The organism is Streptococcus infantis, from assembly GCF_047460405.1.
In the GTDB taxonomy this organism is placed as follows: Bacteria; Bacillota; Bacilli; order Lactobacillales; family Streptococcaceae; genus Streptococcus; species Streptococcus infantis_Q.
On sequence record NZ_JASHGH010000010.1, the window covers coordinates 1 to 57,671 of the forward strand.

At 40.7% G+C, this 57,671-nt stretch carries 39 protein-coding genes, 1 tRNA gene and 1 pseudogene (1 of these 41 running past the window's edge); 11 read left to right on the forward strand and 30 right to left on the reverse strand.

What is annotated here, in order from left to right:
• Positions 1–504: 504 nt before the first annotated feature.
• The 3 genes from QM928_RS05640 to QM928_RS05650 all read left to right on the forward strand — a co-directional run bounded on the left by QM928_RS05640 (position 505) and on the right by QM928_RS05650 (position 2,435).
• Positions 505–1,101, forward strand: a complete 597-nt coding sequence (locus tag QM928_RS05640) for a DUF3796 domain-containing protein (protein ID WP_414294721.1) — start codon at positions 505–507, stop codon at positions 1,099–1,101.
• A gap of 2 nt (positions 1,102–1,103) precedes the next feature.
• Positions 1,104–1,328, forward strand: a complete 225-nt coding sequence (locus QM928_RS05645) for a helix-turn-helix transcriptional regulator (RefSeq protein WP_373113829.1) — start codon at positions 1,104–1,106, stop codon at positions 1,326–1,328.
• A gap of 303 nt (positions 1,329–1,631) precedes the next feature.
• Entirely contained in the window at positions 1,632–2,435 is an 804-nt protein-coding gene (locus QM928_RS05650; protein ID WP_414294722.1) for a peptidylprolyl isomerase, read from the forward strand.
• A 53-nt stretch (positions 2,436–2,488) separates the two neighbouring features.
• Here QM928_RS05650 and abc-f read toward each other — a convergent pair whose 3' ends face one another.
• The 10 genes from abc-f to QM928_RS05700 all read right to left on the reverse strand — a co-directional run bounded on the left by abc-f (position 2,489) and on the right by QM928_RS05700 (position 12,599).
• Positions 2,489–4,030: a ribosomal protection-like ABC-F family protein gene (abc-f, locus tag QM928_RS05655; protein ID WP_414294723.1), complete on the reverse strand. Its 1,542-nt coding sequence runs from the start codon at positions 4,028–4,030 to the stop codon at positions 2,489–2,491.
• 1 nt (position 4,031) lies between these two features.
• Positions 4,032–4,505 (reverse strand): VanZ family protein, encoded by a 474-nt coding sequence (locus QM928_RS05660; RefSeq protein WP_414294724.1) that lies wholly within the window; start codon positions 4,503–4,505, stop codon positions 4,032–4,034.
• A 1-nt stretch (position 4,506) separates the two neighbouring features.
• Entirely contained in the window at positions 4,507–5,592 is a 1,086-nt protein-coding gene (gene rlmN, locus QM928_RS05665) for a 23S rRNA (adenine(2503)-C(2))-methyltransferase RlmN (RefSeq protein ID WP_414294725.1), read from the reverse strand.
• Between the two features lie 16 nt (positions 5,593–5,608).
• On the reverse strand, positions 5,609–6,142 hold the full coding sequence (locus tag QM928_RS05670; protein WP_315638864.1) for a YutD family protein: 534 nt from the start codon (positions 6,140–6,142) through the stop codon (positions 5,609–5,611).
• Positions 6,143–6,304: 162 nt separating this feature from the next.
• Entirely contained in the window at positions 6,305–7,174 is an 870-nt protein-coding gene (gene gla, locus QM928_RS05675) for an aquaglyceroporin Gla (protein ID WP_281335100.1), read from the reverse strand.
• A 158-nt stretch (positions 7,175–7,332) separates the two neighbouring features.
• A complete protein-coding gene (locus QM928_RS05680; protein ID WP_414294726.1) occupies positions 7,333–8,499 on the reverse strand; it encodes an ATP-grasp domain-containing protein in 1,167 nt (388 codons plus the stop codon).
• Positions 8,500–8,511: 12 nt separating this feature from the next.
• Complete coding sequence (locus QM928_RS05685) at positions 8,512–9,252, reverse strand: esterase family protein (protein WP_414294727.1); 741 nt, start codon at positions 9,250–9,252, stop codon at positions 8,512–8,514.
• Positions 9,253–9,273: 21 nt separating this feature from the next.
• On the reverse strand, positions 9,274–10,098 hold the full coding sequence (locus QM928_RS05690; RefSeq protein WP_414294728.1) for an alpha/beta hydrolase: 825 nt from the start codon (positions 10,096–10,098) through the stop codon (positions 9,274–9,276).
• Between the two features lie 135 nt (positions 10,099–10,233).
• Positions 10,234–11,448 carry a tRNA uracil 4-sulfurtransferase ThiI gene (gene thiI / locus QM928_RS05695; protein ID WP_153224784.1) on the reverse strand — a complete coding sequence of 405 codons (1,215 nt, stop codon included), beginning with the start codon at positions 11,446–11,448 and terminating at the stop codon, positions 10,234–10,236.
• A gap of 8 nt (positions 11,449–11,456) precedes the next feature.
• The gene (locus QM928_RS05700) at positions 11,457–12,599 is read right to left on the reverse strand and encodes a cysteine desulfurase family protein (RefSeq protein ID WP_153224783.1); all 1,143 of its coding nucleotides are present in this window, start codon (positions 12,597–12,599) and stop codon (positions 11,457–11,459) included.
• Between the two features lie 136 nt (positions 12,600–12,735).
• Here QM928_RS05700 and QM928_RS05705 point away from each other — a divergent pair, with 136 nt between their 5' ends.
• A complete protein-coding gene (locus QM928_RS05705) occupies positions 12,736–13,155 on the forward strand; it encodes a DUF6556 family protein (protein ID WP_153224782.1) in 420 nt (139 codons plus the stop codon).
• Positions 13,156–13,436: 281 nt separating this feature from the next.
• Here QM928_RS05705 and QM928_RS05710 read toward each other — a convergent pair whose 3' ends face one another.
• The 8 genes from QM928_RS05710 to QM928_RS05745 all read right to left on the reverse strand — a co-directional run bounded on the left by QM928_RS05710 (position 13,437) and on the right by QM928_RS05745 (position 37,019).
• The gene (locus QM928_RS05710) at positions 13,437–14,138 is read right to left on the reverse strand and encodes a CPBP family intramembrane glutamic endopeptidase (RefSeq protein WP_228113861.1); all 702 of its coding nucleotides are present in this window, start codon (positions 14,136–14,138) and stop codon (positions 13,437–13,439) included.
• A gap of 51 nt (positions 14,139–14,189) precedes the next feature.
• Entirely contained in the window at positions 14,190–14,354 is a 165-nt protein-coding gene (locus QM928_RS05715) for a hypothetical protein (protein ID WP_153224781.1), read from the reverse strand.
• 610 nt (positions 14,355–14,964) lie between these two features.
• Complete coding sequence (locus tag QM928_RS05720; RefSeq protein WP_414294729.1) at positions 14,965–23,586, reverse strand: SIALI-17 repeat-containing surface protein; 8,622 nt, start codon at positions 23,584–23,586, stop codon at positions 14,965–14,967.
• Positions 23,587–23,742: 156 nt separating this feature from the next.
• On the reverse strand, positions 23,743–30,699 hold the full coding sequence (locus QM928_RS05725; protein ID WP_414294730.1) for a SpGH101 family endo-alpha-N-acetylgalactosaminidase: 6,957 nt from the start codon (positions 30,697–30,699) through the stop codon (positions 23,743–23,745).
• A 330-nt stretch (positions 30,700–31,029) separates the two neighbouring features.
• Positions 31,030–33,333, reverse strand: coding sequence for a DNA translocase FtsK (locus tag QM928_RS05730; protein WP_414294731.1), 2,304 nt, complete (start codon positions 33,331–33,333; stop codon positions 31,030–31,032).
• An 88-nt stretch (positions 33,334–33,421) separates the two neighbouring features.
• Positions 33,422–35,374, reverse strand: coding sequence for a fructose-specific PTS transporter subunit EIIC (locus QM928_RS05735; RefSeq protein ID WP_414294732.1), 1,953 nt, complete (start codon positions 35,372–35,374; stop codon positions 33,422–33,424).
• Complete coding sequence (gene pfkB, locus QM928_RS05740; protein ID WP_414294733.1) at positions 35,371–36,282, reverse strand: 1-phosphofructokinase; 912 nt, start codon at positions 36,280–36,282, stop codon at positions 35,371–35,373. Before pfkB ends, QM928_RS05735 begins: the two co-directional genes overlap by 4 nt.
• On the reverse strand, positions 36,279–37,019 hold the full coding sequence (locus QM928_RS05745) for a DeoR/GlpR family DNA-binding transcription regulator (RefSeq protein WP_414273846.1): 741 nt from the start codon (positions 37,017–37,019) through the stop codon (positions 36,279–36,281). The genes pfkB and QM928_RS05745 overlap by 4 nt, the downstream gene beginning before the upstream one ends.
• A gap of 162 nt (positions 37,020–37,181) precedes the next feature.
• Between QM928_RS05745 and QM928_RS05750 the strand changes: the two genes are divergently transcribed.
• Positions 37,182–37,269 (forward strand) — tRNA-Ser (locus QM928_RS05750).
• A 130-nt stretch (positions 37,270–37,399) separates the two neighbouring features.
• Here QM928_RS05750 and QM928_RS05755 read toward each other — a convergent pair.
• The 7 genes from QM928_RS05755 to QM928_RS05785 form a co-directional block, all read right to left on the reverse strand.
• A complete protein-coding gene (locus QM928_RS05755; RefSeq protein WP_004260041.1) occupies positions 37,400–38,734 on the reverse strand; it encodes an Nramp family divalent metal transporter in 1,335 nt (444 codons plus the stop codon).
• A 448-nt stretch (positions 38,735–39,182) separates the two neighbouring features.
• Positions 39,183–42,359, reverse strand: coding sequence for a carbamoyl-phosphate synthase large subunit (gene carB, locus QM928_RS05760; protein ID WP_414294734.1), 3,177 nt, complete (start codon positions 42,357–42,359; stop codon positions 39,183–39,185).
• A 448-nt stretch (positions 42,360–42,807) separates the two neighbouring features.
• Positions 42,808–43,887, reverse strand: a complete 1,080-nt coding sequence (locus QM928_RS05765; RefSeq protein WP_000166838.1) for a carbamoyl phosphate synthase small subunit — start codon at positions 43,885–43,887, stop codon at positions 42,808–42,810.
• A gap of 49 nt (positions 43,888–43,936) precedes the next feature.
• Positions 43,937–44,860 (reverse strand): aspartate carbamoyltransferase catalytic subunit, encoded by a 924-nt coding sequence (locus QM928_RS05770; RefSeq protein ID WP_045763807.1) that lies wholly within the window; start codon positions 44,858–44,860, stop codon positions 43,937–43,939.
• A 19-nt stretch (positions 44,861–44,879) separates the two neighbouring features.
• Positions 44,880–45,401: a bifunctional pyr operon transcriptional regulator/uracil phosphoribosyltransferase PyrR gene (gene pyrR, locus QM928_RS05775; RefSeq protein WP_049549150.1), complete on the reverse strand. Its 522-nt coding sequence runs from the start codon at positions 45,399–45,401 to the stop codon at positions 44,880–44,882.
• A gap of 208 nt (positions 45,402–45,609) precedes the next feature.
• On the reverse strand, positions 45,610–46,239 hold the full coding sequence (gene nth, locus QM928_RS05780) for an endonuclease III (RefSeq protein ID WP_049549149.1): 630 nt from the start codon (positions 46,237–46,239) through the stop codon (positions 45,610–45,612).
• Positions 46,240–46,782: a YceD family protein gene (locus QM928_RS05785; protein WP_414276164.1), complete on the reverse strand. Its 543-nt coding sequence runs from the start codon at positions 46,780–46,782 to the stop codon at positions 46,240–46,242.
• Between the two features lie 168 nt (positions 46,783–46,950).
• Between QM928_RS05785 and QM928_RS05790 the strand changes: the two genes are divergently transcribed.
• Entirely contained in the window at positions 46,951–47,280 is a 330-nt protein-coding gene (locus tag QM928_RS05790; RefSeq protein ID WP_414294735.1) for a helicase BlpT, read from the forward strand.
• Positions 47,281–47,554: 274 nt separating this feature from the next.
• The gene (locus tag QM928_RS05795) at positions 47,555–49,081 is read left to right on the forward strand and encodes an ATP-binding cassette domain-containing protein (protein ID WP_414294754.1); all 1,527 of its coding nucleotides are present in this window, start codon (positions 47,555–47,557) and stop codon (positions 49,079–49,081) included.
• A gap of 198 nt (positions 49,082–49,279) precedes the next feature.
• On the opposite strand, the gene htpX is transcribed toward QM928_RS05795, so the two are convergent.
• The gene (htpX, locus tag QM928_RS05800) at positions 49,280–50,179 is read right to left on the reverse strand and encodes a zinc metalloprotease HtpX (RefSeq protein ID WP_414294736.1); all 900 of its coding nucleotides are present in this window, start codon (positions 50,177–50,179) and stop codon (positions 49,280–49,282) included.
• A 1-nt stretch (position 50,180) separates the two neighbouring features.
• Positions 50,181–50,741 carry a LemA family protein gene (locus QM928_RS05805; RefSeq protein WP_000219831.1) on the reverse strand — a complete coding sequence of 187 codons (561 nt, stop codon included), beginning with the start codon at positions 50,739–50,741 and terminating at the stop codon, positions 50,181–50,183.
• 94 nt (positions 50,742–50,835) lie between these two features.
• Here QM928_RS05805 and rsmG point away from each other — a divergent pair, with 94 nt between their 5' ends.
• The 4 genes and pseudogenes from rsmG (at position 50,836) to QM928_RS05825 (ending at position 54,750) form a co-directional block, all read left to right on the forward strand.
• Positions 50,836–51,549, forward strand: a complete 714-nt coding sequence (gene rsmG, locus QM928_RS05810) for a 16S rRNA (guanine(527)-N(7))-methyltransferase RsmG (protein WP_414294737.1) — start codon at positions 50,836–50,838, stop codon at positions 51,547–51,549.
• Positions 51,550–51,957: 408 nt separating this feature from the next.
• Positions 51,958–53,241 carry a uracil-xanthine permease family protein gene (locus QM928_RS05815; protein WP_414294738.1) on the forward strand — a complete coding sequence of 428 codons (1,284 nt, stop codon included), beginning with the start codon at positions 51,958–51,960 and terminating at the stop codon, positions 53,239–53,241.
• A 153-nt stretch (positions 53,242–53,394) separates the two neighbouring features.
• Positions 53,395–54,040 (forward strand): annotated as a pseudogene (locus tag QM928_RS05820) (recombinase family protein).
• 311 nt (positions 54,041–54,351) lie between these two features.
• Positions 54,352–54,750 carry a hypothetical protein gene (locus tag QM928_RS05825; RefSeq protein ID WP_371559224.1) on the forward strand — a complete coding sequence of 133 codons (399 nt, stop codon included), beginning with the start codon at positions 54,352–54,354 and terminating at the stop codon, positions 54,748–54,750.
• A 558-nt stretch (positions 54,751–55,308) separates the two neighbouring features.
• On the opposite strand, the gene QM928_RS05830 is transcribed toward QM928_RS05825, so the two are convergent.
• The 3 genes in view from QM928_RS05830 to QM928_RS05840 are tightly spaced (at most 9 nt apart) and all read right to left on the reverse strand, a layout consistent with a single transcriptional unit that may run on beyond the window.
• On the reverse strand, positions 55,309–56,220 hold the full coding sequence (locus tag QM928_RS05830; RefSeq protein WP_414294739.1) for a DMT family transporter: 912 nt from the start codon (positions 56,218–56,220) through the stop codon (positions 55,309–55,311).
• Positions 56,221–56,229: 9 nt separating this feature from the next.
• Positions 56,230–57,162 (reverse strand): serine hydrolase domain-containing protein, encoded by a 933-nt coding sequence (locus QM928_RS05835; RefSeq protein ID WP_414294740.1) that lies wholly within the window; start codon positions 57,160–57,162, stop codon positions 56,230–56,232.
• On the reverse strand, positions 57,159–57,671 hold the 3' portion of the coding sequence (locus QM928_RS05840) for a CppA N-terminal domain-containing protein (protein ID WP_414276154.1). It continues 213 nt past the right edge of the window; only the last 513 of its 726 coding nucleotides appear in the window; the start codon falls outside the window, past its right edge; it ends in the stop codon at positions 57,159–57,161. Before QM928_RS05840 ends, QM928_RS05835 begins: the two co-directional genes overlap by 4 nt.

Consider the following 57,671-nt stretch of genomic DNA (forward strand, 5'->3'; position numbering starts at 1 on the left):
AAGCTCCTTGAAGCTATGACCTTGCTTCCTAAGTTCATAGATCTGGACTTTATCCTCATAAGTTAATTTCATAACAAAACACCCCAAAAGTTAGATTTTTTCTGTCTAACTTTTGGGGTGCAGTTCAAAATCAGAGTTTTTCTTATGTATTGATTCGTATTGAATGCTTACTTCACTTCTGTAAAAATTAACTTCTACACCTACAAAGCTTATTCTGACAGACTTTATAACAGTCTAAGAAAAAGCAGAGATTCATACAGTATCTAGATTTTCCAAAAATTCTTTATCATCAAATATTATTAACGAAACTATCCAAACCAAATCAGATGCATTGCTTCAAAGAATTCTTTAGTTGTTTGACTAGCGAGGTCTTTAATTAAAAAATTTTTTCAAATAATTACCACATTGACACATAAAATTCTTGCTTTCTAAATTTAAGTGTGATATATTTATAACATAACATTTAAATGTTATATATTTATAACACAAAAAAAGGAGTCTATCATGAAAAAAAGTCAAAAAATGCGTGGCCTCATTGCAATGATTGCCGTAGCTCTCATTATTGATTTTATTGTTTTATTTGGTTCTAATCTTAGTTGGGGACCCAAGTTAGTTATTACTGGTATTTCAGTGTCAGGTCAAATTATAGCTATTTGGAGCTGGCTACATATGAAACTATGGTCTCATAAAAGTCAGAAAGGTAAGGGAAAGATTATTTTTGACTTGTCTGCTAAGCTTTACACGATACTTTTGTTTGCAGCAAGTATTTTTTATACATTAGGAATTTGGGTTGCGACCCCAAGCTTAAGTTCTGGTATTAAAGAATGGATTTTGGGAATTGGCCTCGTTATTGAAGTGATTTTATTTGCTTTTTTCTGTTTGAAAAATGTCAAGGAAACTCCGGACGAACGCTTTTATGCTAATTTAGCCAAGGCAGCTAGCTTGATGTTTGTTTTTATACTAGGCGCACTGATGATCCTAGCAGTTATCATTGGGTATATGGGGTCTCTCACTCTTTACATGGGACAGATATTTTTTAGCATAGCTGCCTTGATTTACATCTTTGCGGTTGTCTATCTTATCTTGGAACGGAGAGGATAAGCATGGCCAAAGAAAGCAATATTATTACTAATCTCAAATCTGTTCGTGAGTCCACAGGCATGACCCAGCAGGAGTTAGCCGACCTCATCGGCATGCGACGCGAGACAATTCTGCACTTGGAAAATAACCGTTACAATCCTTCACTGGAAATGGCTCTTAAAATTGCTCAAGTTTTTGATTTGAAAGTAGAAGACCTCTTTGAACTCAGACAGAAAGAGGAAGCATAATTCTTTTCGAGACCTAGTTTTAAGTTCATTGATAAATTAGGAATTGAAGTCGAAAGAAAAAATCCTTTGAAAATGTGCTCTTTTAAAATATAGTAATTCTTTCGAATTAACGTTTACTAATTGTGATGCTTTACGAGCTTTCTTAAGATCTGGTTCCTAAATACTTTGAGTACACTTATGGCATTGATGCCTCAAAACAAGCGACTTTCTGGTTGGCTTCCTCTTAAACTGTCTTGTCACTAATATTTGAAATCCACTTTCAATTAGGGTACAATGGTAGAAATGATTTTTGAAAGGATTCCCATGAAAAAAATAGCAACACTTCTATTAATCTCAACTTTTGCCCTTGCTGGATGTAGCAGTATCCAACGTAGTCTGCGGGGGGATGACTATGTAGATTCTAGCTTGGCTGCCGAAGAAAGTTCCAAAGCAGCTGCCCAATCTGCCAAGGATCTTAAAAACGCCTTGACAAATGAAAATGCCAATTTCCCACAACTATCTAAAGAAGTTGCTGAAGACGAGGCTGAAGTCATTCTCCATACAAGTCAAGGAGATATCCGCATCAAACTCTTTCCAAAGCTAGCCCCTCTTGCGGTTGAAAATTTCCTAACTCACGCTAAGGAAGCCTACTACAATGGCGTTACCTTTCACCGAGTGATTGATGGCTTTATGGTTCAGACTGGTGATCCAAAAGGAGATGGTACAGGTGGCGAATCCATCTGGCACGATAAGGACAAGACTAAAGACCAGGGAACTGGTTTCAAGAGCGAAATCTCTCCATATCTCTATAACATCCGTGGTTCTCTCTCCATGGCAAATACTGGACAACCAAATTCAAATGGTAGCCAGTTCTTCATCAACCAAAATACGACAGACTTTTCTGCCAAACTGCCTACAAGTAGTTATCCAAATAAAATTATCGAAGCCTACAAAGAAGGTGGGAACCCTAGTCTAGACGGAAAACACCCTGTCTTTGGTCAAGTCATCGACGGTATGGATGTTGTTGACAAGATTGCCAAAGCTGAAAAAGACGAAAAAGACAAACCAACTACTGCTATCACTATCGACAGTATCGAAATTGTTAAGGACTACGATTTTAAATCTTAAAAACCAAAAAATACAGTATCCTCGTTAGGTACTGTATTTCTTTTACTCTCATTTTAAGTTAAGTTGTTAAAATCCCAGATTTGATCCATCCAGCCTTCATAAAAGTCTGGTTCGTGGCAGACCATAAGGATTGACCCTTTATATTCTTTCAAAGCACGTTTGAGTTCGTCCTTGGCATCAACATCCAAGTGGTTGGTAGGCTCGTCTAGAACAAGGACATTGTTCTCACGGTTCATCAAGAGACAGAAACGAACCTTGGCTTGTTCTCCACCTGACAAGACCTGAATCTGACTTTCAATATGCTTGGTGGTCAAACCACAACGAGCAAGGGCTGCACGAACTTCTGCTTGATTGAGGGCCGGAAAGGCATTCCAAACTGCTTCTAAAGGTGTCTGGCGATTGCCACCTTCCACCTCTTGTTCAAAGTAGCCAAGTTCCAGGTAATCTCCACGTTCAACTTCCCCAGCAATTGGTGGGATAATTCCTAAAAGACTCTTCAAGAGGGTTGTTTTCCCGATACCATTGGCACCGATAATGGCAACCTTCTGATTACGTTCGAAGGTAAGATTTAATGGTTTTGTAAGTGGGCGGTCGTAACCAATCTGCAAGTCTTTGGCTTGGAAGATAAAGCGACCTGGTGTACGAGCTGGTTTGAAATCAAAGGATGGCTTTGGTTTTTCACTTTGAAGCTCGATAATGTCCATCTTATCCAATTTCTTCTGGCGAGACATGGCCATGTTACGAGTTGCGACACGCGCCTTATTACGGGCTACGAAATCCTTGAGGTCAGCAATTTCCTTCTGTTGACGTTCATAGGCTGCCTCTAGCTGCGATTTCTTCATGGCATAGACTTCTTGGAACTGGTAGTAATCGCCAGAGTAGCGTGTCAACTGTTGATTCTCTACATGATAGACGATATTGATCACATCGTTGAGGAATGGAATATCGTGCGAAATAAGGACAAAAGCATTCTCATAGTTCTGGAGATAGCGCTTAAGCCAGTCAATATGCTCAGCATCCAGGTAGTTGGTTGGCTCGTCAAGCAACAAGATATCTGGCTTTTCAAGAAGAAGTTTGGCCAAAAGTACCTTGGTTCTTTGTCCACCAGATAAGGCTGTTACGTCTGTATCCATACCATAATCCATGACACCAAGAGCACGCGCGACTTCGTCAATCTTAGCATCCAAGGTATAGAAGTCACGACTTTCCAAACGGTCCTGAAGTTCGCCGACTTCTTCCATTAGGGCATCAATATCAGCGCCCTCTTCTGCCATTTCCATGTAGAGTTCATTGATACGTGCTTCTGCCTTAAATAACTCATCAAAGGCTGTACGAAGAACATCACGCACGGTTTGGCCTTCTTTTAACACAGCGTGCTGGTCAAGGTAGCCTGCAGTCACATATTTAGACCATTCCACCTTACCTTCATCAGGTAACATTTTACCAGTTACGATGCTCATGAAGGTTGATTTCCCTTCACCGTTGGCACCGACTAGTCCGATATGTTCCCCCTTGAGGAGACGGAAGGACACGTCTTCAAAAATCGTACGGTCACCAAAACCGTGACTTAAATTTTTAACTTCTAAGATACTCATTTTAATTCCTTATCTTGTGTTTATGTAGTAGTTTATAGAGGATCCAAGCCAGGTAGCCACCCAAAGTGTTGGTCCACAAATCATCAATCTCAAAGACCCGATTGAAATCAAAGAAAAAGTCTAAAACTAGCTGTGTGCACTCGATGCTTAAGCTCAATAAAAAGCTTAACAAAATCACTTTCTTCGTTTTTCTTAATTTAGGATTGAGATAGAGAAGCTGGAAAATCAATGGAAAAAGCAAGAGGATATTTAAGGCATTCTGCAAAAAAATCCAAAATAGCTGAAAAAGGCTGGTTACTTCTCCAAGTTTCCAAAAAGAGTTGAATGGAGTCAAAAGAAAAACCAGGCGTCCAAGATGTTGAATACCTGGAGTTTCCACTCCTGTAGGAAGTTGAGGTTGGGGACTAAAACAAAAACAAACGATACAAATACTGTAACAGACTAGACCCAAACCTAGTCGTTTTCTTCTCTCCATCTTATGGATTAACTGAGGAGATAGCCTTTTGACGATCACGCTTCATGGTATTTGAACGCAATTGTCCGCATGCAGCATCGATATCTGTACCGTGTTCTTGACGAACAACACAGTTGACGCCTTTTTTCTTGAGCGTATCATAGAAGGCCATTACACGCTCTTTAGGGCTTCGGCTATACTGGTCATGCTCACTAACTGGGTTGTAAGGAATCAAATTGACATATGACAATTTCTTGATATTCTTGAGCAATTCTGCCAACTCAAGTGCTTGTTCGACTCCGTCATTGACTTCATTTAGCATGATATACTCAAAAGTCACACGACGGTTGGTTGTTTCGATGTAATACTCGATAGCTGCAAAGAGTTTTTCAATTGGGAAGGCACGGTTAATCTTCATGATGCTTGAACGAAGTTCATTGTTTGGCGCATGAAGTGAGACAGCAAGGTTAACCTGTACACCTTCATTAGCAAATTCACGGATTTTGTGAGCCAAGCCAGAAGTTGATACGGTGATATGACGAGCGCCGATAGCCATTCCCTTATCATCATTGATAGTACGGATGAAGTTCAAGACATTATTGTAGTTATCAAATGGTTCTCCAATCCCCATTACAACGATATGACTAACACGTTCATCTTGTCCACGTTCGTCAAAATATTTTTGGACTAACATAATCTGCGCAACGATTTCACCGTTATTGAGGTCACGTTGCTTCTTGATCAAGCCTGATGCACAGAAGGTACAACCGATATTGCATCCTACCTGAGTCGTTACACAGACTGACAAACCGTAGTGTTGACGCATCAGCACTGTCTCAATCAACATCCCATCTGGCAACTCAAAGAGATACTTTACAGTACCATCAGCTGATTCTTGCACGATGCGTTGTTTCAAAGGATTGACTACAAATTGATCATTGAGTTTGGCAATCAAATCCTTAGACAAGTTGGTCATTTCTTCGAATGACTGGACACGTTTACGGTAAAGCCACTCCCAGATTTGGTCGGCACGGAATTTCTTTTCTCCCTGCTCCAAGACCCATTCTTGCATGCCTTGACGTGTTAAACTATAAATAGACGGTTTCATCTTTTCTCCTTATTCTCTAATCTTTCTTACGGATGACGAAATGACGTTGCCCCTTGTCTTCTTTCTGAGATTTCTGTTCTTTTGAACGGCGTCTATTTCTCTTGTCCGTATGATTTTTTTTCTTACTTTGGGAAGTCTTTTTCCCTTTGCGAGAATCCTTTTCTTCCTCTTTTTTGCGCATCTTTTGGTCAAACGGTGCTCGTTTAGGAACTTCATTTTCTAAAACAAAATAGGCACAACCATAGCTACAATACTCAAGTAGGTAATCTTGTAAACGACTGATTTTCTCAAGAGACTCTTCTGCTCGCTCATTCTTGTAGAAACCACGTAAGCGCAACTGCTCATTACTCCAGTCTCCAACAATATAATCGAACTTACTTAAAACTTCAGAAAAGCGTTGAGTAAATGCCGTTGCATCAAAAGCATCCTTACTATTTTCAACCAAAGTAAAGGTAAACCCTTCAGCTTCGACTTTATCTCCAGATAGATGAAATTCAGGACCAGGGAATTTATTGTAATTATATAATTCGGGTGCAATCTCTTTACGCATAATATTCCTTTTTAACGTTTACTTAGTACTCTATTTTACCATATTTTCGCCACATTTTCACTTTTAGCATTAAAATGAAAAAAGTCTGACGATTTAAGAATCTCTATTTAAAAACTCGACTTTCCTAGACAAAAAAAACTGGGATTCCCCAGTTTTGAGTGATTATAGGTAAAGTAATTTGAAGAGCGCTACTGCTGCAATAGCTGCTGCAATCGGTGCAACTACTGGTACCCAAGCATACCACCATTTTGAATCACCCTTGTGTTGACCAAGGATTGATTTTGGAAGGAAGGCATGAAGGAGACGTGGTCCAAAGTCACGAGCTGGGTTCAAACCAGGTCCTGTAGGCCCACCAAGAGAAGTTACCAAGGCCATTACTAGGAAACCAAGTGCCAAGTGAGCAACAGAAAGTCCTGAAGCTGTATGAGGCGCTACTTGAGCTTTAATTGCCAAATCAGAGAAGTCAACATTTTGACCAGCTTGAGTTGCCATTTGTTTCATGTATTGGAGAACTTCAGCTCCAAAGAAGTTCTTTGTCAAACCAAGTGCTGCAAAGAAGAGAACGAATGAACCAACGAACTCGTTGATAAAACCGTTAACTGTTGCTGCGAAGCGTGATTCTTTTGTACCGTGGTCCAAACTTGAAATTGTTGAGAAAGTTCCCAAGATATTGTTTGCTTTTTCAGTTTGCAAGTAGTAAGGACGGTGAGTTGCAACAACCAAGGCTTGTCCGAAGATTGCTCCCAAGACTTGTGCAACGATGTATGGTGCTACTTGTGCCCAAGGGAAAAGTCCGCTAACTGCTAGACCAAGAGTGAAGGCTGGGTTGATGTGGTTACCAGAAACATTACCAAACATCAAGGCAGGGATCATAACCCCCATACCGTAACCAACAGCGATAACGAGCCAGCCACTTTGGTGACCTTTCGTACCTTTAAGTTCAACGTTGGCAACTGCACCATTTCCCAAGATGATCAAGATGGCTGTTCCCAAAAATTCAGTGGCATATTTGACTGCCCATGCGAAATCCATTGATAGATTCTCCTTAATATTTTTTAGACAATCCCTATTCTATCAATTTTTAAGCCTTTTAGCAACAGATTTTCTAAAAGAATACTGCGGGAAAACGCTTTTATTTTTGTTCTTAAAAAAAGACCTAACAAAGCTAGTTTGTTAAGTCAAAATTTTGATTATTCTTGACGCTGACCAAAGTCCTTAATCATCTGATCCATTTCTTCACGACTTGGTGTCGTTAGCATATAGAGAAAGTCTCCTTGCAATTCAGCAAAGGCTGCAGGCATGATTTTCTTGACCTTGAACTGTTGACCGTATTTGGCGAGCAAGTCTTCTTCTGAATAAACATAGTTGGCATTGGCGCGACGAGATGTTGCCAAGCAGTACAGGGGCTCGAATTGTGAAGCAGGGAATGGCTCACCCGCAACAATCGCTGCATAGCCTTTGTACAAATCAAAAGAATGGGCATAGTTATAAACATCAATGGTGAAGCCACCCGCTGGACGGTTATTGTACTCAATGGCAATATAATCATCACCTTCACGGAAGAACTCGATATGGAAGAAACGTTCTTTCATGCCAAATTCTTTAACGATTGCCTCACCATACTTGCGCAATTTTGGATCCATATCTTTAAGAACATAATAAGAATTGTCCATCTTGTAAATCATGAGATCAAGCGGTGTATGGGCATAGTCAAAGGTCGTAGAAAAGACGATATTTCCATCTCTATCTACCAAACCATCAAAGGTACAGATTTCACTCGAAGTTACAAATTTTTCAAAGAAATAAAGGATTGAACGGTCCCATTCTTGCTTGAACTTGTCCACATCTTCTTGACTTTCCAGCTTAAAGGTAGCTGCTGCTCCCACTCCATTGTCAGGTTTGGCAATCATAGGAAGGCCAATTTCTTTCACAGCTTTGTCAACATCTGCATCTGTTTCAATGACAGCACCTGGAACCACTGGAACACCAGCTTTTTTGAAGAGTTTCTTCATTTCAGACTTGAACTTGGTCTTTTTGAGGTCGTCTGGTTTGGCACCAAAGACATTAAATTGTTCACGAAGAGCAGCATCCAACTCTAGCCAGTATTCATTGTGAGATTCGATGCGGTCAATTGGACCATGCTTATAAAAGAGAAAGGCAACTGCACGTTTAACTTCCTCAATATTTTCAAGATTATCAACACGGAAATACTCAGTCAAGCTATTGCGCAATGGCTCATCTAGTTGTTCATAGGGTTCTTGCCCAATCCCTAGAACGGTGATTCCTTTATTGGCTAGTTCAATACTAAACTGTTGGAAATTTTGTGGGTAATAGGGTGAAATTACAAGATAATTCATAAGCTACTCCTTTTATAGACTCATGTGACCGAGGAAGTATGGCATTTGTTTGCGCCACCATTCCCAGTCATGGGCAACATCGTGCCCCCATTCTGCAAACCAGGCAGGAATTTGTTTTTGGTCAAAGGCTTCTTTTAACTTGTAGTAAGAAGGCAGGCCATCCTGTTCCCAAGCACCTAGTCCAGTACAAACAATAATCTCAGCCTGACGGTAACGATCGATAAACCAACCATCATTTTGATTCCAGATGTAGTCTACTGGTGAATTTTGATAGATAGCATCATCGTTGTAGTAATCTCCAACAAAGAAACGAGCATCGTAGACACCACTTAATGCAATAACTTTGGTAAAGACATCTGGATGTTGTAGGAAGAAATTCAAAGCGTGATAGGCTCCCATAGAGCATCCTGTTGTCATCATACCGTCAAACCAGCCTGTTTTGTGCTTGATAAAAGGAATGGCTTCTTCAATCACGTATCGCTCATAAGCACGGTGCATTTCAGCTTGGTCATGACCATTTTTCCATGTTGCTAGCCAACTCTCACTATCGACACTTGAAAGGGTAAAGAATTGCACTCGACCTTCCTCGATAAAGGATGCACATGCATCAATCATGCCAAAATCATAGTATTCATTGTGGCTACCACCTGAGGAAGCAAAGACAACCACTGGGATACCTGCGTGTCCGTAACGATTAACATACATTTCACGGTTAAGATGACCACTCCAGTGACTAAGATGTTCAATATGCATATCCTGTCTCCTTTATACTAATTACCAATTTTCTGCAAAAAAGCGTAGGCAAGCTGGAAGATTTTCTGACCATGGCACTTCATGGTGAATGGCTCCAGCCTGAACCTTGAGTGAGAGATTTTCCAACTGCACTCCTCCCGCTATCAAATCATGATAATAGCGAAGGGAAGAGTCGATATAGGCCTGCTTAATATTGCCAGCCATGAGGGTCTTGTCTGTATCATCAGCTTCTTCCGTTCCAACATAGATAAAAATTCGTTGGTCAGGTAAGAGTTTTTTACGCTCGATATAGCGATCAAAGGCCTCTTGGTGAAGCCAGTTAGCTGATGAGAAAACTCCCAAACATCCAATCTGATCCTGATACTCCAAGCCAATAAACTGGGTAATATTGCCGCCTAGAGAAGATCCAACCATAGCAGTGTGCTTGCGATCAGACTTTGTCCGATAGTTTTCGTCGATAAAGGGTTTGACCACTTCCATGACAAACTCAGCGTACTCGACTCCCTTACCACCAAATTGTTGGCCAGGAATGTTGGACTCTTGGAATTTCCATGCCGCATACTCGTTCATCCGTCCAAGTCCATCATTGTCAATAGCCACAACAATCATACGACTGATATCTGGATTTCGCTTGATGGCAGGAATAATCTTCCAAGAATGTCCAACGTAAGATTCCTTACTATAAAAGACGTTTTGTCCATCGTGGAAATAGACAACTGGGTAGCTTCTAGCCGTGTCTTTATCATAGTTTTTGGGAAGGAGAACACGAACTCGGCGTTCCTTACCCGTGTAGGGAACCACTAATTTATGCTCTCGCATTTTTAAATAAAAATAGGATTGATTCATTGTCAGAAAACTCTCTATATTCAAAATTTTATCTAATTATATCATAAAAATAGAAAAAAAGTCAGTTTCCGTCCAAATTTAGGACAATAAACTAACTTTTTTTACTTATTTTATCTTTTCCTCTGGTTTTTCTGATTAAAGGAGATCATCGATCAACTCATCGACAGCATCCTTCTCAGCTTGAGGCGTAATTTCAGTAATCATAATTCCTGCTACTGCACGTTCAACCAAACCTTCGACATCCATTCGCGCTTCATACTGCTCTGCATTCTTAATCTTAGGATTTGTTTTGGGACGATCGGGTGCAAAAATCGTACAACAGTCTTCAAATGGCTGGATGGAAATTTCAAAGGTATCAATTTCCTGAGCAATATCAATGATTTCCAACTTATCCATAGTCACAACTGGACGGATAATTGGGGTATTGGTCACCGCGTTGATAGCCTGCATACTTTCAAGAGTTTGGCTTGCTACCTGACCAAGGCTTTCCCCATTGATGATGACCAAGCCATTTCGTACCTCACGGACACGGTCAGTAATCCGCATCATAAAGCGACGAGTCAGTGTCATCAGATAGGCTTCTGGAGCTTTAGCCTTGATTTCCTCTTGAATCTCCGTGAATGGCACTTCGATAAACTGGATATTACCACCGAATTTGGTCAATTTACGGGTCAAATCTTGCGCTTTCTTGAGGGCACCTGGACTTGTGTAAGGAGGGCTAGCAAAGTGAACAGCCTCAATATCTACACCACGTTTTAGAGCTAGATAACCAGCAACAGGTGAGTCAATCCCACCTGACAACATGAGCATACCTTTACCAGAAGTTCCAACTGGTAAACCACCTGCACCACGAATGGTTTCATATGAAAGGTAGGCTGCTTCTTCACGAATCTCCACCTGAAGGTTAATGTCAGGATTTTTCATTTGTGCCTGCACATTTGGAATAGCTTCAAAAACTGCTCCACCAAGCGTTTGATTGAGTTCACGACTATCGAGTTCAAAGTTGTGGTCGCTACGCTTACTTGAGATTTTAAAGGTCATCCCTTCCTTGTAGATGTCCTTCATAATCTCTTGAACAGCAGACTTCAGAACTTCTACAGATTTTTCAACCTTATATACTGGAGAAAAGTTTTGAATCCCGAAAACTTGCTTGAGTGACTCGGCAACTGCTGTGTAGTCTGCACCATTTAGATAAGCATGGGCACGATCGCGGTCTGCTGTCACTTTGACTTGAGGATAGATGGACAAGACATCTGAGATATTATTACGTAGTTTATTGATGAAACGCATACGATTTTTACCCTTGGTTGAAAGCTCACCATAGCGAATCATAATTTCTGAATACTGCATGAATACTCCTATCTTACTTTTTTAGTTTGATTGTAGATTAATTTTAGTTTAGTCAAAAATTGCTCAACTTGACTCATATCATTTTCTAGGTCTAGACTGAGACGAACTGCTGACTGGGCTTTATCCTTATCAATGCCCATAGCAATCAGGGTCCCAGCAGGTTTCCCAGCCTTGGACGAGCAAGCTGACGTTGTAGAAATGAAAATATCATAGTCTTCAAAAGCATGAACGATGACTTCACCACGAACCCCCTTAATCCCAAAGGTCAGAATATGAGGTGCAAAGTCTTCCTCATCTGAGAAGACAAAAATATCTGGATATTCTAGAAGGGCTTGACGGATGACTTCCTTCATCTGACTTGTTTTGTTCGTAAACAAATCAAGTTTTTCCATAGACAAACGTAGAGCCTTGGCGGTTGCTGCAATACCTGCTACATTCTCAGTAGTTGAACGATAATCACTCTCTTGTCCACCACCAGTTAATAGTGGCATAATCTTCTTACCTGACTTGATATAGACAAATCCAACACCACGAACGCCGTGAAACTTGTGACTCGAGAAAGTCGCAAAGTCCACTCGGTCTGTCAAATACTTTTCTGTCGGAATCTTAGCCAAGGCTTGAACCGCATCAACATGGAAGGAGATAGTCGGCTTATCTGCTAAAAGTTCTGAGATAGCTTCAATAGGTTGGATTGAACCAATTTCATTGTTAACAGCCATGATAGAAACTAAGGTCGTATCAGCTCGAAGCAAATTTGCTAAGGCATCTACATCTACAAAACCTTTTTCATCTACTGGCGCAAAATCCACTTCAAAACCTTGACTTTTCAGCCAAAGAGCAGACTCCTTAACCGCTGGGTGTTCAATCTCAGACACAATAATGTGTTTACCAAACTGAGCTTTTTCAAACGCAACCCCTTTGATAACCCAGTTATCTCCTTCAGTGCCACCAGATGTAAAGTAGATTTCTTCGCTTTTCTTACCAATTAAATCTGCAATCTGTTGACGAGAAGCATCTAAGATTCGTGTTGCCTGCTCCCCCAAACGATGGAGACTAGATGGGTTACCAATAATTTTTGCAGACACCTGCATATAGGTTTCAAGTGCTTCTGGATAGGGCTTTGTAGTTGCCGAATTATCAAAGTAAATCATGGTTTCTCACGCTTTCTAAAATCACTCCTTCTATTGTATCACGAAACAGTTCAGGCGACAAGAAAGGCAGTTCAGGTTCATTTAAGTTTTTTTTAAAGATTTTCGGTATAATGAATTTTAGTAAAGGAGAGATATTATGTCTAATTATCGTAGAACATCAAAACCCAAAACGGAACACATCAAAAAAGGATTTACTGTTTTTCAAAAAACGATTGCTACTATCGGTAGTATTCTGGGGCTGATTACTGCAAGCATCACCATCATGAATGCTATGAATAACAACAACAATAATAATAACTCTAAAAAAGAAACTACGACAACCCAGACAACTGTCATAAAAGAGATTCAAAAGGAATCCCCTAAAGAGAACACTACTCCAAACAAGGACAATACTTCTACAAAGGACAACACACAAGAAGAGACGACAACACAATCTAGTAGTAGTGTAGAAGATAAGAAAGAAGATACTAGCAGTAAAAAAGAACAACCGACTGTTCCTTCTTCTAGCACTCAAACAACAGATACAAAAACGTCTACTACTAATGGAGCTTCCTAAAAGAACGATCTAACAGCCAGTGATTGAATCGCTGGTTTTTTTATTGCTGTCTCCAGCATTTATCAGCAAAAGTTGATCTTTGCAACAGAAAAATGATCAGCCTTTAAACCAATCATTTTTTGAATATATTTTATACTCAATGAAAATCAAAGAGCAAACTAGGAAGCTAGCCGCAGGTTGCTCAAAACACTGTTTTGAGGTTGTGGATAGAACTGACGAAGTCAGTAACAAATATACGGCAAGGCGACGCTGACGTGGTTTGAAGAGATTTTCGAAGAGTATTAGCTAAAAACTAAAAATAGATAGTTTAAAATAGATACCAGTACTAGAACTCCGTTATTTAGCAAATGAACAGCTATGGAATCAAGGATATTCCCTCTACGAGCATAGGCTAAGTAAAATATCACTCCCAGTAAAAAATAAGTTACAAACTCTATCGGATAAAACATATGCAGATAGCCAAAAATCGCAGAACTTATTAGCAATTTCAACCACTTTTGATCTTCTTTAAAAAAATAGTGGCTGAAGAATCCTCTAAATACTAATTCTTCCATGATTGGAGCAAATATACCAATTGCAAAATGAAAGGCGATGAAAAATAGAGGAAAAACACGAGTAACCTGCTCGCTTGTAGCCAGCAAGGCAGCATCGTTAGCGGATGTTGGATTTCCAGTAACCACTTGGATCAGGAGGGTACCTACAATCGCTACTAGTCGAGTAGCCACATAAAATAAAAGGGCTATTCCAAAATCCTTCCATGTGAACTTGAAAACCTTCTGCTGATTCAGAATTTTCTTTTTGTATTGTCGCCAAACAGCAACTAGCAAGAAAGTAGCCAGTACCAAATACCCAATACTAGTCGTCCACTTTAAGGGCAGAGAACTAGAATCTTCGAGAGCCAACATTCTCATGGGAAATGTATTTACATTTATAATCAGTAAGATCATTCCTACAAATTTTAAACTATTTTTCAACTTTTGCAAACCACTACCTCTTCTTTCCTGAACTCCAGCATCTCCACTTACTAACGATGCTTATCTATGCTTTCTTTCTTCTTTATAGATTTCTACTCCCTCAATCAGGGATAATAACACAAGGATGACCCCAATATCTAAATTGATCAAACTACCTCCATTAGCGAATAAATACAAACCCAAGCAGGCTTGCGCTAAGGGATAGGCATATTTATTAAATTTCATAGATACTCCCCAAAGCTTTTTACAAATAAATGAATGAATGAATAGAATTAACTTCTTAGTCTTGCTCACATAAGAGCATCAAATTTCAGATTTACTTTTTTCTACTAGCTACCTCTAAATCCAATCTAATAATACTCTTCATGATTAACTTGTAAGATCAGCTCTATTCTTTTAGGGTTGAACCAGACCACCGATCTACTAAATCATGTTTAGGAACAATTATAGTTTAGCATTTATTTCTAGGAAAAGATTGCTCTTTCTTAAATTGTCATCAAAACATCCTAAATGGTAGAAATTGGCTTGCGACTTAACCCAATCGAAAGTTCTTCGTCCCAAGTTAAAAATATTCTGGTCAAAGAACTTCAGTGACCATCAGCTTCCTCATACTCAATGAAAATCAAAGAGCAAACTAGGAAACTAGCCGTAGGCTGTACTTGAGTACGGCAAGGCGACGTTGACGCGGTTTGAATTTGATTTTCGAAGAGTATCACTTTAAGAAAAAGCGAACAAGACCAGCTTCTGTTTATCAGAAAACTAGCTTTGTCCGCTTTTTATAATCGAGATTAGTCTCTTGATCCAATCTCTATGATTTAGATGCTTTTACATCATCTTATTCGTCGTCTTTTTTCTTGCCTATTGCAAACATACCAAGAAGTGCTCCTACAACACCAACGGCTGCAAGGCCGGCATTTTCTTTAGTACCTGTCTCTGGGAGTTTGTATTGATGACTTGCAGGTGCTTGGTAAGTCTTATCTTGTGACATAGTAAGAGCTACAAGAGACTGCTCATCTTTGTATTCTGGAACCTCATGGATTGCTCCTTCTGCTCCATTGACACCACCTGTGAATTCTGGGCTTACTTCCTGAACAGCTGCTTCGACACCATTCACACCACCAGTAAACTCTGGAACTTCATGAATAGCGGCTTCTGCTCCATTGACACTGCCTGTGTATTCTGGGCTTACTTCATGAACAGCTGCTTCGTCACCATTCACTCCACCAGTAAATTCTGGGACTTCATGAATAGTTGCTTCACCTGCTGCGCCAATTGCTCCTGTGTATTCCGGAACTTCATGAACAGCTGCTTCGACTGCGTTAACGCCACCCTTGAATTCTGGGACTTCTACTACTGGAGCTGCTTCGTCACCTGCTGTGCCAATAGCTTCAGTGTACTCTGGAACTTCATGAACAGCTGCTTCGACACCATTTACTCCACCTGTAAATTCTGGGACTTCTACTACTGGTGCTGCTTCATCACCTGCTGTGCCAATAGCTTCAGTGTATTCTGGAGCTTCATGAACAGCTGCTTCGACTGCGTTAACGCCACCCTTGAATTCTGGGACTTCTACTACTGGTGCTGCTTCATCACCTACTGTGCCAATAGCTTCAGTGTATTCTGGAGCTTCATGAACAGCTGCTTCGACACCATTTACGCCACCTGTGAATTCTGGGACTTCTACTACTGGTGCTGGCTCATCACCTGCTGTGCCAATAGCTTCAGTGTACTCTGGAACTTCATGAACAGCTGCTTCGACACCATTTACGCCACCGGTAAATTCTGGAACTTCTACTATTGGTGCTGCTTCATCACCCTTACTTGTAGTTGGAGCTGGTTTCTCTGGTTCTTCCGGAAGTTCTTGGTGGAATGTAGTCATTTCGTAGAACTCTGGTTTGCCACCTTCCCAAACAAGTTTGACATCCAATAATGGAGACTTATCTCTGACAGCAAATGTTTGGAAGCTTGAGGTAATCTCACCTAGTTCTGACCAAGCATCTGCTTTATCCTCTTTCAGAGTACGAGCAAGCACACGAGCTTTCACTCCTTGTGGAAGACTTGAAACAAGTCGGATATGATTTGCGTCTGTTGGTTCTGACAAGTGGTAGACAAGCTCACCTTGTTCTTTCTCAGCCTTGTAGCTTGTCAATACTTTGCCATCCACAAGGTTTGTGTATAGGTTTCCTTGGCTTTCACCGCTGTTTCCTTCAACAGTTGGGTCATTGATTGGTTTCACGAATTCACCATCATTGATAACCAACTCAGTGAAGCCTACAAAACGAGCATCATAGTCTGCTGTAAATAGAACACGGAGGTAGTTGGCTTTAACTGGACTTGAAAGTTCACCCTCGATATAGCGATTTCCTGGCATCTTAGAATCGTGTGTCCAGCCATCTGTCAAGGAATCATCACGTGTTTCATTAGCAACACCGTCACCAACTGTTACAACATCTGTCCAAGTCTTACCATCTTGACTAACTTGAATCTTACCATCACGGAGATAGTTTTGAGTGCCGTCTTGGATGTAAGCTCTAATCTTCTTAATGTCACGCTCGCTACCAAGTTTCAAGGTAATATGACCATCTTTACGAGCATAATCAGAAAACTCTACAAAGTTATTGTAAACACCATCGAACAACTGATCCAAATTCTTGATTTTGCGAACATCATTTCGACCGTATGTTGGGTGGATTCCCATTGATGTAGAATCAAGTGTCGTTGGTTGAACTTCTTTTGTCTTAACAAGTAGAGATGTTGCTGTCACTGCTTGTTCTTGATCAGTCTTATTAACTAGACGAACATAACGTACCAAGGACTTATCAGTCACTTGATCAGCTGGATACCATTCTTGGGCATTTGGAGAGTATTCCAAGTTGAGGGATGGATTTTCAATACCAAGTGCTTGAATGCTTTCAGCTTGGTGAAGACGATCAAGTTTCATACCCAAGTAGCTATTAGCTGGAAGCTTAGTTCCGCTTGGAATTTGCAAGTCATAACGACCTAGGCTATCATAAACTGGAGTTGACTTCAGGCTTTCAACGTTTGTATCAGTCAATTCGCTATTGCCTGCACGTGTTTCAACTGAGAAGTCAGCGATACGCCACCATAAGTTGATGTTCTTAGTATTGCGAACACGAACGTAGCGAGCTGAAATTGGAGTTTCGATTTCTTTTGTTTGTTCACCAGTCAAGCGATCCAATTCTTGCCATGAGCTACCATCTGCAGAATATTCAAGAACACCTTCTGCCAATTTATCTCCTGATCCTTGAACTAGACGAACCTTGGTCACAGGTTTGACTTCACCCAAGTCAAGTTGTACCCAACCATTGACTGGAGTTGTGTCTGTTCTATCAGCATTTGCAAGCATGGCTTCAGTATTATCACGTCCATCTGTAATCTGACCAACTGTTGTGTTGTACTTGTACATAAGATTTGGACTGATTGTCACAGTAGCTGTCTGTTTGTTACGAACAACTTCTACAGGACGGTTAACAGCAATTTCTCTTACCGCAAACCAAGTGTTTCCACGATCTGAAGTCGCAATCATGCGAACAGCTTTAGCATTGATGTTGAGGTTTTCAAATTTAAGCAGAGGCTCATTACCAGTGTAGCTTGGTTCTGAAAGGGTTACCCACTCATCATTTTCATTGAGATACTCAACTTTAGCATTGTTGAAGGTATCACGAGGATTTGCTTGAGTGCCCATTGCAAAGGTCAAGTTTTGAACTGAAACAGCCTTATTAAATTTCAAGCCAATGTAGTCACCAGTTTGAATGCTATTTGGTGACTTGATAAGTGCATGTGTTCCCAAATCTCCGTCCGTTACTTCAGCTAATCCACCTTCTACACCTGTACGATTTGTGATAAAGGTACTAATAACTTGGTCAGGATGCAAGGCTTTTTGAACTTCTGTTGCGAGGATTTCACGCAGTCCAAGCAAGAATGGACGGATATGTTGAACACCCAACTCAGCTCTCTCATCATGGTCTACATAATGGAAGGTATAAGTTTGAGACTGTTCATAAAGTTTCAAGCCCTTGTAGTAGCTATCCCAAAGTTTTGCAGAATCGTTCTTTTCAATAGCTTCTGTACCATCAAGAAGAGCACTCAAGGCGTCCATTTGGTCAATAGTATTATCCAACCAGTAGTGGATTTGAGCACGCATCTTTTCATCACCAGATGCTTTATAAAGTTGAGCTGCTGCTTTTAGTTTAGCAAATTCTGCACGCAATTCTTGACGCTCTGCACTGACATCTTGACCAGCTTTCAACTTAGACATGAAGGTCGCCAATTTCGGTGCAAGTTCAACAGACTCTTCCAATTTCACAACACGACCATCCATGTTTTGGTTGATCATGTGTTTACCAAGCTCACGGAAGGCAACTGATGCTTCGCTATCTGTAAACTTACCGTTTTCAACAAAGTTGAAGGCGATATCATTCACTCTCTTAGCTTCTTCTTCTGACTTCCATTGTTTCCATGCATATTGGGCTGCAGAGAAGAGGGCAATCTTAGAAGGTTCAGATTGTTGCATTGGGTTCAACATGATACCTGATAGGAGACTAGGATCTACATTCGGATGAAGGAATTTCTCACCACCACCTAAGATCAAGTGTTGTTTAGAGTTATCTGTAACAGGCCAGTTTACCCATAGAGAAACTGGTCGGTAGGTCTTACCTCCTGCAGTCAGGTTATTCTTAAGGTTAGAGAGGAAGCTTTCAGACACTTCACCCCAAATCTTACCACCAGTAAGGGTCATTGATGCTGAACTTGGAAGATTTTCGTTGAGTGATTTCAACTCATCTTCACGTCCATTACCCCAATATTGACCTGGAACGAAAATCATTTCCTTACGAAGGCCAACATAAGTTGCTTGTTTTTCAGTCAACCAATCTGTCATGTCCTTCATCAAGCGGTTATAGCTATTGTAGCCACCAACTGGACTTGGAGCATCATCGGCTAGAATACCGAACTCACGGACACCGACATCCATCAATTGAGTGAATTTAGCCTTAATGGTTTCCAAATCTTGTTGGTAATCAGCATCGTTGCCAAAACGGATACGGTTGTTCATGAATGGGTGGATGGTCCACACATAACGAGTCTTGTTTTGGTTTCCGACACGTGCCAATTCACGGATTTCAGCTAATTTTTCTTCTGGATAAAGTTCACGCCATTTCTTGTTATGGTATGGATCGTCTTTTGGTGCAAAGAAGTATTGAGTCAACTTCAAGTCACCACCATAGCGCATCAACTCAGCACGATCAGCATTGCTCCATGGATTTCCATAGTAACCTTCGATAAAGCCACGATTCTTAATTTCAGCGAAGTCTTCAACTGTTACATTACGCAAGACTGGAGCTTTGCTTTCATTAAGCATGTGTTTGAGAGTCGTCAAACCATAGAAGACAGCATCTGTATCCTTACCGACGATAGAGATTGTATTGTTCTTGATTGACAAGGCATAGGCATCAATCTTATCAAAGAGTCCTTGAGATAGACTTGGCATTTCTTTTTCAGCTTGTGAATTTTGTCCATGAACGCCAAGATAGATATTTGTTGCACCTGCTACAGGTGTTTGACTGCTTGTGTATGAAATTTGATGATCTTGTAGAACACTCTTCAAGCGGTTACGAGTATAGATATCCAACTGATTGCCCATTACAATATTTACTTGTTTATGGAGTTTCGTAACACCTTCACCATAAGTTACTTTTTGTGGTGTTGGGAATACCTTGTATTCTTTCTTGAGATAGTCTTGGCTTTGTGCTGCTGCAGCAACTACGTCGTCACTAGCAGGTTTGCTAGCTACAAAGCTATCAGCAAGTTCAGTTGTACCATCACTTACTTCTTCAACTTTAGGTTGCTCTGGAGTGACTGGTTTTTCAGGAGTAACTGGCTCTTCTGGTTTGCTATCAGAAAGTGGCTTAAGAAGTTGAATTTCTGCAGCACTACCAAATCCTGCGGCACCAGCTAGAACTTTAAATTCTACCTTATCGGTTTCAATGGCATCAAAGTTAACTGTTTTCTCTTTGGCATTGTTTTCCCAAGTTCCTGAGGCAACTTTAACCATCTGACCATCTTTTTGAGCATAGATTTCATAAGATGTCACGACACCGTTACCTCCACCTGGACGTGGAAGATAGGTCAGACCATTAACTGTTTCAGCTGCTTTCAAGTTCATTGCCACTGTAAATGGAGCCTGATGACCAGACCATTTTGAATGCCAGAAGGTATTTGGATCATTGTCAAAGGCTTTTTCGACTGGACCTTCTGCATTGGTTCCTGGTAATTCTTGACTTGTTGCAGAAACTGTAAAATGATCATTTGGAATCAAACGTGGGTTTACAAATGCTTCATTTGACAACTCAGCACTATGCAAGATTCCTTTGAAGCCACCGATTGTTTCAAGAGGTAGAACCAAACTATTATGAGCAAAGCGAGGGTAAGCTGGATTTGCGATACGCTCAACCTTTTCACCATCTACATAAACTTCTGTTACTTGAGGTTTGGTTACGACAGAAATTTGGTAACGTTTGTTCTTTTCAAGTTTTTTGTTAAATTGGATATGGAATTGTTCAAATTTATAAGCGAGGTAGCCATCCTTATCCGCAAGATAAAGTCGGTTGTTGCCACTTGTTGAGAAGGTTTGCTCGCCATCACCAGTCACAGTCACATCCAATTTCAAGACATGACTTGGACCGACATCACCAACAAGTCCTTCGATAGTGCTATCTTTTTCGAAATTCAAACCTGCTTCAGTCTTCTGTACTTTCTTAGCAAGATAATCTTTGACAGTCTCAGGATTGATCTTGAACAAGTCTTCTTCAGCTACGGTCTTATCTGGGTTAGATTGTGGTGCATAAACACTTGCTGGTTGAACACGGTCTGCATAGGTCTTGGCTGCACGGTCTGAACCCCAAGTGCGCTCTGCAGTTGATTGCATACTCTTGAAGAAGCGTTTAAAGATATCGTAAGAAGTCAGTCCAGTTTCATGGAGGTCAATATTATCATTCCAAACCGCATGACCACCACCAAGGATATTTGGATTAGAGGCTTCTAGACGTGGTCCTCCACCTGTTGAGAAATCATTTGGTGTCCAGCGATTGTATTGAGTTTCATAGTTGGCATAATCTCCATATCCACCTTGACTATTGCTACCACTTGGAACACTATAGGTTGGAATATCTGTGATATTGATAATCTTAGCACCTTGAGCAATAGCATCAGCTGGACGTTGCCATCCGATACTCCAGATATCAACTTCTACATCTTTCCAATCAACTGGCGTTGTACCAGGTTTTGCACTAAGCGAACCCCAAATACGTGGTGTATAGCCTTTGCCTTTGATGTACTGAATCATATCATTGACATAGCGACGATAGCTTTCGCGACTACCATAGTACTCATCGGTTCCGATATGAACTGTTGAGACACCATGAAGTGGTGCATTTTCACCATCTAGCAATTTATCATAAACTGATTTAACAAAAGCAAGTGTTTCTTCGTACTTGTTGTCCAAGTCCAACATGGCAACTCGTTCAACATTGTGTTTACCTCTATAGTCACTAAGACTGCCTTTATACATAAGATCAGGTCTAACCTTAACAAATGAAAGAGCGTGACCTGGTGTATCAATTTCAGGAACAAGGTTGATATGCAAAGCTTTTGCTAACTTGATAATTTCTTGCATTTCTTCCTTAGTGTAATGCTCGTCAGATGTTAATTTTTCACCATTTTCACCGACAACATCAGTCTCTACACGGAAGCCTGTCTTGGCATTTTTAAGAACATAATCTAGTTCTTCATCTTGAGAAAGATTCTTACCAGCCAAGTGGTCTTTTAGGAAGATATAGTTGTCATTCAAGTGCAACTGAAGATCGTTCATCTTGTAGTAGGCCATGTTAAGCATGATGTCTACAAGCGTATCATAAGGAATAAACTTACGACCTGTATCTAGCATAAAGCCACGGTGACTGAAGCTTGGGAAGTCACGGATTTCTCCGTTTTGCAAATCCTTTTCTCCCATCTGAAGGAGAGTACGAGTTGCGTAAAAGGCTCCTGCGTTGGTCGCCGCTTCTACTGTGATAACTCCATCTTTAATGGTGATACCATAGCCTTCTTTGCCATAGCCTTTATCTACAACTTTCTTAAATTCGATCCGTTTTTGAGCTGTTTGATCACCTGTAGCGATTTCTAGCCCACGACTTTCAAGGTCAGTCTGATAAAATTTAGCTTCTTGACCAAATCCAGAATCGCCAACTGAAATCACGGTATCAGCTGTAATAGAAGTTTTGCCTTCAGTTCCATACCATTGTTGAACTGCTGGTGCAACTGCTGGCTTAGTACCAACGCCTTCGTCTGCATGTAATCCTTTAATAAGGACTTCAAATTCTTTTGTGAAGGTATGAGTATCCTTGACTTGTTGGACCATGACCTTAACAGTTTGATCTGTTAAGGGTTTGTAGATCTTGTTATTTAGGTCAACAACTCCCTGTTTGTTGCTACCAATTAAGCTTACTTGGCCTGGTAATTTAGGTAAAACAAGTGATTTCCCATCTTCAGCAACTGCTAGTTCTGTCACTTGACGAATATCTGTTGGTTTGCTAGCGTCTGGAATGTTTGAGTAGGCACGAATTTCTTGAATCCCAACATTTTTCCAGTTCATTGTACCAGCTTGGTAATCTGTGATTTCAAGTTTAAGGTATTTGGCTTGGATAGCTTCTTTTAAGTCAACCTTTTCATCAAGTACAGGTGTTCCTGTTCTTTGATGAGCCAACTTCCATTCTTTGTTACCTGAACCATTTACATCATCTTGACCAGCATAGTAGAGATTCCAAGATTTGATATTTGGATCGTTTTGTTGACCACGAAGACGGCGATCCCAATCAATCTCCACATGCTTAATCACTGTTGTCTTCTCAAGTGTAAATTCGATTGTTGGTTTCTCAACGTTTTGGTCAGTAGCCCAACGAGTATCAGGTTTGCCATCAATTGCCTTTTCTGCTGTAAATGGTGTGTTGGCTTCATGGTTTGAAGTTGTTGCAGTAGCCTTTTCTAGATGATTGACATCTGGTGTATCTACTACATCTTTAGTCGCAGGAGTTGCAGCTGGTTTCGCCTCAGAAGCTGCTTCCTCTTTAGGAGCAGGAGTTTCAGTTGGTTTTGGAGTAGTTGTTTCAGCTGCAGTTGCTCCAGTTTCTGACCCTGCAGGTTGTTCATCTACAGTTCCAGCACTTGCTTCTGCTTTTTCAATAGCTGCTGCTATATCTGCTGGCAGTTTATCAAGAGGCTGAGCTTGTGTTACCGTACCTTCTGTCTCTGCAGGTCCTTCTGTTTCAGCAGCCTGAACCACACTAGCTCCAAAGATACTGGCACCAATCATAACAGAAGCTGCGCCGATTGTAAATTTACGTATACTGTAATGACACCGTTTCTCAAAAAAATGTTTTCCCATTTTTTCCTATTTCCTTTCATACGCTCACAAGTGGTAAGCGTTCTCATTCCTCTTTAGAAAAAGAGAGGACCTAGAGGGTCCTCTCTGGGTTTTCTTTTTCTCCACGACAATGATTGTGGAGTCTAAGCTCTCTTTTATTGAAAACTTTTTTGTATTTTAATCTTCTTTTCTTTTGACAGCTAAGAGTGCTGCTGAAACTGCCATGCTGACACTAGCGATGAAGAGAGCTGTTTCAGAATTATATTCACCCGTATTTGGAAGAACATTTGAATGTGACTCTTTAGATGTATCTTTATTCTCTACTAAATCTTCTCGATACTCTGGTTTTTCCACTACAGGGGCAGGTTGGTTACCTACTGTACCAATTTGGCCTTTGTATTCTGGAATTTCATGGATTGCGCCATCACTTCCATTCACACCTCCGGTAAACTCTGGTACTTCATGAATTGCGGATTCGGTACCATTTACACCACCTGTGAATTCTGGTGCTTGGCTCACAGCTGCTTCTGCTACGTTAACTCCACCCTTGAATTCTGGAACTTCATTTACAGCTACTTCTTCTCCTGCCGTTCCAACTACTCCTGTATACTCTGGAAGTTCTACAACTGGCGCTGCTTCATCGCCTGCTGTGCCAAGAACTCCAGTGTATTCTGGAACCTCTACAACTGGCGCTGCTTCATCGCCCGCTGTGCCAAGAACGCCAGTGTATTCTGGAACCTCTACAACTGGGGCTGCTTCATCGCCCGCTGTGCCAAGAACGCCAGTGTATTCTGGAACCTCTACAACTGGGGCTGCTTCATCGCCTGCTGTGCCAAGAACTCCAGTGTATTCTGGAACCTCTACAACTGGGGCTGCTTCATCGCCTGCTGTGCCAAGAACTCCAGTGTATTCTGGAACCTCTACAACTGGGGCTGCTTCATCGCCTGCTGTGCCAAGAACGCCATTGTATTCTGGAACCTCTACAACTGGGGCTGCTTCATCGCCTGCTGTACCGATTGGTTCTGTGTACTCTGGAACTTCATGGATTGCGGCTTCAACACCATTTACACCACCTGTGAATTCTGGAAGGTCAACAACTGGCGCAGCTTCATCTCCCTTGCTTGATGTTGGAGTTTCAGGTTTAGGTTCTGGAGTTGGAGTAGGTGTTTGGTCTTTCAATTGGTCGAGATAATCTGCAAAGAATTCAAGGATTCTATTTGTCAAGAGATGATTATCTGTTGCAAATTTCATGCTGGCAACAACACTTGCTACTTCCTCTTGATTACTCTTATCAGTCAATTTTTGAGCTTTTGCCAAGGCTGCTTCATAGGCTGCAGTATCAAGACCAGTTTCAGCAACCTGTGGACGAGCGAAGATCAATTCTGCAGCTGATTGATATTGGTTTTCAGTATCACCGTAGGTTCTTGTTCCAGTTAGAACAATCTTTTTAGCCTTGATAGTCTTACCAAAGTCAATATCTTTTGGTTTATTATTGTTAGCCCAATTGGTTGCATTGAAGGTATGTTCCTTACCTGTTTCATCCGTTACTACAAGAGTCACATCTCTCAAGTTACCATTTGAACCTGAACCACGTGGAACGTAACGGAAGCCTGTGATTTCAGTTGGTTCCTTCAATACCATGGTTGCTGGTTTGCCAACATCTCCTCCGCTCCATGATGTATGCCATAGACTTGACACGTTGCCATCAAAGGCATTTTCAAGACCTTCTTTAGCCTGAGCAGGAGCTGTAAGACTTGCAAAGTCATCTGCTACAAGAGCTGTTTTCTTCATCACTAAAGCGTCTTTAAGAGCATTGACCTTAGCAATTTCAGACTTAGCTTCTTCTACACTGATATCATCGTCTGCTTGACTGAGGTTGAAGACTGCTTCTTTCAAAGCATCCATTGTTTCTTTGGTATAGTTGGTCATAGCAACAGTTGGAAGATAGTTCTTGACAGCATTTTCTGTCATCATCTTACCAGTCAAGACAATTTCTTCGATTTGCAGTCTGTCCATGATGAAGTCATTGTAGCCACGGAAGTTAGCATTACCACCTGAGTCTCCGCGAGTGTTGCTTGCATTGCCTGTAGAGTAGATACCTACCCAGGTATCGCCAGTTTCTGCACCTGTTACGAGGAAGGTTGCACGTTTCGCTTTCTTAGAATCTGTCCAAGTATTTGCCAATTCATGCATTTCCAAATTACTTGCTTGTCCAGATTGGAATTCTCCCTTACCGACTACAAAGGCGTAAGTATTGTCAGATCCAGCTTCATAGTCAAATGTAATACGGTAGGTCTTGCCTGCTTCAAAGCGGAAGTTTTGCGGAATTGTTTGGTAAACCAAGTTACGACGACTTACGAGACCATTTGTCTTGAGTGACCAATTTCCTTCGATAACGTCATCAACTTTCTTGCCATTCCAATCACGTTGTGTGTATGGTCCATGTTTTTCAGACAAGTGAGTACGGTTATCTTCAACACCCTCGATACCACCGATAACAAATGGGAAGATACCTTGACCAACATTTTCAAAGTCTTGTTTGAAGATGCCTGTTGCAGTATCGTGACCGTCACCGTACATATTTGATTCATTTTCAAAGGTACGAATTTCATCAAAGTAAGTTGCTTCATCGCCTGCTTCACGACTCAAGGTCAAGGTTACATTTGATACATCTGAACCTGTTGTGAAGAATGCATACATATTTTGGAAGTAACTTGTGTTATCAACTGTTGCATTGCTTCGACGAGTATTGTGAGCATAGGCTTTTACATAGTTAAGTGCTAGTGACTTGTTGGTGTAGTTGGTTACTTCTTTTTCACCAGTATTAACGGTAATACTTGCTTTAGCATTACTACGGTTGTCTACACCGACATAGACTGCGTATTTAGTATTTGGTTTCAAGCCAGTCAATTTTTGAGTGAGACTAACTTTTTCTTTATTGCCTTGGATGCGGAGCATTTGGTTTGCACCTTGAGACTTCACGATTTCAGCCTTAGAAGCATCTCCCGAAATCTTCCAATGATCCAAAGATTCACTGTTAAATCCTTGGTCATAGATGTGCATTCCTTCACTCCATGACATTTCTGGATTTGTTTGTTTAGAACGATAGAGAACATATGGCTGATTTGCAGTGAGATCAAGGGTAATCTTACCGTCTTTCACGGCAACTTCTTTTTCCTCAGTCTTACCTTGGTCAGTTAGTTTATAAAGGTAAACCTTACCATTTGCCCAGTCGCTAGGAAGTGTCCAAGTTGTTGCACCTGCTTCAGTATTGAAGTAGTACATTTTTTCCTTGTCACTCTCAAGCTTGTTACCATTTGCATCCCAGTTCCAAGGTGTCAAATAAGCTGAACCATCTTGGATGACACGTCCGTTGAGCGTTACTGTACGTTCACGGTATTGTGGACTGTTGACATCATTGGATTTACGAGTCACCACAACCTTGTTATTTGCAGCATCGACCAACTCGACTTTCATTTCTGGAGTCCATTTATAGGTACTACCATTGTCAGTCATGGTTACTGGTTTGCCATCTTCCCATTTGCTGACTGTGAAGTGTTGGAAGTACTTAGTCATAACATCATGAGCAAACAAGTTTGTTACATAACCGTTATAATCACTACGTCCTTGCCATCCTTCGAAGTCCTTCATGCTATAACCGCCTAGAAGTGGGTAGTCAGCTGCACCACCATAACTTCTGTAGTCCCCAACCCAAGAATCTTTTTGGTGGTTACGGATAAAGCGAGTAATGGCACTGTTAATACCTTTATTTGTATAGCCACCATAGGTCAAGTCAGCTGCCCAGTGTTGGAAGGTAGAATCATATTCACCACCATGGCCCCACTCAATAGCAAATCGCCAACCTTGTTTGTTAATTTCTTTAGCAATAACATGAGTTGCCCAGGCACCGTTGTCACCTGATTGACCGTTACCCCAAACGTCGACGTAGATGAAGTCTAGACCTTCACCCAACTCTTTCTTCAACTCTTCCCAACGAGCTAGACGCCCATGAGCGAGGTCATAACCAGCATCAATGTTGATACCTTGGTCAAGCCAGTTCCAACCGTAGCTGTAGCTACCATCTGCATTTTTACGAAGAATATCTTCATTAAAGTATTTAGACTCTGGATAAGTTTCTGAAGCGTTGACGTGGATACCGAGGTGGGCACCGTATTTCTTAGCTTTCTCAATAAGAGTCTTAAAGTCTTCAACACCACCGATACGTTTACCGATGTCCGCGTAGTTCAAGTGACCAGAGTCATGTCCTTCACTTCCGTATCCTTTAAGGAGTACACCTTGACCAAGACCATCTGTATGGAGGTTGATCTTCTTGATACCATCCAAGGTCATGAGGAATGGGTTCTGCGCTTGTGAACCAAAGTTCATAGCGATACGGTAAGCTGTAATATCTTTGACTTTTTCCCAACCTTGAGGGTTGTTCATGATGCTACGGTAAGCAATCGCACCATCTTGCCAGTCAACTTTATGGTCAGCATTGGCATCTTCTGTGATGACAACTTTTGCACTTGGAAGTTCTTGAGTGTATGCTGGGAAGACAACTCCATTGTGGGCTTTTTCCCATTGCCATTCAGAGCTATGAATTTCCACGTAGTTAGCATTGCCAATCGTATTCTTATAAGCTGTCAAACGTGTCCAGTCGTAAGAACCACCACCATAGCTATTTTGTGAGTTGCTCCATACACCTGCTGCAAGCTTGTCTGTTGAAACAAATCCATACATGTAACCTTTTGCCAAATCTTTCATTGGATTTGTTACTTCGATATGGTCGTCACCACTTACGTGAGTGTTGTTTGACATGGTTGCCCCATCAAACTTAGCTCCTGCTTGGTCGCTTGATACAGATACCAAGGCATTTCCTAGGAAGCTGATTGAAGAAAGTAGTTTGCGTTCATCATCAATCTTCTGTCCTGGTGTTACTTGGTTATGGTTGACAATCTTAGTTACATCAAAGTGAAGTTGGTTGTCCACTACTTGCAAACGAACGGTCATATCTGTATTGATGAGATTTTTCTCATCACGGAGTTTCATGTCATACTCGGCAGTCGTTGCGTTGACCTTTTTATAGGTAACTTCAGGAGTCACAGCGTGCTTGTTAATCACCACTTGATTAATTGGTTGCACTTGACCCGGAAGTTTGTTGCCATTAAGGACATATTCTTTAATACGTGGGAAGGCTTGGTCAATGACTGCTTTCAATACTGTAGATTGAATAGTGTCGTATTTTACATTGCTATCATCTACTGTATCGCCCTTTTCTTTTTCAGCAGCCTCTTGGTCGTTTTTCACACCTTCTTGGTCATCTGTTTTAACATTTACAATGGTTCTCTCACTGCCATAGCTTCCAGCCTTAAGAACGATTTTCTTCTCATCTTTGAGCTTGTCATTTACAGCAGATGGTAAGGTAAGTGTGTCAAAAAGTTTGACATCATTGTTTGTTGCGTTAAGTTGTCCATCTGATTTAAGACTGATGGTCAAGTGGTTGGTTGAGCCATTAACAGGAGCTGCAACACGTCCACCTTGGTACCAAAGTCCACTTCCATTTGACTTGTATTCCCAGAACCATCCACCTTGGTCATAACCTACAAAAACGTTGTTATCGGTATCTTTGAATTTCATGAAGACACCAAAGCGAGATTTACCAGTTTCAGATTCTTCTTTAAAGGTCAAATCAACTGTGGCATTTCCATTAGCATCGACTGTCAAACCATCTTTTTCAAACAAGGCTGGTTTCTTACCATTGTCATTTTGAGCAGTTGAAGCTAGTTGGTTGTAACGAACTCCATTTTCTTCACGGATTGTTACTGTTCCCTGTTGGTCTTTATTTTCAACTGTTTTCCATTCTGGAGTAACTTCTTTTGATTCAGTCGGTTTATTCTCAGCTGGTTTATTCTCAGCTGGTTTATTTTCAGCTGGCTTGTTTTCAGCAGGTTTATTTTCTGCTGGTGTTTCTTCTTTTGGCTTATCTTCCTTAGGTTTATCCTCTTTTGGTTTTTCTTCTTTATCTTCTACTTGCTTATCCAAAGCATCTAGACCAGCTGGTTTCGTTGTTTCAATACCCTTGATGTAGTTTTGAATCCATTCTAGCTGAGCAGGTGAGAAGAGTATACCACCACTACGTTTACCAGATACACCATTTTGGTGAATACCAATCAATTTCCCATTTTCATCGAAAATGCCACCACCACTGGCACCTGGTTCACTTCCTTGATAACTGATCCCACGAACACCTTCTCCGTGATTGTTAATATCCTCAACAGTTGTATTCAAAATCGGATCAAGCTCTCCTTTTGGATATCCAAATACATGGACCTTATCTCCTACCTTAGTTGTTGCAGGTTTATCAGTCACTTCAACAGGCGCATTTGCAAGAGGTGTACGAAGCTTAACGATTGCCAGGTCATTTTTATACCCTTTGAGGAATCCTTCACGATCCCAGTGTTTCACATCATTTTTACTGAATTTGACGTCTGGTGCCCCTTGATAAGAAATTGTGTAAACATCTTCATCACTTTCAACATTATCAGCTACCTTACGATTATTGCCATCTGGAACATCTTTGATAAAGTTATGAGAAACAGACAAAACGAGATTTTCCCCGATAACGATACCACTACCGAGCCCAGCAGGGCTTTTAATTTCGACAGTCGCACCGTAGTTTAATTCTCCATTTTTTGTTTTTGCAACATCTTCTGGGACTAAACTTTTATCTTCTTTTTCTAGTTCTTCTTTTGAGGCAGTGCGGCCATTTTCTTCAGCCTTATCAAGTTTTCCACGTAGTTCTTCAGGAAGAGTATCTGAAGTTGCTGAGCTTGTTGCAGTTTCTTTTTCTTTGGCCAGCAATTCTTCTTCAGTCTTTGGTCCTTCAGTTACTTCAGGAGAGCCTTGATCTTCACCTGGCTTTGGTGCTTCAAAGTCATGCCCATCATCCTCTTTAGCATTGGCAAGAGCTGCCGCCAAATCAGCTGGCATATTCGCTGTTGAACCTGTTTGTGCCGAATCTGCGAGAACAGTGCTAGTTCCAAAGAAAGCTGCACCAATCATAACAGAAGCAACCCCTAATGAAAATTTCCGAATACTATATTTGCAACGTTTTTCAAATAATCCTTTATCCATCGGTTTTTTTGTTCCTTTCAGTTTACCAAGTAAGCGTTTGCATTTTATTTTAAAAAAATATCCTCCTCAATTTTTAAACACTTCTGGATAAACATATAATTTTTTCTATACCAATTTAATATATCAAAAACAGTTTGAAAAATCAATAGTTTAATAGGTAAAACTAGTAAAAGTAAAATCCAATTATTGGGCAAGTCTGAAACGATTTTCAGATGGCTTTATTTCTAAAGAAATAGCCACAAAAAAGGAAACTTCATCTAAAAAGTTAGACCAATTTTGACTAACTTTTTAATAAAGTTTCCATGCATTTTTATACTATTTTTACGTTTTTTATTGTTGTAAAACCTTTCGCGGCTTCGTTCCTTCTGCAGGTCCGATAACTCCAGCAAACTCTAATTCTTCCATCAAGCGAGTTGCTCGGTTAAAACCAACTGATAATCGACGTTGAATCATGGAAGCACTTGCTTTTTGGGTTTCAATAACCAAAGCCTTAGCTTCTTCAAATAGCGGATCTCCACCTTCATCTCCTGTGCCAGACTCACCTTCTGTCTCAGAAACCTCTCCGGGATCAAAGCTGTCATCATAATCCGCATCTGCCTGAGCCTTGATAAAGCTAACAATACGCTCAACATCATCATCTGAGATAAAGGAGCCTTGCAGTCGAACAGGATGGTTTTCATCGATTGGTTTAAAGAGCATATCTCCTCGACCCAGAAGTTTCTCAGCACCATTTTCATCTAAGATAGTTCGAGAATCCGTTCCTGATGAAACAGCAAAGGCCACACGAGACGGTACATTAGCCTTAATCAGACCAGAGATAACATCAACCGACGGACGCTGCGTCGCAAGAATCATATGAATACCAGCTGCACGCGCCTTCTGTCCAAGACGGATAATAGCATCTTCTACTTCCTTGCTGGCTACCATCATGAGGTCAGCTAACTCATCGACAATTACAACAATCAAAGGAAGAGGTACTTGTTTGTACTCAGATTGAGCGTTGAATTCCTCCACCTTAGCATTGAAACCAGCAATATTACGAACCCCAATTTTGGCAAAGAGTTCATAGCGATTTTCCATCTCATCCACGACTTTTTGAAGGGCCTTGCTGGCCTTACGAGGATTGGTCACAACCGGAATCAAAAGATGAGGAATATCATTATAGACTGACAACTCAACCATCTTCGGATCCACCATCATAAACTTGACTTGGTCTGGACGCGCCTTCATGAGAATACTTGCAATGATACCATTGACTGCAACAGATTTACCAGACCCAGTCGAACCAGCTACTAGCAAGTGAGGCATTTTAGCAAGGTCGAAACTACGGGCTGTACCATTAACGGCTTTCCCAAGAGGAATTTCTAGGAGATTTTCTGGTTTTGTTTGCGATTGTTCCCAGAGTTCTCGGAAAGATACGGTCGCAATTTCAGAGTTAGGCACTTCAATCCCGACCAAGGATTTCCCTGGAATTGGAGCTTCAATACGGACATCTTTAGCAGCCAAGGCCAGAGCCAAGTCATCTGCTAGATTGGAAATACGATTGACCCGCACACCAACGGCTGGCTTGACTTCGTACTTGGTAACGGACGGCCCAATTTCAGCCCGTTCAACCGTTACCTTAATACCAAAACTAGCAAAAGTTTCTTCTAGGATTTTGATGTTTTCTCGAACAATCTTCTTCTCTTTCGACTGGTCTTTTGGTTTATCTGGGGCAAAGAGTTGTAAGCTTGGAAGTTTGTATTCGAGGGCTTCCTTTGCTGAAAAATCGACCTGAACATCTTCATCATCAGAGCCATCTTCCTTTTCAGGGAATTCAAGTTCAGCTTGAGGCAGGATGATTTCTGGTTCCACCCACTCTTCTTCTGGAATAGGTGGAACGTCAAGCACAACATCTTCTGTCAAAATTTCACCTGTTTCCATATCGACAGGAGGCATATTAAGCAAGCCTTTCTCAGCCTCTTCTTTTTCTAATCTAGCCTCTTCCTCAGCCTTTTGGCGAGCTTTTTCTTCTTGTTTGACAAAGCGTTCCTCTTTTCGACGCTCATGCCCTTCCCGCCATTTGGCAAATCCTCTACTGAAGAATTCAGCAATATCGTAAACAGACCAAGGACTGATTAGGAGAGCGCCTGCTAAAATCAAGATAGAACCAATAAAGTAAGTGCCGATATTTGAAAAGAGAAAGGCGGTTGGAATATAAAGAGCAACCCCAATCAAGCCACCTCCAGCAAAACTGGTCGTTCGAAAACCAGTCAAATCAGTCACAACCTGAGCCATGGTTCCTTTTAGAACGGACTTGCCCAAACCATATTTCCAAACTAAGTAGGCCTCAAAAATCAGGAGCAAGCCAGCAAATATGGTGAAAAATCCTGATAAGAGTCCTTCCTGTTTTCGAATCCACTTGAAAAAGAAGAGGTAGAGCAGGATACCAAATATTGCCAGATAAGCTAGGCTACCTACTAGCAAGCGAATTAGATTGTAAAGGGTTATACCTGCAGCCCCTAATTTGAAGGCTGCAAAAATCAATAAAATCGCGATTCCCAACGAAATCAACATTCGTTGAATCGCTTCTTTTCTTTCGAGTTCTGCTTTAGACGGTCTCCGTCTTGTTTTACTTGTATTCTTGTTTGCCATTCTTCTATTATACCATATTTCACAGGCATTTCGGAAAGAGAAAAAGACTGCACCAAACGGTCCAATCTTTTCATTTTCTATCTAAGTTTTATGCTTGTGGCTTGCGTAGGTAACCATAGACCACACCACTTACAATTGCTCCTACCAAGACAGAAACGAGGTAAAGAAGAGCATTTGAAGTAAGGGCGATAACGAAGATTCCTCCGTGTGGCGCCATGAGTTTGATACCAGTAAGACCAACGAGGCCTCCTGCTACTGCTGAACCAAGGATAAAGCTTGGGATAGCACGAGCTGGATCAGCTGCACCAAACGGAATCGCTCCCTCAGTGATAAATGACAAGCCCATGATGATGTTTGTCAAACCAGAGTTGCGTTCTTCCTTAGTAAATTTGTCTTTAAAGAGAAGAGTGGCAACAAAGATTGCAAGTGGTGGCACCATTCCTCCAGCCATAACTGCTGCCATAGCCACAGAACCACCTGAAGAAACAGTCGCTGCAAGCGTACCGGTACCAAATACATAAGCCGCTTTGTTAACTGGTCCACCCATGTCAACAGCCATCATTCCTCCAAGAACGATACCAAGAAGGACAGCTGAACCTCCACCAAGACCGCCTAGGAAGTCATTCATAGCAGTGTTGATTGCTGCCATTGGGATATTCACAGCTAGCATGACAAATCCAGTCAAGATTGTTCCAAGAAGTGGCAAGAGAAGAATTGATTTAGCACCTTCAAGTGAACGAGGAACTTTAACGTATTTCTTGATAGCAAGAACCAAGGCACCTGCTATAAATCCACCAACAAGGGCACCTAGGAAACCAGATGAGACACCTGCAAGAGTTGAAGTTGCTTCACCACCTGCAGCATAAGGAATTTTACCAAAGGCAAAACCTTCTTTAGCAATAGCACCAGCCACGAAACCTGCTACCAAACCTGGTTTTTCAGCGATAGAGTAGGCAACATAACCTGCAAAGACTGGGAGCATCAAACCAAAGGCAGCTCCACCAATTTTCATGAACATAGAAGCCAACTCATGGTAAGAACCAAGATTGCCAAGGTTTTCATTCGGAACACCCAAAGCACCGTCAATCAAGAAGGCAAGGGCAATCATGATACCACCACCGATAACGAATGGCAACATTTGAGATACACCACTCATCAAGTGTTTGTAGAAAGCACCACCGATACTTTGTTTTTCGTTAGACGCTGTTGAAGCTTTTGCTCCGTTAGCAGCATGATAAACTTCAGCATTTCCAGAAAGAGCCAAGTTGATCAACTCTTCTGTCTTACGAATACCATCTGCAACTGGACGATTTACCAATGGTTTGCCATCGAAACGATCCATTTCAACTGCCTTATCTGCTGCGATAATAACAGCTTTAGCCTTACGGATATCTTCTGCTGTCAATTGGTTACCAACACCGCTGGCACCATTTGTTTCAACCTTGATACCAACCCCCATTTCAGCAGCCACTTTTTGAAGAGCTTCTTGGGCCATGTATGTGTGGGCAATTCCTGTTGTACAAGCTGTAACTGCTACGATAAAGTCACCAGATTCATTTGCAGGAGCTTGAACTGGTTCTTGAGCTTTTTCTGAAGCTTGGTTAAAGAGTTCAATGACTTGATCAGCTGATGTTACTTGACGAAGTTTATCAGCAAATCCGTCTTTCATCAAATATTGTGACAATTCTGCCAAGGCAGCTAAGTGAGTATCATTGACACCTTCTGGAGCCGCAATCATAAAGAAGAGGTCAGTTGCTTGTCCATCTAAGCTTTCGTAATCAACACCCTTGTTTGATTTAGCAAAGAGAACAGTCGCTTCTTTGACAGCAGCGTTTTTGCTGTGTGGCATTGCAATACCATCACCCAAACCTGTAGAAGTCAAAGCTTCACGCGCTAAGATTCCTTCTTTAAAAGTTTCAAAATCTGACACATATCCGTGCTCTACCAAGCTATGAACCATTTCTTCGATAGCTGCTGTTTTTTCAGTTGCTTGCAAATCGAGCAACATGACATCTTTTCTCAATAAATCCTGAATTTTCATCTTTTTTCTACCTCAACTTTTTCATAAGTCTCTTTAATAAATGCTGCAGTTGCCAAGTCATCTGAGAATGTCGTTGCTGTTCCACAAGCCACTCCCCATTTGAAGGCTTCTACTGCGTCTTTTGATTTGACAAACTCACCAGTAAATCCAGCAACCATAGAGTCACCAGCCCCAACTGAGTTTTTCACTGTTCCCTTGATCGGTTTAGCAAAGTAAGCTCCCTCTGATGTTACCAGAAGGGCACCATCGCCAGCCATAGAAATAATAACGTTTTGAGCACCTTTAGCTAGCAATTCTCGAGCGTATTTTTCAATCTCATCTAAACTTTCGAGCTTGACTCCAAAGATAGCTCCAAGTTCATGATTATTTGGTTTGACCAAAAGAGGTTGATAATCCAAACTATCAATCAAGGTCTGACCTTCAAAGTCACAGACCACTTGAGCACCCGTTTGACGAGTCAAAGCAATCAAATCCTTGTAGATGACATTGCCTAAGTTTTTAGCACTTGAACCAGCAAATACCACTGTATCTTCTGCTGTTAGACTTGAAAGAATAGCTTTTAGCTCTTCCAATTGCTCAGGCTCAACTGTAGGACCAGTTCCGTTGATTTCGGTTTCTTGGTCTGCTTTGATCTTGACATTGATACGCGTATCTTCTGCCACTTGGACAAATCGCGTTTCAATTTGCTCTTCAACTAAAGTATCTGTGATAAATTTACCAGTAAAACCTCCGATAAATCCAGTCGCTGTATTTGGAATATCCAAGCGTTTCAAGACACGGCTAACATTGATTCCCTTACCACCAGCAAACTTATCATCACTATCCATACGATTAACACTACCAACTTCCACTTTATCCAGACGAACAATATAGTCAATAGATGGATTTAGCGTGACTGTATAAATCATACTTCGATAACCTCCGTTTTTTCTTTGATAGCTGGCAAGAGTTCGTGACCCTTGCTTGTAATAACAATTGCTCGTTTTATAGGCGCAACCTTAGCGAAACAAGACTGACCAATCTTAGATGAATCCGCCAAAACATAAGTTTGTTTGGCATTTTCTAAGATAGCTCGCTTAACAGCTCCCTCCTCCATATCTGGAGTTGTATAATAACCTTCATCCACACCGTTCATTCCGATAAAGGCACGATCAAAGTGCAATTGGTTAATCTGGTTGAGAGCTACACCCCCAATACTGGCATCCGTTGTCATCTTGACTCCACCACCGATAATCACAGTTGGAATTTGCTTATCCACTAATTGTACTGCATGGTGAATGGAGTTGGTCACAACAGTAATGTCTTTTCGCTCCAATTCCTTAATGAGAAAGGCTGTCGTACTTCCTGCATCCACAAAGATAACATCTTTTTCTTTGATGAGGGAAGCTGCCTTTTGCGCAATCAATTTTTTCTCTTGAAGGTTTTTGACAGATTTTTCTTGAATGGTTTCTTCTTCTTGCAAGGAGTGAGGCAACTCTGCTCCTCCATGAACTCGGCGAAGTTTATTTTCCGATTCCAATTCATCTAAATCTCGTCTAACCGTTGATTCTGACGTGTCTAACAAACCTACTAATTTCTCTAGAGAAACGACTTTATGTTTGCCCAGCTCCTCTAAAATCATTTTTTTTCTCTCGGTTTTTAGCACTTACTCACCTCCTGTTAACGATTACAATAATCATTCTACCACAAAAAAAAATCAAAGTCAAGCACTTTTTATCATTTTCTTTCACTTTCTGTCATTTTGCCAATTGTTTGAATTTTATTTGCAAGATAATTCCCTTTATGATAAACTATTTTAGTAAGTATTGGAAGATTACTCAAGAGGCTTAAGAGGCCGTGTTGGAAACGCGGTAGGCGTGTGAAAGCGTGCGTGGGTTCGAATCCCATGTCTTCCGTTGCTATAGTGTAGCTGCATCTTCATGCAGCTTTTTATAATGGATTTTCGTCTATCAAAGATTTGAATTCCAAAAAATCACCCAAGAGTTAACTCTCGGGTGATTTTTTTCTACTTCATCTCAGATGCTCTTAAAAAATATCAAACAGCAATTTCACATTGAGGATGGTCAAGATAATGGAAACGATATAACCAAGGATGGTATTCCATTTGGCATTGGTAAATTCTCCCATCAGTGATTTTTTTGAAGTAAGATAAATCAAGGGGAAGATTGAAAATGGAAGAGCGATAGAAAGAAAGACCTGTGAATAGACCAATAACTGATCCAAGGTTTTTTCCTGATGACCAAACAAAACTGCTACTATCATGACAGGTAGTAAGGCAAAGAGACGAGTCGCCAAACGAATGAACCACTGAGGCAATCGCATATGTAAGAAACCTTCCATAACGATTTGCCCTGTCAAGGTACCTGTGATAGTCGAATTCTGACCACTTGCTAATAGGGCCAAGGCAAACAAGGTTGATAGGGTTGAGCTGGCTATAGCTCCCGCAATAGTTGAATCCTGCAAGGCATTATACATTTGAGAGAAAGCAGAAATCTCAGATGCATGTCCGAAGAAGAGAGCCGCCCCTAAGATCAAAAGAAGGGAGTTAACCACAAAGGCCAAGGATAACTGGAGATTAGAATCCCAGGTCATAAAGCGCACGGCTTTTCGAACATCATTCTTGTCCTTATGATTGATTTTCCGAGTCTGAGACAAGGAAGAATGTAAATAGAGGTTATGGGGCATCACTGTCGCACCCACAATCCCCAGCGCCAAGGTTAATTGACTTTCATGTCCAGGCAGAGGACTCTCAAACAAGGTTGCATTTGGTAGATAACCCTCAACGATTCCTTGGAAGCTTGGATGTGACAAAGCTACCAGATAAGTAAAGATTGCTAAAATCGTTAAAATCAGTGTTGTCACAATAGCTTCAATCTTCTTAAAGCCAAACTTCATCAGTAGCAATAAGAGAAAGACATCTAGAACCGTCAAAAGGATGGCTATCATAATCGGAATCTTAAAGAGAAGATTGAGAGCAATCGCTGAACCTAGAACTTCTGCCAGATCTGTCGCCATCAAGGCTAATTCTAAAATCACCCATAGACTATAACGAAGCCATTTAGGTGAATGATGAGCCGTTGCTTGAGCCAGGTCCATCTGGGTTACAATCCCAAGCTTTCCTGCCATCTGCTGAAGTTGCATGGCAATGAGAGATGAAATCAAGATAACAAACAAGAGACTATACTTATAGGAAGCACCACCGACTACACTGGTAATCCAGTTTCCTGGATCCATATAACCAACTGCGACAAGAGCACCCGGACCTAAAAAGGCCTTTAAATTTTGCCAGAAATGATTGTTATTTGGAGTATCGATAGATTGATTAATCTCAGAGAGTGACACTTTTTTATGAGAAGACATAGATACTTACCTCTTTCTAAACCTACTTTTTCATTATTTTCTATTAGAGAAAAATAAGATTGACTTTAAACTATTAAAACAATGAAAACTATATGAAAAACATTTAGTTTTTTCATTATTTTTCTTAAGGCACCTTAATATTTTTCTTAAGGCACCTTAATTATAACACAAAAAATGAAAACTATATGAAAAACATTTAGTTTTTTCATTATTTTTCTTAAGGCACCTTAATTATAAAAAATATGATAAAAACTTAAGAAAATTCAACAAAATTTTAGGGAAAGTCAGAATAAGTCTACTCATTAACGATAATGATAAATCTATTGATAAACTTTGACATTTAATAGTGAACTGTAACTATTATTTCTAACTCGATTTCTCTATAAAAGAGGAAAAACCAGCGTCTTTTGACGCTGGATAAAAGCTACTTAGATCATTTAACAAGAAACTAAATTGCTTCTGTAACGAAGCTACGGCTTTCAAGTACCTTAAGCATAGCATCCGCTGTATCCAAAGCTGTAAAGAGAGGAACTCCGTGTTCAATAGCTGAACGGCGGATTTGTTCACCATCTTCATCAGCAGTTCGCTTGGTACCAACTGTGTTGATGATAGCTTGGATTTTCCCTTTACGAACATAGCTTGGGATATCATGTTCATCATCACCAATCTTACCAACGAGTTGAGCCTTCAAGCCATGACTTTCAAAGAAAGCTGCTGTTCCTTGAGTCGCAAGGATACCATAACCAATATTTTGGAAACGACGAGCCAAATCCAAAGCTTCTTCCTTGGCATCATCAGCGATAGTAAAGACAACATTTCCAAAGGTTGGCAAGTGAAGATAAGAAGCTTCAAAGGCCTTGTAGAGAGCTTTTTCAAGAGTCGTATCAGAACCCATAACCTCCCCTGTTGACTTCATTTCAGGACCAAGCAAGCTATCTACTTTCGCTAGCTTGGTAAATGAGAAGACTGGTGCTTTAATATGAACACGACTACTTTCTGGGTAAAGTCCATCTTGGTAACCAAGTTCTTCAAGACTTTGACCAAGAATTAACTTAGTTGCAACCTGAGCCATTGGGATATTGGTTACTTTTGATAGGAATGGAACAGTACGGCTGGCACGTGGATTGACCTCAATAACGTAGACTTTCTCATCCTTGATGACAAACTGAATGTTCATCATACCAAGACAGTTAAGGCCGATTGCTAGGCGTTTTGTGTAGTCTGCAATCGTTTCTTGCACTTTTTGAGACAAGGTTTGTGGAGGGTAAACAGCCATGGAGTCACCTGAGTGGACACCGGCACGTTCGATATGTTCCATGATACCTGGGATGAGGACATTTTGTCCGTCTGAAATGGCATCTACTTCACACTCTTGACCGACGATATAAGAGTCTACAAGAACAGGATGGTCTGGACTTGCCTTAACCGCAGTACGCATGTAAGAACGAAGATCATCTTCATTCTCAACGATTTCCATGGCACGTCCTCCCAAGACATAAGAAGGACGAACAAGGACTGGGAAACCAATCTTGCGGGCTGCAAGTACTGCTTCTTCTTCATTGGTTGCAGTCTGCCCAGGCGGTTGCGGAATATCCAAGTCTTTAAGGGCTTGCTCAAAGAGGTCACGGTCTTCCGCACGGTCCAAGTCAGCAACTTGAGTACCAAGGATAGTCACACCAGCTTTTGCTAATGGCTCAGCTAGGTTGATGGCTGTTTGACCACCAAACTGAACGATAACCCCTTTTGGTTGCTCCAAGTCAATGACGTTCATAACATCTTCAAATGTCAATGGCTCAAAGTAAAGCTTATCTGATACAGAGAAGTCGGTTGAAACTGTTTCTGGGTTTGAGTTCATGATGATAGCCTCATAACCAGCTGCTTGGATAGCCTTAACCGAGTGAACAGTTGCGTAGTCAAACTCAACCCCTTGACCGATACGGATTGGACCCGAACCTAGAACCAATACTGATTCCTTATCAGATTTGATGGATTCATTCTCCCAACCATAAGTTGAATAGAAATATGGTGTTTCAGAGTCAAATTCTGCCGCACAAGTATCTACCATCTTATAAACTGGAACAATCTTGTTTTCCAAGCGAAGTTGACGAACGTGATCAGCAGTCGTTTTCCAGAGTTCAGCAATCTTACGGTCTGAGAAGCCATTGAGTTTCGCAGTTTTCAAAACTTCTAGATCTTGTGGATGGGCACCCAATTCTTGCTCAATTTCAAAGATATGTAGGAGTTTATCGAGATAAAAGATATCGATTTTTGTAAGCTCTGCAATTTCTTCTGGTGTGTAGCCACGGCGAATGGCTTCTGAAACGTAGAAGAGACGATCATCTTGGGCTTTGACAACTTTTTCAATCAAGGCATCATCTGAAACCGCTGCAAGCTCAGGCATTTCATTGTGGTGGACGCCAATTTCAAGTGAACGACAGGCTTTTAGAAGAGATTCCTCGATGTTGCGTCCAATGGCCATAACTTCTCCAGTTGCCTTCATCTGGGTACCAAGACGACGTTCCCCTTTTTCAAACTTATCAAATGGGAAACGTGGAATCTTAGCCACCACATAGTCAAGGGCTGGTTCAAACATGGCATAAGTTGAACCTGTAACTGGGTTAATAACTTCATCCAAGGTCAACCCTACCGCAATCTTGGCAGCCAATTTGGCGATTGGGTAACCTGTTGCCTTAGAAGCAAGGGCTGAAGAACGAGATACACGAGGATTTACTTCGATGACATAGTACTTAAAGCTATGTGGATCAAGTGCAAGCTGAACGTTACATCCACCTTCAATCTTGAGAGCACGGATAATGCTCAAGCTTGCATCACGAAGCATTTGGTTTTCATAGTCTGACATGGTTTGTGCTGGGGCAAATACGATGGAATCCCCTGTATGAATCCCGACTGGGTCAAAGTTTTCCATGTTACATACAACAAGGGCATTGTCAGCTGAGTCACGCATAACCTCGTACTCGATTTCCTTGAAACCTGCAATAGATCTCTCAATTAAACACTGAGTAACAGGTGACAACTTCAAACCATTTTCAGCAATTTCACGCAATTCTTCCTCGTTGGCACACATACCACCGCCAGTACCACCAAGTGTGAAGGCTGGACGGACGATCACTGGGTAACCAATTGTTGCTGCGAAGGCTACGGCTTCTTCCACTGTGTTAACAATTTCTGATTCAGGAATTGGTTGGTTCAGCTCTTCCATCAATTGTTTAAAGAGATCGCGGTCCTCCGCTTGGTCGATGGCAGACAATTTAGTACCGAGAAGTTCTACTCCCAATTCATCAAGAATGCCATTTTTAGACAATTCCATGGCCATGTTCAGCCCTGTTTGCCCACCAAGAGTTGGAAGCAAGGCATCTGGACGTTCTTTACGGAGAATACGAGTTACAAACTCAAGTGTGATTGGCTCAATGTAAACCTTGTCTGCAATTTCCTTATCAGTCATGATAGTTGCAGGGTTTGAGTTCACCAAGACAACCTCATAACCTTCCTCTTTCAAAGACAAGCAAGCCTGAGTCCCAGCATAGTCAAACTCAGCAGCCTGACCAATAATAATCGGACCAGAACCAATCACCATAATTTTTTGAATATCAGTACGTTTAGGCATTTATAAGATATTAAGGGCGTCAAGCGGACAAAGCTAAAATAGGAGTTATGACGAAGAACTGTCAGTTCTAGGAATAACTATCTTTTTAGTACCGTCCGTAGCCCGTATTCAGTTCAGCAAATACGGCTCACCCTTCTCCTTTCTATTCGTCGCCTCTCAGGGCGACATTAAATAAATTCTCCGACGATTTTTTAGAGAAACGATAATTTTCGATAAAAAATCTAGTGCAGGGAGTTTTTAGTTCGCCTAATAGCGACTAAAAGAAACGACCTGCCTTTCTATTCGTCGCCTCACAGGGCGACATTAAATAAGATACAAAGGACGAATAGAAAGCGATTGAATTTTAGGAAACCAAGGAAGGATTGACAATCCGAGTTGGGTTCTCTAAATTCCGAGCTTTCCGTCCGTGTTCAGTTACATAAATTCTCCGACGATTTCACACTCGTCTTTAGTTTGCTTGTTTGAAAGCTTCCATCATCTCGATGAACTCGTCAAATAGATAACTTGCATCGTGCGGACCTGGTGCAGCATCTGGGTGGAATTGCACGGAGAAACCTGGTTGGTATCTGTGACGTACACCTTCAACTGACTTGTCATTGATTTCTTCATGAGTAATCATCAAATGGTCTGGAAAATCTTCACGACTCACTGCGTATCCATGGTTTTGACTAGTAAAGTCCACGCGCCCTGTTGCAATTTCACGCACTGCGTGGTTAAAACCACGGTGACCAAATTTCATCTTGTAGGTCTTAGCACCATTTGCCATGGCAAAGAGTTGATGCCCCATACAAATACCAAAGATTGGAATCTTGCCAAGAATACCACGAATCATATCGAGTGCTTCTGGTACATCTTCTGGATTTCCCGGTCCATTTGACAACATAACTCCGTCTGGATTTAAGTGAAGGATTTCCTCTGCTGTTGTAGTATAAGGAACGACCGTTACATTACAATCTCTCTTAGACAACTCTCTTAAGATTGAATGCTTGAGACCAAAGTCTACAAGTACCACACTTAAACCTACTCCTGGAGCTGGATATGCAGTTTTTGTAGAAACCTGTTTGATATTATCAATTGGTAAAACAGTTGCTTGAAGCTGATCTGTGATGTGATCAATACTATCTCCCACATGTGTCAGAGTCGCTCTCATAGTCCCATGTTTGCGAATGATTTTTGTCAAAGCACGTGTATCAATACCTGAAATACCAGGGATTTTCTTAGATTTCAAAAATTCATCCAGCGTCATCTGGTTACGCCAGTTACTGGCTCTACGAGCTTCTTCAAATACCACTACACCTTTACAGGTTGGACTGATAGACTCGTAGTCATCACGGTTAATCCCATAATTCCCAACCAAGGGATAGGTAAAGGTTAGGATTTGTCCATTGTAAGACTGATCCGTAATAGATTCTTGATAACCAGTCATCCCAGTATTAAAGACGATTTCACCAGTTACATCAATATCAGCCCCAAAGGCTTTTCCTTCAAAAATTGTTCCATCTTCTAAAACTAGAAGTCGTTTAGTCATAAATTCACCTCTCGTGGATGCTCTCAGGCATCTTTTAACGTTTTGTGTCTTATTTTGCGTTTCTGTAAGTCAATACAGATTCTAAAATTGCCATTCTGACAAAGACACCATTGGTCATTTGTTGAACAATACGTGATTTTGGTGCTTCGACCAAGTGATCAGCAATTTCAACATCGCGATTTACAGGAGCAGGATGCATCAGAATAGCTTTATCTTTCAAGCGATCGTAACGTTCTTGAGTCAAACCATGCTGAGCATGATAGCCCTCTTTTGAAAAGACTGTTCCACTTTCATGACGCTCATGCTGAACACGGAGAAACATCATCACATCAACTTGGTCAATGATTTCATCAATGCTTACAAACTGTCCATAGTCTGCAAACTCTTGACTTCTCCATTCCTCAGGTCCAGCAAAGTAGAGTTCTGCTCCTAAGCGTTTTAAGATTTGCATATTGGATTTAGCCACACGCGAATGGTCAAGGTCACCAGCAATGGCTACCTTGAGTCCTTCGAAGTGTCCAAATTCTTCATAAATCGTCATTAAATCAAGCAAGCTCTGGCTAGGATGTTGCCCAGAACCGTCGCCACCATTGATAATCGAAGTCGTAATCGTCGGACTATCGATCAACTCTCTGTAGTAATCTACCTCTGGGTGTCGGATGACACAGGCATCTACTCCCAAGGCTGACAAGGTCAAAATTGTATCGTAGAGTGTTTCACCCTTGTTGACTGAACTTGTTTTTACATCGAAGTCCAGTAGGTGAAGGCCCAGTTTAATCTCTGCTACTTCAAAAGATTTGTGGGTACGAGTCGAACTCTCAAAGAAGAGATTAGAGACGATGTGTTGGTCTTCATAAGAAGCCTTTGCTCCATTTTTAAATTCGATCCCTCGTTTAATCAATTTCATGACTTGTTCTACAGTAAGGTCTTCCATTGAGACTACATGTTGAATGGCTTGTTGATTTTCTGACATGGCTAACTCCTTTGGCTATCTAAGCTTCTTCGGTAATAAGAACACGATCTTGTCCATCTAGTTCAGTCATCTCTACGATGATTTCTTCTGAACGACTGGTTGGGATATTTTTCCCTACATAGTCTGGACGAATCGGTAATTCTCTATGCCCGCGGTCAACTAGAACAGCTAAACTCACACGAGAAGGACGACCATGGCTTACGATGTTGTCAATAGCTGCTCGGATGGTCCGACCTGTGTAAAGCACATCGTCCACCAAGATGACCTCACGTTCTGTCACATCAACAGAGATTATAGAAGTATCTTCACCGCTTTTGACATCGTCACGGAATGGTTTGGTATCTAACTCAACGACTGGCACTGAGATAGATTCCAACTGTTCCAATCGCTCTTGGATACGGTGGGCAATGAAGACACCACGTGTTTTTATCCCAGCCAGTACAATCTTGTTCAAATCTTTATTTCGCTCGATAATCTCATAGGTAATTCGAGTAATCGCTCGCTTGACGGTCAATTCGTCTACAACTTCTTTTGTCTTCATGACAAACCTCCAAAAAGAAAAGTCTCCTTAAACAAGGAGACTTCAGAATGTATAGTTAAGCTAGCCCTACCAAAACAGCAGAGACTCCACCCTTCTACTTGATTCAGCTCCTTGCCTGCCTCACGGGACAGGATTAAAGGAATATTTGATTGGTACTACTATAACACAAACCAGGAATCGATGCAAGAAAAAACACAAGAAATCAATTTTATAACGAACTAAAATCGTACAACTGTGGATAGTGATCGCATTCTGGATTTTTCGGATGACAGATAGCACGACCAAAGTAAATCATAGCCTGATGGGCTGCAAGCCATTCTTCTGGTGGCAAAACATCCATGACACGTTTTTCGACCTCAAGGGGTGTAGCTGATTTTTTAACAATATCGTGGTGTTTACAGATTCGCTCTACGTGAGTATCTACTGCAAAAGCTGGAATACCGAATCCCACGCTCAAAACTACGTTGGCTGTTTTACGACCAACTCCTGCCAAACTCTCTAATTCTTCTCTAGTCTGAGGGACTTGACCGTCAAAATCATCCAGTAGTTGTTGGGCACATTTTTTGAGGAATTTAGCCTTATTGCGATAAAGGCCTAGGCGAGAAATATACGAGGCAATCTCACTCTCACTGGCTTCTGCCATGGTTTGTGGGGTTGGAAAAGCCGCAAAAAGTCCTGGTGTAGCCTTGTTGACTGCCGCATCTGTCGTCTGAGCAGACAGCATAACAGCAACCAGGAGTTCAAAATGATTGCGAAAATCTAGACTTGGTTTCGCATCTGGAAAAAGAGCGATGATTTCCTCAATGACATGACGGGCACGTTTCTTGGACAAAACCATCTATTCGTCTCCGTCAAACAGTCCTTGCAAACCTGCAAAAGGACTATTTTCTTCTTTCTTGACTGCTTGTTGGGCTTGATACTCTTCCTCAGACATGATTTGCCAGTCATTTCCAGATACAAATCCCTGACCTGCTTCTTCCTCAGCTGTTAAGACTTTGATAGGAATATTGAGCAAGATATTATCTGAAACACTTTCAGCCAGGTCGATTTCTCCATTTTCAATCGGCAAGACCAAGTCATCATCTAGAACTTCTTGGTCCAGTTGATTGGTTGCACCTTCCATAAAGACTTCTGTTACTGGATAAGACTCTTTCAATTCTACCGGTTCCATGCTACGGCTAGAGGCTAAGACGATTGTATAAGACAACTGATAATCTAGGAAAAACATAAGGTCTTCGTACTGAACTTTTCCAATAGCGACAATATCTTTTACATCTAAAATTTCTTGATTACGGGCACGCAAGTCAGCTGCTAAGTCTAAAGTCTGCTCAAAGTGCAAACCTTCAGGCAACTTACGAATTTCTTGAATATTTAATTTCATACTTCCTCCATAAAGATTTACTCACTTGATTATACCATGAAAGAACCGCAAGCAAGGCAACTAAACTTTCAAAAAATCATTCTCTATTTTTTGATATATTTATTATGACAATTTTATTTTTTGTGCTATACTATAGACATCAATACATGGGCAAAGGAGGACGCTCATATGGAAGACAAAGAACTAATCTTAGAAGCTTATCAACTCATTTCCGAGTTAAACAAAGCTTACCAAACTTGTAAACAAGGATTGCCTGATGATCTGCACTTGCAACAAAATATTGACGAGCTACTCAGACAACTTAAAAAGACAAAGAAACTAGATAACTCTATCTTAGTTGATCTTGAGAAATTTTACCAACATACCAGTCTCTTGATTGGACTTGGCACCCTTAAACTCAATGAAGAAGCTCGTACAGCTTGGCGAAACTATGACAAATTCCACTACGATCAAGTCAAACACGTACTGACTCTCTATGGACCTGTTTTTGGTTTCTAGAAAGATTTGAATTTCTCATTTCTTTTGACAAAGTGTCCCAAAAGGTATAAAATAAACATAGTAATTTTTGGAGGTAAGGGAGACATGAACAACTAAGTCTATCAAATAAAGAACCTTTATTTAGTAGATCTTGTTCTTGTCTCTTTTTGTATACTCTTTTTCTGCTGCTTTTTGTAGCCCTTTTAAAAGAGGATTTTTTGACATAAACGATTGGCTCTACTAGGTAAAGTAGAGCTTTTGTTATGTATTATCCAAATTTAGAAAGGGAAACATGATGATAAAAATCAACCAGCTAACCATCACTCAAAACAAAGACCTACGAGACCTTATTTCCGATTTAAATATTACGATCCAAGACGGAGAAAAGGTCGCTATTATCGGCGAAGAAGGAAATGGAAAATCAACCTTACTTAAAACTTTAATGGGAGAAAGATTAGAGGATTTCACTATCAGGGGCGACATTCAATCTGACCTTCAGTCCCTGGCCTACATTCCCCAACATCTCCCTGAAGAATTGAAGAAAAAATCTCTACAGGACTACTTCTTTTTAGAGTCTGCTGATTTGGACTTCAGCATTCTCTACCGTTTAGCTGAGGAATTGCAATTTGATAGCAGTCGTTTTGCTAGTGACCAAGAGATTGGTAGCCTATCAGGTGGCGAAGCTTTGAAAATTCAGCTCATCCATGAATTATCCAAACCCTTTGAGATTCTATTTTTAGATGAACCTTCAAATGACTTAGATCTTGAGACAGTTGATTGGCTAAAAATTCAGATTCAGAAGATCAGGCAGACCGTTATTTTCATTTCTCATGATGAAGACTTCCTCTCTCAAACTGCAGACACCATTATCCACTTACGACTGGTCAAGCATCGAAAGGAAGCTGAAACCCTAGTCGAGCACTTAGACTATGATCGCTATAGTCAACATAGAAAGGCTAATTTTGCTAGACAAAGCCAGCAAGCTGCCAACGACCAACGATCCTATGATAAAACCATGGAAAAGCATCGCCGAGTCAAGCAAAAGGTAGAAACTGCACTTCGAGCTACCAAAGACAGTACTGCCGGGCGACTACTGGCTAAAAAGATGAAAAATGTTCTCTCTCAAGAAAAACGCTACGAAAAAGTAGCTCAATCGCTGACCCAAAAGCCACTTGAAGAGGAAGAAATCCAACTTTTCTTTTCAGATATAGATCCATTAGCAGCTTCTAAAGTCTTGGTTCGACTTGAAAATGAGACTCTATCCATTGGTGAGCGTGTTTTAGCTCAAGGGCTACAATTAACTGTCCGTGGACAAGAAAAAATCGGCATCATCGGTCCCAATGGAGTTGGCAAATCGACTCTGTTAGGCAAGTTACAACAACTACTAAGTGACAAAAGTGAGATTTCACTTGGATTTATGCCACAAGATTATCAAGAAACACTACAATTGTATCTATCTCCAGTAGAATTTCTCAGCCAAACTGGACATAAAGAGGAAGTACAGAAAATCCAATCCTTCCTAGCCAGTCTCAATTTCAGTTATCCAGAAATGCACCACCAAATTCGCTCCCTATCCGGCGGTCAACAAGGCAAACTCCTTCTTTTGAATTTAGTGCTGCGAAAACCAAACTTTCTCCTTCTGGATGAACCCACACGAAACTTTTCTCCAACTTCTCAACCCGAAATCAGAAAACTCTTTGCCAATTATCCCGGTGGTCTGGTTACTGTTTCGCATGATCGACGTTTCTTAAAAGAAGTCTGTAGGAGTATCTATCGTTTGACAAAAAATGGTTTAGAAATAGTTGATTTACAAGATTTATAAATGTAGAAAATCTCAAAAGAGGCTGGGACAAAAGTCCTGGCCTCTCAATTGTCTTTGGATTGTCGAGCAAGACGCAGTGGTTGAGTGGGCTCTACTACGCTGATTTCATCAGCTTTTACAGCCCTACTCAACTGTGCGGAGGTGGGACGACGAAATCGAATTCTAACGAATTACCGATTTCTGTCCCACTCTCTCTTTCTACATATGTTTCAAACGCTCAATCCGTTCTGAGATTGGTGGATGAGTATAAAAGAGTTTTTGCAAGCCACCTCGTTTTTGAGGATCGTTGATGTAAAGTGCACTGCTAGCATCATCCACATGATGACTCATAGGCTGACTATGGTCCAGCTTACGAAGGGCATTGATCATACCTTGAGGATTACGAGTCAACTCTACACTGGAAGCATCTGCTAAAAATTCTCGTTGACGAGAGATGGCTAGTTGTACCAAGGTTGCTGCTAGGGGAGCCAAAATAATTGCTAGAAGAGAAACAACTAGCATAATAATTTCAAGTCCACCACTATCTCGGTCATCACTTCTACGACCACGGCCTGCACCACCCCACCACATCATACGACCTGCCATACTAGAAAGCATGGTGATAGCACTAGCAAGGGCAACCGCGATCGTAGAAATACGAATATCATAGTTACGAATGTGACTGACTTCATGACCAATAACCGCCTCTAACTCTTCACGATTCATAATTGCAAGGAGTCCTGACGTTGCTGCTACCGCTGCATTTTGGGGATTTGAACCCGTAGCAAAGGCATTTAAGCTGGCATCATCGATGATGAAGACTCGTGGCATAGGGATTTGCGCCACCATAGCCATATCTTCCACGACATGATAGAGGGTTGGTGCAGTCTGCTCATTCACCTCACGCGCACCATTCATACTCATGACTATCTCTGTTGATTGAAAAATCATGGACAAGGCATAGATAAAGCCGATAATCAGAGCAATAACTAAGCCACCAAGACCAGACCGCATAAAGAGGTAACCAACTGCATATCCAACCAAAGCCAGAAGTAAAAAGAATACTAGTAGTAAAATCCAAGTTCTTCGCTTATTACTAGCGATTTGATCATACAACATCCTAGTCACCTAAACCACTAAAATCAACCTTTGGTACTGCCTTTTCTTCTTCAGGTGTTTGAAGGAAATCAGCCACTTTAAAACCAAAGAGTCCAGCAACAAGGTTGCTTGGGAATGTTTCTAATTTAACATTATAGTTACTAACAACACTATTGTAGAGTTGCCGAGAGTAAGAAATTTTATTTTCAGTATTGGTCAACTCCTCTTGCAATTGTGCAAAGTTGCCACTTGCTTTTAGGTCTGGATAATTTTCTGCAACCGCAAAGATTCCTGAAACCTGACGTGTAAGAGCATCACTAGCCTTCATAGCTTCTGCTGGTGAAGTTGCTGCTGCTACTTGATTACGAAGTTCTGCAACTTTTTCAAGCGTTGAACCTTCATACTTTGCATATCCTTTCACGGTCTCAATCAAGTTTGGCAAGAGATCGTTACGACGTTTCAACTGAACATCAATCTGACTCCATGCCTCCTTAGTTTGCATGCGATTTTTAACCAAACCGTTATAACTAACAATTACGAAAATAACAATAAGAGCAAGAACTCCAAGAATAATCCAAGTCATCATATAATTCCTTTCTGCTTTTAGATTAATACTAGTATATCAAATTTCCATCTTTTTGTGGTAAAATAAGATGATACTTAAGAAGGAAACTACTATGAAACCAGAAACTTTTTACACATTACTTGCTGAACAAAATATTATTCTTTCTGACAAGCAAAAAGTTCAATTTGAGCGTTATTTTGAACTCTTGGTCGAATGGAATGAAAAAATCAACCTAACTGCTATTACAGAAAAAGAAGAAGTCTATCTCAAACACTTCTATGATTCCATCGCTCCTATTTTACAGGGATTGATTGAAAACCAGCCCATTAAACTCTTAGACATCGGTGCTGGAGCAGGTTTTCCTAGCCTTCCCATGAAAATTCTCTATCCTCAACTAGATGTAACCATTATTGACTCTCTCAATAAACGAATCAACTTTCTGAATCTATTAGCCCAAGAACTAGATTTAGAAAATGTTCACTTCTATCATGGACGTGCCGAAGACTTCGCCCAAGATAAGAACTTCCGTGCTCAGTTTGATATCGTTACAGCTCGTGCAGTTGCCCGTATGCAGGTATTATCTGAGTTGACTATCCCCTACCTGAAAGTCGGAGGAACACTGCTTGCACTTAAGGCAAGTAATGCACCAGAGGAATTAACTGAAGCTAAAAATGCCCTCAATCTTCTCTTTAGTAAGGTTGAAGAAAACCTCAGTTACACTCTTCCTAACGGAGACCCTCGCTACATTACTATTGTCGAGAAGAAAAAAGAAACTCCAAATAAATACCCAAGAAAGGCTGGCATGCCTAACAAACGTCCGCTTTAGAAAGATTAAAAATCTACAAACTCACATCTTACTTTCTTATTTCTTAGCTCGGGAAAAATGATTTATAAAATCATGCCTCGCTTTCTTATTTCAAACCTTGGGAAAAAATGATTTACAAAATCATACCTCACTTTCTTATTTCAAAGCTTGGGAAAAAATGATTTACAAAATCAAACCTCGCTTTTTTATTTTCAAGCTCGGGAAAAAATGATTTACAAAATCATTTTTTTCTGCTATACTATCCTAAGCAAAGGTTTTTAATGTCATCCCGTGAGGTGACGAAGGCGCAGATCTATATAAAACTCTTTAAAACTTGATAAAGGAGTCTTGTTTTAGAGAGGTCTTACTCTGGGAGCCTATTGCTATAAAATAATGGGCTCTTTTTTGATGCCCAAAAGTGAGGTTAATATGAAACAGGAATCAACTGTTGATTTGCTTTTAGACGTTGACCAACGTCCTTCAGCTGGCAAAGGAATTCTCCTTAGCTTCCAGCACGTATTTGCCATGTTTGGTGCAACCATCTTGGTACCTTTGATCTTGGGAATGCCTGTATCGGTTGCCCTTTTTGCATCAGGTGTAGGAACACTCATTTACATGATCTCTACTGGCTTTAAAGTTCCAGTTTATCTGGGTTCTTCTTTTGCCTTTATCACAGCTATGTCACTTGCCATGAAAGAAATGGGTGGCGATGTATCTGCTGCTCAGACAGGGGTTATTCTGACTGGTTTTGTTTATGTCCTTGTTGCTGCAAGTGTTCGCTTTGCAGGTACAAAATGGATCGACAAACTCTTACCTCCAATCATTATCGGTCCTATGATCATCGTTATCGGTCTTGGACTTGCTAGTTCAGCTGTTACCAACGCTGGTCTTGTAGCTGACGGAAACTGGAAAAACGCTCTTGTAGCCGTTGTTACTTTCTTGATTGCTGCATTTATCAATACAAAAGGAAAAGGCTTCCTACGAATTATCCCATTCCTATTTGCCATTATCGGTGGTTACCTCTTTGCACTAGCACTTGGATTGGTTGACTTCACTCCTGTTCTTGAAGCTAACTGGTTTGAAATCCCTGGTTTCTACCTACCATTCAATACAGGTGGTGCCTTCAAACAATACAACCTTTACTTCGGTCCTGAAACAATTGCCATCTTACCAATCGCAATCGTAACGATTTCTGAACATATCGGAGACCACACCGTTCTAGGTCAAATCTGTGGACGCCAATTCTTGAAAGAACCAGGGCTACACCGTACTCTTCTTGGTGATGGTATCGCAACTTCAGTTTCTGCCTTCCTCGGTGGACCAGCCAATACAACTTACGGTGAAAATACAGGGGTTATCGGTATGACTCGTATCGCTTCTGTCTCAGTTATCCGTAACGCTGCCTTTATCGCAATTGCCCTCAGCTTCCTTGGTAAATTTACTGCTTTGATTTCAACAATTCCAAACGCTGTACTTGGTGGTATGTCTATCCTTCTTTACGGGGTTATCGCAAGTAACGGTTTGAAAGTCTTGATCAAAGAACGTGTTGACTTCGGTCAAATGCGTAACCTTATCATCGCAAGTGCTATGTTAGTGCTTGGACTTGGTGGGGCAATCCTTAAACTTGGACCAGTTACCCTTTCAGGTACTGCCCTATCAGCTATGACAGGTATCATCCTAAACTTGATCTTGCCATACGAAAACAAAAACTAATCCATATAGAATCAACACGAGGCCGGGACCAAAAATCCCGACCTCGTTTTTATGAACAAGAAGCCTTTTATATAAACTGTAGGTCTTTTATTTTGTCTAAATTTCCTTTTACAATACAATTAGCCTGCTACAACAGTAAGGAAAGGAGAAATTTTGGCAAATCATCACAAGAACAAATTAGAAAATATCAAAACCATAGCTATCGGATATGCTCGCGTTAGCTCAACAGATAATCAGCAAGAATTGGAGTTATCTGTTCAAAAAGAAGCACTCGGCTTTTGCGACAAACTCTATATCGAAAAAGACTCAGGCGGAAATCAAGATAGACCGAAGCTTGATAAGGCGTTAAAATTAGCCAAAAATTATGCTAAACAAGGTTGTTAAAACAAATTTTGTCGTATATAAATTGGATAGACTTACCAAAAAAATGCTTCACCTATCTGCCATTATTGAAGATTTAACTAAGTATGGTATTCATCTTCAATCAATTCATGAAAATATTGAAACAGATTCTTTAACTGGAAAGTTCTTTTGTTTGATGTTGGGCTATGTGGCAGAATGGGAGCTTCAAGCAATTTCTGAACGTACTAAAGACGGACTCCGTAAAGCCAAAGAAAAAGGTGTGAAACTTGGCAATAAAGGGTTGCCTAAAGATACCGAAAAACAAATAATCGAGCAATACCTACGAAAAGAATTATCTGTGCGAAAGATTGCAAATCAGCTGAATATTTCCACCGCAACCATTTATAATGTGCTAAAGCGCAATGGTATCCAGATAAATAGAAAAAATCGCCTATAATTGATTGACAAATCCTTAGAAAAATAGTAAATTAAACCTATCAACAGTTTTAGCAAACGGTCGTTTGTTAAAACAAGCAAAGTTATCAATAAAAAATAACGAAAATGCTGATTCAATAAGGTTTTGGTTACCTTGTTGAATTGGCATTTTTATTTTTTCATTGTTTTAGTTGACGACCGTTCACTAAAACAAGCTCACCCCCTATTGTAGCAGGGATTTTGAGTGAAAATAAAAAAGGAGGTATTTCGTATTAAAATAAATACGATTTTTAATGTGCTACAAATACTTAGAGGTTTTATTAAGGAGAAAATATGGGTTTAATTTTTATAATTGCAATTATTGGCGGGATTTTATGGTTTATTAGAAAATCTGACATTGATAAATACACTAAAAAACAAGAATTAGCGATGAAAATTCTTGAGAAATCGAAAAGAATTCGCTTAGAAGTAATGGCTGATATTAACGAGCTGGGTGGACGAATGGCTTCGGCAGACCGTGAACAATACATCAGTCTAACTCAAGAAAGAGAATCGCTTCAAGAAACTTTAGAGACAATTGAAGCAAGTATTCGAGCTCTGGAGTCAATTTTGCAGTGGAGAGTTGATTCTTCAGGTGGAAGACTGGAAATCGATAAGGAACTTTTGAACCTACGACGTTATTCTGGACTTACATTAGAAGAATTAGCACAAGATTGCGGTATTTTGCTATAAAATATTGTAAATAGAAAGAGGTTTTTATTATGGGAAACCTTAATGAATGGTATTGTGCTTGTGAACGTGCTTTAAGTGGTAATAAATGCGATTGGTGTAAAGAAGCTATTTACCACAATCTTTCTTACCATAGGTGTGATTATGGAACTTGTCAAAAGAAATCTGGATGGTAATCATTATGATTAAACAAGTTAAAAAAATTCTTACAGCAACTATTGAATGTCCTATTTGTGGACGAAAAACAAGCGACCGACCAGAACGGTGTAGTCATTGCGGTAATAAACTATAGGAGTATAAATATGACTGAAAAATGCACAAAATGTAACGAAGTTTTATGATTTTATGCAGAAGATAGAGCGCGTGGTAAAGTTATAAAAGTTTGTAAAAATCCTAATTGTACAATGTATAATTTTCAAATTTCCTTTAGTGAACGATAATTGAATATATGAAAAAGACGGCTCATTTTGAACCGTCTTTTAATTCACTCATAAGATGTGTGAACTCAGAATATTTTATAGTGCTGAGTGTCAGCCAGTCTTCAAAAACTGTTTTAATCCATTAAACGGAGTGATGTTTCTTTTCCAACATTAGATCCTTCAATGAAATAATTGTTACAGCTAGTAAAATCATTGCCATACCAAGAAAATCTACAGGATAAAAGATATCTCCCATAATCATGAAGGCAAAAAATACTGCCGAGATAGGCTCAATCGAAGCCAAAAGGCTAGACTTGACTGGTCCTATCATACTAGCTCCCTTGAGGAAGGCTGTATAGGCAAAGACCGTTCCAATCAGAATGATGCCTGCAAAAGCTAGAATGGTATCAAAAGACAAGGGAACACTAGCACCGATAAGCCCCGTAAAAGGCACTGCTAAAAAACCAGAGATGGTCATTCCAACACCAATAACCAATATGCTCCCCCATTTTTGAATCAATTTTATGGGTAAAATGATATAAAGAGCATAGGTTAGGGCCGAGAACAAGCCCCAGAATAGACCAGCTGGAGTCATCGAGAGTTGATCCAATTGCCCATGGGTTGCAATGAGAAAAGTCCCACCTATAGCTAAAAACATAGAGATGTTTTCTGAAAGCGTCGGAGCCACCTTATCCTTGATACAAGTGTAAGCAAGGATTCCAACTGGACAGACATACTGGAGAACTGTCGCTGTCCCAGCATTTGTCTCCTGAATAGCTGATAGATAGGCTAATTGATTTAGAAAAAGACCAAATAAAGAAAATAACAAGAGAGAAAACAGGCTTGATTTATCCTTCAGAAAAGCCATAAATTTATCCCTCGATTTAGTATAGGCAAGAAGAATCAGGAGTAAACCAGCGATTATCAAACGGATATTGGTCAGAACGAGGGCTGAAATCCCGTGAACCATCAAGTACTGACCACTGGTTCCCGATAAGCCCCAGGCAATACCTGCAATGACTGTATAAAGAGTTCCTTTTAAAGCTTTTGACATACTTCCTCCCTAGTCTGACTCTCGAATCAAGTCCATAACCTGATTACGGTCCAATATCCACTGGGCACGCTCATCTTTTTCATAGGTTCTGTTAGATAAAAAGATTACCGCCTCTTGTTTCTTACGATTCCACATGATAAAGGTCCCAGTATAGCCTGTATGGTCCAGCCAATCACCTTCAAGATTCCAGGCCAATGAGCGTTCTTTATCACTCAGATCCGAAAAATTCTGACTTAAGTCTGCAGCAAAATCATCCTGCAAATAATGCTCTAGAAAGATTTTTAAATCATGAACTGTCGAAAACAAACCTGCACTACCTGCATGCTTTCCAAGCAAACGAGCCTTGGGATCATGGACCACTCCTGCTTTCTGTCCACGGACCGTTGGAACAGCACAGTTAACTGGACCAAACTGAGTTTCCTTCATTCCCCAAGGATCCAAAACTTGCTCTTGTAAAATCTGATCCAAGTCCTTTTCAAAATAGTTTTCCAAGAGAAAACCTAGCAAGAGAAAGTGCACATCCGAATAAAGAAAGGCTCTCTTCTCTCGTCTATTAAGATGAAACATGGCGTTCCTCAACTGGTCTTCTGAAAGCTGATCCCTATTTGGGATAAAAGGATCTAAATCCGTTGCATGCGTTAATAATTGTCGAACGGTAATGTCGGGATAATCTACTTCTGGAAGATAAGCTTCTATGAACTGATCTAGTTCAATCTTGCCTTCCTTCCACAAGAAGGTTAAGACCGTTCCTACTCCAACAACCTTGCTGACACTTGCCAAATCATAGACCAAGCCCTCACGCGTCTGTTCACCAATTTCTGGATTTGCTTCTCCTAGATACCAGTCAGACCAAACGCCATCCTGATAATATGCAAAAGAGGCACCAGGATAAATCCCCGCCTCAATTTGTTGCTTTATTTTTTGAATGATTTTTTGTTTCATACTGCTTCAAACCACAATTCAATATTGTTGGTATCCTTAGTTAGGAAAAACTTCTCCGATTTTGGAATAAAGTAACCAGCTTCTTCAAAACGCTGACGCAATACAGGCAAATCTAAATTCTCTACTTGAAATTTCAACATGGACAAATCCCAAGTTACATTATTTTCAACCAGTAAATCGCTCCCTTGAGCTTGATTAAAAGCTAGTCGATTTTCGATTTCTTCTTTTTCAAGTAGGCTTGATATCTCATCTGGTAAGTTGATTTCCACAGAGATTTCAAAGGCTGTCAAATATCTCAGTTTCTCATCTTTTGAAAAAGTGACTTCTTCCTCAACTTTTTTCAAATCTTTGATATTATCTTCAGCATGAATAAGAATACAATCCCCTTCTGGAGAAAGAAGCTCAAAAGCATATCCCTTAGCCCCCTTATAGAGTTGAGGGATTTCTTCCATTCTAGCTAGTAGTGCTTCAATCTCAGATGGCTTCTCTACCTTTACAAGTAATCTAGC

Coding starts and splice junctions, on each gene's coding strand:
- QM928_RS05640 (WP_414294721.1), top strand. CDS start 505: ATGAAAAAAAGTCAAAAAATGCGTGGCCTCATTGCAATGATTGCCGTA.
- QM928_RS05645 (WP_373113829.1), top strand. CDS start 1,104: ATGGCCAAAGAAAGCAATATTATTACTAATCTCAAATCTGTTCGTGAG.
- QM928_RS05650 (WP_414294722.1), top strand. CDS start 1,632: ATGAAAAAAATAGCAACACTTCTATTAATCTCAACTTTTGCCCTTGCT.
- abc-f (WP_414294723.1), bottom strand. CDS start 4,030: ATGAGTATCTTAGAAGTTAAAAATTTAAGTCACGGTTTTGGTGACCGT.
- QM928_RS05660 (WP_414294724.1), bottom strand. CDS start 4,505: ATGGAGAGAAGAAAACGACTAGGTTTGGGTCTAGTCTGTTACAGTATT.
- rlmN (WP_414294725.1), bottom strand. CDS start 5,592: ATGAAACCGTCTATTTATAGTTTAACACGTCAAGGCATGCAAGAATGG.
- QM928_RS05670 (WP_315638864.1), bottom strand. CDS start 6,142: ATGCGTAAAGAGATTGCACCCGAATTATATAATTACAATAAATTCCCT.
- gla (WP_281335100.1), bottom strand. CDS start 7,174: ATGGATTTCGCATGGGCAGTCAAATATGCCACTGAATTTTTGGGAACA.
- QM928_RS05680 (WP_414294726.1), bottom strand. CDS start 8,499: ATGAATTATCTTGTAATTTCACCCTATTACCCACAAAATTTCCAACAG.
- QM928_RS05685 (WP_414294727.1), bottom strand. CDS start 9,252: ATGCATATTGAACATCTTAGTCACTGGAGTGGTCATCTTAACCGTGAA.
- QM928_RS05690 (WP_414294728.1), bottom strand. CDS start 10,098: ATGAATCAATCCTATTTTTATTTAAAAATGCGAGAGCATAAATTAGTG.
- thiI (WP_153224784.1), bottom strand. CDS start 11,448: ATGCAGTATTCAGAAATTATGATTCGCTATGGTGAGCTTTCAACCAAG.
- QM928_RS05700 (WP_153224783.1), bottom strand. CDS start 12,599: ATGATTTACTTTGATAATTCGGCAACTACAAAGCCCTATCCAGAAGCA.
- QM928_RS05705 (WP_153224782.1), top strand. CDS start 12,736: ATGTCTAATTATCGTAGAACATCAAAACCCAAAACGGAACACATCAAA.
- QM928_RS05715 (WP_153224781.1), bottom strand. CDS start 14,354: ATGAAATTTAATAAATATGCCTATCCCTTAGCGCAAGCCTGCTTGGGT.
- QM928_RS05720 (WP_414294729.1), bottom strand. CDS start 23,586: ATGGGAAAACATTTTTTTGAGAAACGGTGTCATTACAGTATACGTAAA.
- QM928_RS05725 (WP_414294730.1), bottom strand. CDS start 30,699: ATGGATAAAGGATTATTTGAAAAACGTTGCAAATATAGTATTCGGAAA.
- QM928_RS05730 (WP_414294731.1), bottom strand. CDS start 33,333: ATGGCAAACAAGAATACAAGTAAAACAAGACGGAGACCGTCTAAAGCA.
- QM928_RS05735 (WP_414294732.1), bottom strand. CDS start 35,374: ATGAAAATTCAGGATTTATTGAGAAAAGATGTCATGTTGCTCGATTTG.
- pfkB (WP_414294733.1), bottom strand. CDS start 36,282: ATGATTTATACAGTCACGCTAAATCCATCTATTGACTATATTGTTCGT.
- QM928_RS05755 (WP_004260041.1), bottom strand. CDS start 38,734: ATGTCTTCTCATAAAAAAGTGTCACTCTCTGAGATTAATCAATCTATC.
- carB (WP_414294734.1), bottom strand. CDS start 42,359: ATGCCTAAACGTACTGATATTCAAAAAATTATGGTGATTGGTTCTGGT.
- QM928_RS05765 (WP_000166838.1), bottom strand. CDS start 43,887: ATGACTAAACGACTTCTAGTTTTAGAAGATGGAACAATTTTTGAAGGA.
- QM928_RS05770 (WP_045763807.1), bottom strand. CDS start 44,860: ATGTCAGAAAATCAACAAGCCATTCAACATGTAGTCTCAATGGAAGAC.
- pyrR (WP_049549150.1), bottom strand. CDS start 45,401: ATGAAGACAAAAGAAGTTGTAGACGAATTGACCGTCAAGCGAGCGATT.
- nth (WP_049549149.1), bottom strand. CDS start 46,239: ATGGTTTTGTCCAAGAAACGTGCCCGTCATGTCATTGAGGAAATCATC.
- QM928_RS05785 (WP_414276164.1), bottom strand. CDS start 46,782: ATGAAATTAAATATTCAAGAAATTCGTAAGTTGCCTGAAGGTTTGCAC.
- QM928_RS05790 (WP_414294735.1), top strand. CDS start 46,951: ATGGAAGACAAAGAACTAATCTTAGAAGCTTATCAACTCATTTCCGAG.
- QM928_RS05795 (WP_414294754.1), top strand. CDS start 47,555: ATGATAAAAATCAACCAGCTAACCATCACTCAAAACAAAGACCTACGA.
- htpX (WP_414294736.1), bottom strand. CDS start 50,179: ATGTTGTATGATCAAATCGCTAGTAATAAGCGAAGAACTTGGATTTTA.
- QM928_RS05805 (WP_000219831.1), bottom strand. CDS start 50,741: ATGACTTGGATTATTCTTGGAGTTCTTGCTCTTATTGTTATTTTCGTA.
- rsmG (WP_414294737.1), top strand. CDS start 50,836: ATGAAACCAGAAACTTTTTACACATTACTTGCTGAACAAAATATTATT.
- QM928_RS05815 (WP_414294738.1), top strand. CDS start 51,958: ATGAAACAGGAATCAACTGTTGATTTGCTTTTAGACGTTGACCAACGT.
- QM928_RS05825 (WP_371559224.1), top strand. CDS start 54,352: ATGGGTTTAATTTTTATAATTGCAATTATTGGCGGGATTTTATGGTTT.
- QM928_RS05830 (WP_414294739.1), bottom strand. CDS start 56,220: ATGTCAAAAGCTTTAAAAGGAACTCTTTATACAGTCATTGCAGGTATT.
- QM928_RS05835 (WP_414294740.1), bottom strand. CDS start 57,162: ATGAAACAAAAAATCATTCAAAAAATAAAGCAACAAATTGAGGCGGGG.